Raw genomic sequence first — 55,666 nt, 5'->3', positions numbered from 1 at the left:
GGCTGCGGAGGGTCCCTGGCCGAAGCCGACGATCCGCAGTCCTTGCTCCTCGGCGAGCGGCGTCATGCCCGCCACGCGAGGGTCGTCCATGTTCAGCACGGCGGTCCCGCCGGGAGCCGCGGCGGCGACGAGCTCGGCCTTGGCACGAGCAGTCTCCTCGATGCCTCCGAATCCGCCGGCGTGCGCGAGCCCGACCATGAGCTCGATCACGACGTCGGGGTGCACGAGTCCCGCGAGGCGCGCGATCTCGCCCGGCGCGCTCGCGCCGAATTCGCACACCAGGAAGCGGGTGGTGTCGGTGATCCGCAGCATCGTGAGCGGGGCACCGACCTCGTTGTTGTAGGACGCGATCGGCGCGATCGTCTCGCCCTCGTCCTGCAGGATCCGGGCGAGGAAGTTCTTGGTGGTCGTCTTGCCGTTGGACCCGGTGACGCCGACGACCTGCAGGGCGCCGGCCGCGCGCACCCGTGCGACGACGGCCCGGGCGAGCTCCGCGATGGCGTCGACGACGTCGGGCACGACGATCTGCGAGATCGCGTCGTCGACGGGGTGCTCGACCAGCGCCAGCACGGCGCCGTTCTCGATCGCGGCGCCGACGAAGCGGTGCCCGTCGGTGGTCTCACCGGGCTTGGCGACGAAGATGCCGCCCTGGGTCATCTGACGCGAGTCGGTGTCGACGACTCCGGACACGATCGATGCGGGATCGTGACCTGCAGCGGGGCGCAGCTCGCCGCCGACGATCTCGGCGATCTCCGCGAGGGGCAGAGCGATCATGGGGATGGGATCCTCCGTGTGCGATGTCGCCGTTCTCGGGCGGCGGCGGCCATCACTTGTACTTGGGCAGCAGCGGTTCCATAGGTGTGGTGGAAGGCTGCACGCGATAGGTCTTCAGCACCTGCGTCATGGCCTTCTGGAAGGCCGGCGCGGTGGCCGCAGACGAGGTTACCCTAGTGGGCTCGTCGAGGGTGACCACGACGACGTACTCGGGGTGGTCGGCGGGGGCGTATCCCACCATGCTGGTGAAGTAGATCCCCTCCTTGTACGCACCGGTCTTGGGATCCGGCTTCTGCGCGGTTCCGGTCTTGGCCGCGATCCGGTAACCGGGGACCTTGATCAGGTCGGAGACGCTGCCCTGCTCTGCCACGTTCTCGATCATGCGGCTGAGCTCGGCGTCCTTGGTCGCGTCGAACACGCGCTGCGGCTTGGGCGTCGGGACCTCCGAGACCTTGCCGGCGGCGTTCGTGCAGGACTCCACGAGCGAGAGCGGGATCTTCACACCGCCGTTCGCGATCGCCTGGTAGGCGCTGGCGACCTGCGGCGCGGTGACCGTGTAGTACTGCCCGAAGGTGGTCGTGTAGTGCGACTGGTAGTCCCAGTCCTTGACGGGGTGGATGACACCGGATGCCTCACCGGGGAAGTCGATGGCGGTCTTGCTGCCGACGCCGAACTTGACCAGTTCGTCGTAGCGCTGCTGGTCGGACACCATGTCGCCGAACTTCGACAGCGCGACGTTCGACGAGTCGATGAGCGCGCCGGCGAGCGTGTAGTCGTAGGCCGGGTGCTCGAAGGCGTCGTTGATGACTGCGCCGTTCGGGAACTCCTCGTGGCTGGATGCCCCGGTGATCGAGGTCGAGGCATCAGCGTTCGCATACTCCATGACGGACGCGGCGGTGATCGCCTTGAACGTGGATCCCGGCTCGAAGCTCGTGCTGAAGATCCGCGATCCTCGGTCCTCGGGGTTCGCCGCCCCCGGGTCGTTGGGGTCGACGCTCGGGAACTCCGCGGCCGCGCGGATCTTGCCCGTGCCGACCTCGACGACGGTGACCGTCCCGGCTTTCRCCCCCTGCGCCTTGACCTCCTCGGAGATCATCTGCTGCAGGTACCACTGCAGCTCGGTGTTGATCGTGAGCTTCACCGTGCCGCCGTCGGTCGCGGGCTTCTCCTGCTGGCTCCCGGGGATGACGACGCCGTCCCGGCCCGTGAGGTAGGACTCCTGTCCCTTGGTCGCGCTCAGGCACTTGTTCTGGGTCTGCTCCAGCCCGGTGAGCTCCCCGTCGCCGGAGATGAAGCCGAGCAGGTTCCCTGCGACAGCACCGTTCGGATACACGCGGACGGAGCGGGGCACCGGCCAGAGGTAGGCCAGATCGAGCGCCCGGAGCTTGAGGAACTGGTCCGTGTTGACGCCCTTCTTCAGCTGGACGTACTGCGACTCGGGGTCCGCTTTGAGCGCGTCCGCGACCTCCTTGCGCACGGCGTCGCCGGACTCGCCGATGATCTCGGCGATCTTGTCGGAAGCCTTCGCCCACGGGAGCTTCGGCTTCGTCTTCGCCTCCTCCAGACCCTTCATCGCCGACGGGTCCATGGTGATGTCGTAGACGAGCTGGCTCTCTGCGAGGACCGTGCCGTTCGAGTCCTGGATCGTGCCGCGAGCCCCGTCGATCGCCCTCGTGATGCCGAGTTTGCCGGTGTCGATGGAGTCCTTCACGTTGGCGGACGCGCTCAGCACCTGGATGTCGACGAGGCGCACCAGGAAGCCGCACATGACCGCGAGGATCACGGCGAGGGCGAGAACGGTCCGCCGGCGCGGGGTCCGGCTGGCTCGGGGTGTCATCGGATCTCCATCCGGGGCTCGCGGTCTGTCATCGTCTCGGGCTGGGGCGTCGGCGGTGCATGGTCAGCGGATGGTCGGCGTCGGCAGTCCCTCGGCCGTCGGCGGCGCCGCCGGCTGCACCGGCGCCGTCCCCTGTGCCTTCGGTTCTACGCCCGCTCCACCCGGCTTGGTCTCGGCAGGCGGCGGCGTGTCGCGGACCAGGGCGTTCGGAACGGCGTTCGCCCCTGTGGGGTTGACGGTCGATGCCCAGGCCGCGGGCCCCGCGGCGCCGATCACGCTGCCGTCGCTGAGACGCAGATAGTTCGCGCTGCCGCCGACCACGAGACCGAGCTTGGCCGCCTCCGCGGCGAGCGACTGCGGCGAGCTGATCCCGTCGAGGTCCTGAGCGGCGGCCTGTGCCTGCCACGTCAGCTGCTTGTTCTGCTGGCTCAGCTTCGCGACCTCGAACGAGTCCTGCGTGGTCGCGATCGTGAGCGCGATCTGCGCTCCGCCGATGAGGGCGGCCCCGGCAAGGGCGACGATGGCGTACGCGGTACGCGGGCGACGACGACGCGCAGGGCGCTCGACCGCACGCAGGTGGCGCGAGCGATCCGGCTCGTCGAACTCCGGTTGGCGCAGCGCGTTCTCGGCCAGGCTCATCGCGCGGCACTCCTCTGATCGTCTCTCACGCGTTCTGCGGCACGCAGGCGCACCGGGATGGCGCGGGGGTTGGCCGCGCGTTCTTCCTCATCGGCGAGCTCCGCGCCCTTGGTGAGAGCCTTGAACCGCGGCGCGTGCTCCGGCAGCTCGACCGGCAGGCCCGCGGGCGCGGTCGAGGCGGAGGCCGCGGAGAACGCCTGCTTGACGAGCCGGTCCTCCAGGGACTGGTACGACATGACGACGATCCGCCCGCCCACGACGAGGGCGCCCATCGCGGCCGGGATCGCGTCGGCGAGCACGTTCAGCTCGCGGTTCACCTCGATGCGCAGCGCTTGGAAGACCCGCTTGGCGGGGTGACCTGCACGCGCGACCGCGGCAGGAGTCGCGTCCTGCAGCACCTCGACCAGGCGTCCGGACCGCTCCAGCGGAGCGGACTGGCGTGCGTGCACGATGGCTCTGGCGTAGCGTCCCGCCAGCTTCTCCTCGCCGTAGCGCTCGAAAATGCGGCGCAGCTGGCCCTCGCTGTAGGTCGCGAGCACCTCGGCGGCGGTGACGCCGTCGGACTGATCCATCCGCATGTCCAGCGGCGCATCCTTGGCGTACGCGAAGCCGCGCTCGGCCTCGTCCAACTGCAACGACGAGACGCCGAGGTCGAACAGGATCCCCGAGGCGCCCTTCGCGTGCGTGCCGATCGCGTCGTAGACGGTGTGCACGAGCGTCACGCGGTCGCCGAAGCGGGCCAACCGCTCCCCTGCGATCCGCAGGGCGTCGGTGTCGCGATCGAGGCCGACCAGACGGATGTGGGGCAGGCGCTCGAGGAAGGCCTCGGAGTGCCCGCCCATGCCCAGCGTGGCATCGACGAGGATCGCTCCGTCGTGCTGCAGGGCAGGTGCCAGCAGCTCGACGCAGCGCTCGAGCATGACGGGGGTGTGTATGCGGCGGATGTCCATGGTTCCTTCGGCCCTCCGGTCCCTGGCCCTGATCCCCATCCGCTCGACCCGGCACCGGGGAAGGTGCGCCGGGGCGGGAGCGGCTGGGAGTCACAGCCAGGGTCCCGTTCAGAACAGGCCGGGGATCACCTCCTCCTCGAGTTCGGCGAAGGCGTCTTCGTGTCCTTCGGCGTACGCGTTCCACGCCGCCGCGTCCCAGATCTCGGCGTGCGCGCCGACACCGGTGACGATGAGTTCCTTGCCCAGGCCGGCGTACGAACGCAGGTGGGCGGGGATGGTGATGCGGTTCTGGCTGTCCGGCATCTCGGCGCTCGCGCCGGAGAGGAACATGCGCAGGAATGCGCGCGCCTCCTTGTTCGCGAGCGGCGCCTGGCGGATGCGCTCGTGCACGCTCTCGAACTCGGCGGTGCTGAACACGTACAGGCAGCGGTCCTGACCGCGGGTGACGACGATGCCGCCGGCCAGATCCTCGCGGAACTTGGCGGGAAGGATGACGCGGCCCTTGTCGTCGAGCTTGGGGGAATGCGTGCCGAGCAACATGCGCCTATCCCCCTTTCGCCGCCGTTTCCTCCACTTTACTCCACATCCCTCCATTTCGATACCTATTCGTGTCCGCAGCGGCCCGCCACCGGAAACAGCGAAGGCCTCTGTTCCGCGGAATCACGCGGAACAGAGGCCTGTGGAGTGGAGTGGAGGGATCCCTGGAGCGAAAGGGAGGATCCTGGGGCGGCGCGATGTGGGGCGGGTCGGGTCCGGGAACGACGAAGGGCCCGGACGCCGCAGCGTCCGAGCCCTCAGGAAGTCTGAGCGAGGAGGTCAGCGCTCCTCGTGGCGGCGATCCCACCGATCGTTCATGCGATCCATGAAGGACGGAGACGGCTCTTTCGCCTTCGTCGTGGATCCGCCTTCGCGCGCGCTGCTCTGGTGCACCGGGGTCAGGGCCAGCATGAGCCCGCCCAGCATCGCCGCGAAAGCGACGACGCCGATGATGATCCCGCCGATGTTGCCGACCACGACGCCCACGATCAGGCCGCCGACGCCGGCCAGCAGAAGCACGGCTCCGTAGATGAGATTGCGATAGCTGAGCGCGCGGTCTCCTGCATGCGCGGAAACGACGTCGGCGTCGTTCTGCATGAGATGGCGTTCCATCTCGTCGAGCAGACGCTGCTCCTGTTCGGAGAGTGGCATTTCGTCCCCCTCGGGTGGTCTTGCCCACAGTCTACGCGCGCCAGGATGCACCAGGGTAGGGATTCGCCTGGGAGTTGCGCATCACCTGGCAGAACGCGCGCGCGACCCGGTCATGACGGTGCTGGGTAGGCTGATCCGGTGGCATCCTCCTCCGCTGTGATCGACCAGGTCTCCGCCCGTCTCAACGCCTTCGTCGCCCGGATGCGCGAGGAGACCGCGACGTACGGCCCCGATGCCTCCGCCTTCGTCTCGTCCGCCGAGGCGACCCTCCGCGGGGGCAAGCGCCTGCGCGCCAGGTTCTGTCACGCGGGATGGGCATCGGTCGCCGGAATCGACGAGATCGACGTGGAACCGACCGCCCTCTGGGACGCCTGCGCCGCGCTCGAGGTGTTCCAGTCCGCCGCCCTCGTACACGACGATCTGATCGACAACTCCGACACGCGCCGGGGGCGGCCCTCCGCGCATCGTGCTCTCGAGGCGGCGCATGTCGGACAGGGATGGAGCGGGAGCGCCGCAGACTTCGGTCGCGCCGCCGCCGTGCTGCTCGGCGACCTGCTGGTCGCCTGGAGCGACGACCTGCTGGAGGCGGGCATCGCGGCGAGCCCGCATGCCGATGCCGTCCGCGCGGAGTACGCCAGGATGCGCCGCGACGTCACGATCGGCCAGTTCCTGGACATCGCCGAAGAGTCGGCGTGGAGCGTGAACGTCGATGACGGCCACGCGGAGCGCGCGCTGCGCGTCGTCTCGCTCAAAGCAGCGCGGTACAGCGTCGAGCAGCCGCTGCTGATCGGGGCGGCGATCGCCGGCGCCGACGGGGCCCAGCAGACGGCGCTGCGCGCGTTCGGCCATCCACTCGGAATGGCGTTCCAGTTGCGCGACGACGTGCTCGGCGTGTTCGGTGACGAGAAGCTCACCGGCAAGCCCGCGGGCGATGATCTGCGCGAGGGCAAGCGCACTCTCCTCATCGCCTGGACGCGCCAGGCGCTGGCTCCGCAGGGGCGCCGCATCGTCGACGAGCTGCTCGGCGACCCGCACCTCACCGCGGATCAGATCGCGAGCCTGCAGGAGATCATCATCGAGTCCGGAGCGCTGACCCGCATGGAGCAGCTCATCACGGAGTACGCCGAGGCCGGAGAGGCCGCACTGCAAGGCGCCCCTCTGGATGCCGGGGCGCTCGACCTGCTGCGCGGGCTCGCTCGCGACGCGACGCAGCGCACGGCCTGAGGCCGGATCAGGCCAGAGCCCGAGCGACCCGGCGCACCTCGCTCTTGTGGCCCTCACGCAGGGCGGTGATCGGCGCGCGACCCATCGACTCCTCCTCCGCGAGCAGCCAGTCGATGGCCTCGTCGTCGCTGAACCCGGCGTCCTTGAGCACGATGATCGTGCCGCGCAGGGACGCGAGCGGCTGGTCGTCCTTGAGGAAGACCGCGGGAACGGCGAGGGGCCCGGTGCGGCGCGATCCGATGAGGTACTGCTCATCGAAGAGCCGACGCACGCGTCCGAGCGACTCGCCCAGGATCTCGACGAGCTCGGGAAGGGTCAGCCATTCGGCCGCCGGGGCCGTCGTTTCCGTTTCAGACACCCAGCAATGTTCTCATCCTCTGAAGCACCCGGTGGTCACCGCACACGATTGCGCTCGTGATCACACCTTTCACATCCACCACTTCAGTTGACTTGAATACACATCCGTGACAGCGTCGTAGGGCCGACGCGCGAAGAGGCGCGTGGCGTCAGACGTCAGAATCGGGGGATCCATGACGACCACAACGAGTCCGCGCCGCGCGCTGTGCCTTGCGGTGCCGACCGTGCTGCTGACCACGGTGGCGACCGCGCTCGCGGCGACGCCTGCGCAGGCGCACACGCCTGTGCGCACTCCTCTGCCCTCGCTGACCGCCCTCCCGACCGGCGGGGCCGCGGCTGCGCTGGCGGCGCGGACGGCGCCGACAGAGGCCGCGCCGCCGACGCACTACACCGTGCAGGACGGCGACACGCTCTGGGACATCGCACGCGCACACGACACCAGCGTCGCCGCGCTGTACGCGGCGAACGGGCTCGGATCCGATTCGATCATCTACCCCGGCCAGGTGCTCGCCCTCGGCGGTTCGGCCCTCGAGCCCGCCCCTGCCGCCGCGCCCGCGGAAGCGGCGGCACCCGCCCCCGCGACCGACACCGCAGGGCCCGGCTACGACGTGGTCGCCGGCGACACTCTCTGGTCGATCGCGCACGAGCACGGGATCACGCTCGCGGACCTCTACGCGGCGAACGGCCTGTCCCCCGGCTCGATCATCTACCCCGGCCAGACGCTCCGGTTCTCCGCACCGGCTCCGGCCCCCGCGGCCGCGCCGGCGGCCGACGTCGCGCCGCAGCCTGCACCGGACACCTACACCGCCCCGCAGGTCGTGCTGAACGATGTGCAGACCGCCAATGCACAGCACATCATCCGGGTCGGCCGAGAGCTGGGCGTGAGCGACCGCGGCATCGCGATCGCCCTGGCCACCGCGATGGTCGAATCGGGTCTCGTGAACACCCCGTCCGGGGACCGCGACTCGATCGGCCTGTTCCAGCAGCGGCCGAGCACCGGCTGGGGCACGCCGGAGCAGATCGCGGACGCGGACTACGCGATCAGGGCCTTCTACGAGGGCACGCCGCACACCAATGGCCTGCTCGACATCTCCGGCTGGGAGGGCCTCGGCTTCAGCGAGGCCGCTCAGCACGTGCAGATCTCCGCCTTCCCCGCCCGCTACGGGCTGTGGGAGCCGCAGGCGGACAGCTGGCTCGCGGCACTCGGCTGAGCCTGCGCGGGACCCGTTCCCTGAGAACGGAAAAGCGCTCGCACGCGAGCCGTTCCCCGGGCTCTCAGCGAGTTCTCCATAGACTCTTGCCGTGACGACCAGCCAACAAGCCGACCCCCTCATCGGGCGGCTCGTCGACGGTCGCTATCGCGTCCGTGCGCGAATCGCGCGTGGCGGCATGGCGACCGTGTACGTCGCCACGGATCTGCGCCTCGAGCGACGCATCGCGCTGAAGGTCATGCACGGCCACCTCAGCGACGACTCCGTGTTCCAGAGCCGCTTCATCCAGGAGGCCCGCGCGGCCGCCCGCCTCGCCGATCCGCACGTCGTCAACGTCTTCGATCAGGGCCAGGACGGCGAGCTCGCCTACCTCGTGATGGAGTACCTGCCCGGCATCACGTTGCGCGAGCTCATGCGCGAGCAGCGCCGCCTCACCGTCCCGCAGACCATCACCATCATGGATGCGGTGCTGTCGGGCCTGGCCGCCGCGCACCGCGCCGGCATCGTGCACCGCGACGTCAAGCCCGAGAACGTACTGCTGGCCGAGGACGGCCGGATCAAGATCGGCGATTTCGGCCTGGCACGCGCGACCACGGCGAACACCGCCTCTGGCGCCCAGCTGATGGGCACGATCGCCTATCTCGCGCCCGAACTCGTCACCCGTGGCACCGCGGACGCCCGCAGCGACATCTACGCGCTCGGCATCATGCTCTACGAGATGCTCGTCGGCGAGCAGCCCTACAAGGGCGAGCAGCCCATGCAGATCGCGTTCCAGCACGCCACCGACTCGGTCCCGCGACCGAGCGTGCGCAACCCCGGCGTGCCGGAGCAGCTCGACGAGCTCGTGCTGTGGGCGACCGAGAAGTCACCGGACGAGCGCCCGGACGACGCGCAAGAGATGCTCGAGCGGCTGCGCGCGATCGAGCGCGAACTGGGCGTCGCGCCCACCCCGACCACCGCAAAGACCACGGTCGTGCCGATGCGCGACACCGGGGATCAGACCCTGGTGCTGCCGGGCATCCCGACCGCGACCGCCCCGGCTCCGGCAGCGGACGCCCCGCTCGACAACGCGACGCTGCTGCGCCGCCGCAGCGCGCACCGGCGCTCCCGCGGGGCGCTGCTGCTCGTGCTGGTGCTCCTGCTGGCCGTCCTGGCCGGCGGAACCGGCTGGTGGTTCGGATCCGGCCCCGGCTCCAAGCTCTCGGTGCCGGATGTGGCAGGCAAGACCTGGGAGGTCGCCGCGGCCACGATCACGAAGGAGGGCCTCACCCCCGTCCAGGGCAATGAGAACTCCCTCACGGTGCCGCTGGGGCAGGCCATCCGCACGGATCCTGGCGCAGGCGCCCGATTGGACAAGAAGGCCCAGGTCAAGGTTCTGATCTCCGCAGGCCCTGCCAAGCACGACGTGCCCAAGCTCGACGCCATGACCGAGCAGCAGGCCAAGCAGGCGCTCGCGCCGTTCCACCTGACGCTGCAGGACTCGGTGTCGCTCTTCTCCGGGGCGGACAGCGGGCTCGTGATCAATGCCGAGGTCACCCCGCGCGCGGGGGGCGACGCGTTCGAGTGCGGCGAGGGTTGCAGCGTCTTCGAGGGCGACCAGATCCGCCTCCTCGTGTCGCTGGGCCCGGTGCCGGACGTGGCCGGCCTGACCGTGGACGACGCCACGAGCAAGCTCAAGGCCGTGCAGCTGAATGCCGACTCCGACTCCGCCTCCTCCTACAGCGACAGCGTGCCGAAGGGCCGCGTGATCGGCATCGGCGACCGCGAGGGCGGCGGCAACTGGCGTCCCGGTGACACGATCGTGCTGAACGTCTCGAAGGGCCCCGAGCCCGTCACGGTGCCCGATGTGGTCGGAAAGAACCTCGGCGAGGCTATGCAGACGCTCACGAATGCGGGCCTGAACCCGCAGACCAGCGTGCCGGAGATCGCCTGGAGCCTGTTCCAGGTGACGGGGACGGATCCCAAGGCCGGCGACAGCGTGGAGAAGAACTCGACGATCCGGGTCAAGGTCTCCGGCTGATCGGAGCGTCTCCGGCGGTTCCGACGGGCTGCCGCGCTGTGCGGTGTCTGCCCTCGGAACGACGAAGGCCCGGCACCGCTGCGCGCGGTGCCGGGCCTTCTGTCTGTCAGTTCAGCGCTTCTCGAGCTCCTCGGCGACGAGGAACGCGAGTTCGAGCGACTGCATGTGGTTCAGGCGCGGGTCGCACAGCGACTCGTAGCGCGTCGCGAGCGCGGCCTCGTCGATCTGCTCGGATCCGCCCAGGCACTCCGTGACGTCGTCGCCGGTGAGTTCCACGTGGATGCCACCGGGGAAGGTGCCGACCGCGCGGTGCGCCTCGAAGAACCCGCGCACCTCGTCGACCACGTCGTCGAAGCGCCGGGTCTTGTAGCCGGTCGGCGTGGTGATGCCGTTGCCGTGCATGGGATCGGTGACCCACAGCGGCTGCGCGCCGGAGTCCTTCACGGCCTCGAGCAGCGGAGGCAGCGCCTCACGGATCTTGCCCGCGCCCATGCGCGTGATGAAGGTGAGCCTGCCCGGTTCGCGATTCGGGTCGAGCTTGTCGATCAGCGCGAGCGCCGTGTCGGTCGTCGTGGTGGGGCCGAGCTTCACGCCGATCGGGTTGCGGATCTTCGAGAAGTAGTCGACGTGCGCGCCGTCGAGCTCGCGGGTGCGCTCGCCGATCCAGAGGAAGTGCGCCGACGTGTTGTACGGCGTGAGCGTGCGCGAGTCGATACGGGTCATCGGGCGTTCGTAGTCCATCAGCAGACCCTCGTGCCCGGTGAAGAACTCGACGCGCTTGAGCTCGTCGAAGTCGGCGCCGGCGGCCTCCATGAACTTGATCGCGCGGTCGATCTCCGCGGCCATGCGCTCGTAGCGCTGGTTCGCCGGGTTCTGCGCGAAGCCCTTGTTCCACGAGTGCACCTCGCGGAGATCCGCGAAACCGCCCTGGGTGAAGGCGCGGATGAGGTTCAGCGTCGAGGCGGCCGTGTGGTACCCCTGCAGCAGACGGGAGGGGTTCGGCTCGCGGGAGCCCTCGGTGAAGTCGTAGCCGTTGACGATGTCGCCGCGGTAGGCGGGGAGAGTGACATCGCCGCGCGTCTCGGTGTCGCTCGAACGCGGCTTGGCGAACTGCCCCGCCATGCGCCCCATCTTGACGATCGGCATGGAGGCGCCATAGGTGAGCACGACCGCCATCTGCAGCACCGTCTTGATGCGGTTGCGGATCTGGTCGGCGGTGGCACCCGCGAAGGTCTCTGCGCAGTCGCCGCCCTGGAGCAGGAACGCCTGCCCCGATGCGGCGCGGGCGAGGCGCTCGCGGAGGTTGTCCACCTCACCGGCGAACACCAGCGGAGGCAGCGTCGCGATCTGCGAGGAGACCTCGGCGACGCGCTCGGCGTCGGACCATTGCGGCTGCTGCTTGATCGGGAGGGCGCGCCACGAGTCGAGATCGAGAGGCTGAGGCATCCCCCCATCCTAGGGTGCGGAAACGGGGGCGGATCGCTCTATGAAGCCGCAGAGGCCAGGCGCCCTAGGAAGCCTGCGAGGCCAGGCGCTCCTTGACGGAGGAGGCGTAGACGTCCTCGTAGCGCTGCTCCCCCAGACGCTGCAGCGCGACCATGATCTCATCGGTCACCGAGCGCAGGATGTAGCGGTCGTTCTCCATGCCGGCGTAGCGGGAGAAGTCCAGCGGTTCGCCGATCACCAGCCCCACGCGCATGATGTTCGGAATGCGCTGACCGGTCGGCATCGCGACGTCGGTGTCGACCATCACCACGGGGATCACCGGGACCTTCGCCTCCAGCGCCATCCGCGCGATGCCGGTGCGGCCCCGGTAGAGCTTGCCGTCGGGGCTGCGCGTGCCCTCGGGATAGATGCCGAGCAGGTCGCCGCGCCCGAGGACGCCCAGCCCGGTGTTGAGCGAGGCCTCGGAGGCCTTGCCGCCCGAGCGGTCGATGGGCAGCTGCCCCGTGCCCTTCATGAACATGCGGGTGGCCCACCCCTTGAGACCTCTGCCCGTGAAGTAGTCGCTCTTGGCGAGGAAGGACATCTTCCGGTCCAGCATGAGCGGCAGGAAGATCGAGTCCGAGAAGGACAGATGGTTGCTCGCCATGATCGCGGCGCCGGTGACGGGCACGTGCTGACGCCCCACGACCCACGGTCGGAAGATCGCCTTCACCAGCGGGCCGATGGCGATGTACTTCATGAACCAGTAGATCATCGCCCGCAGTCTATCCCGCCACCGGGACCAGGACGAGAGGCGCGTTCGGGCTTGCGACGCAGTTTCACCAATCGTGCGACTCAATCTCACGCCTGATGCCCTGTCCCCATGCGCCCCATGGCATAGACTCCTGGGAAGCATGTACCCGTCCGGCCCCGAAGGAGTTGCCGTGGTCCAGTTCGAAGTCCCCGCGATCGTGAAAGCCGCACCCGAGGACAACATCACCGACCTCCTCGAGCAGCGGGTGCAGAAGACCCCGAACCTCGCACTGTTCTCCGTGCCGGACGGTGCAGGATGGCGCGACATCACGGCCGCCGACTTCCGCACCGCGGTGATCGCCCTCGCGAAGGGATTCGTCGCCGCCGGGATCCAGCCCGGCGAGAAGGTCGGCTTCCTGGCCCGCACGACCTACGAGTGGACCCTGGTCGACTTCGCGCTGTTCTACGCCGGCGCCGTCATGGTGCCGGTCTACGAGACCAGTTCCCCCTCGCAGATCCAGTGGATCATGGAGGACTCCGGGGCGATCTCTCTCATGGTCGAGTCCCCCGAGCACTTCACCCGCTTCGACGAGGTGCGCGGAGACCTCCCCCTCGTCCGCAACGTCTGGCAGATGCACCTCGGGGCGATCGCCCAGCTCACCGCGCAGGGCGCCGAGGTGACGGACGAGGAGATCGAGCGCCGCCGTGTCATCGCGAACGCGGCCGACATCGCCACACTGATCTACACGTCCGGTTCGACCGGTCGCCCCAAGGGCTGCGTGCTCACCCACAGCAATTTCGTCGAGCTCGCACGTAATGCGGCGAAGTCGCTCGACGACGTGGTCTCCATCCAGGGCGCCTCGACCGTGCTGTTCATCACGACGGCGCACGTGTTCGCCCGTTTCATCTCGATCCTCGACATCCACGCCGGTGTGCGCACGGGCCACCAGCCCGACACCAAGCAGCTGCTGCCGGCCCTCGGATCCTTCAAGCCCACCTTCCTCCTCGCGGTGCCGCGCGTGTTCGAGAAGGTGTACAACTCGGCCGAGCAGAAGGCCGAGGCGGGCGGCAAGGGCAAGATCTTCCGCGCCGCCGCCGCGACCGCGATCGAGCACTCCCGCCTCGTGGAGGAGGGCGCGAAGATCCCGCTCGGCATGAAGATCAAGTTCGCCGTGTTCGACAGGCTCGTCTACGCGAAGCTGCGCGAGGCGATGGGCGGCAACATCCAGTACGCGATCTCCGGATCCGCGCCTCTCGGCGCACGCCTCGGCCACTTCTTCCACAGCCTCGGCGTGGTGATCCTGGAGGGCTACGGCCTCACCGAGACCACCGCCCCCGCCACGGTGAACCTGGCGGACAAGTCGAAGATCGGCACGGTCGGCCCCGCGATGCCAGGAGTCGGCATCCGCCTCGCCGACGACGGCGAGATCGAGGTGCGCGGCATCAACGTCTTCAAGGAGTACTGGAACAACCCGGAGGCCACCGAGGCCGCGTTCCACGACGGCTGGTTCTGCACCGGCGACCTCGGCTCCTTCGACGACGAGGGATTCCTGACGATCACCGGCCGCAAGAAGGAGATCATCGTCACCGCGGGCGGCAAGAACGTGTCTCCCGCCGCGCTCGAGGATCCGATCCGCGCCAACCCGATCGTCGGCCAGGTGGTCGTCGTCGGCGATCAGAAGCCGTTCATCGCGGCGCTCGTCACGCTCGACCCCGAGATGCTGCCGTCATGGCTGGCCAACAACGGGCTCTCGGCGGACATGTCGCTCGCAGACGCCGCCACGAACGACGCGGTGCGCGCCGAGGTTCAGCGCGCGATCGACCTCGCCAACACGCGCGTGTCGCGCGCCGAGTCGATCCGCAAGTTCGCGATCCTCCMCTCGGAGTGGACCGAGGCGAGCGGGCACCTCACGCCCAAGCTCTCGATCAAGCGCAACGTGATCATGAAGGACTTCGCCCCGCAGGTCGCCGCGATCTACGACGAGACCACCGCGACCACGACGGTCCCGCTGGGCTGACGACGTCCTTCGTCTCGTCGCTTCGCGCCGGTTCCTGAGCGAGCGCAGTGAGACGAAGGACGCTCAGAACCAGGAGCTCTCGCGCACCTCGCGCATGGCGATCTTGCGGGTCTCCGGGGCGAGCCGGGAGAGGTAGACCTTGCCGTCGAGGTGGTCCGTCTCGTGCTGCAGGGCCTGAGCCAGCAGACCCTCCCCCTCCAGCACCACGGGCTCGCCGTCGAGGTCGATGCCCTCCACGCGGGCCCACGGGTGGCGCAGCGCGTCGTGCCAGAGACCGGGCACCGACAGACAGCCCTCTCCCGTCGGCACCGGCTCACCGCGCACTTCGACCAGCACCGGGTTCAGCACATAGCCGATGTCGCCGTCGATGTTGTAGCTGAATGCACGCAGCGCCACGCCGATCTGCGGCGCGGCGACCCCGGCGCGGCCGGGAAGCTCGACGCTGTCGACGAGGTCGGCGACGAGGGCGCGCACGCCGTCGTCGATCGTGCTGATCTCCGCGCACACGGTGCGCAGCACGGGGTCTCCGAAGAGCCGGATCTCGCGGACCGCCATCAGGCCGCCTGCTCCCTCAGTCCCTCGACCACGATCGCGGCCAGCTCGCGCGCGGCCTGACGGGTCTCGGGCTGCAGCGCGGCGAAGGTGATGGCGCTGCCGGCCGCGATCCGGGCGTCGTACGGGATACGCAGCACGTGCGCGACGCGGGTACGGAAGTGCGCCTCCAGCTCGCTCAGACGCACCATGGGTGTGCCAGGGGTGGACTGGTTGAGCACCACGACGGCCTCGCGCACCTTGTCGGCGTATCCGTTGGTCTCCAACCACGTGAGCGTCTCGGACGCGAGCCGCGCCTCGTCGACGCTCAGCCCGGCGACGATCACGATCGTGTCCGCACGGTCCAGGGTCGCGCCCATCACGGAGTGCACGATGCCGGTCCCGGTGTCGGTGAGCACGAGCGAGTAGTAGTGCGCGGCGACCGAGGCGACCTGGTCGTAGTCCTCGTCGCTGAACGCCTCCGAGACCCGCGGATCCGCGTCCGAGGCAAGCACATCGAGGCGGGTGGCATCGCGCGAGACCACGGCGGAGATGTCGTGATAGCCGGTGACCTGGTCGTGGATACGCACCAGATCGCGCACCGTCTTGCTGTTGGTGCGCGCGATGCGGTCGGCGAGCGTGCCACGGTCGGGGTTCGCGTCGACCGCGATCACCCTGTCCTCGCGTGAGTCGGCGAGCGCCATCCCGAGCAGCGCCGTCACCGTCGTCTTGCCGACGCCGCCCTTCCGGCTCAGCACGGGGACGAAGCGGGCGGATCCCGAGAGCGGTGCGGCGATGCGCGCGCTCAGCGCCTTGCGCGCCTGTGCGCGCTTGCCGTCACCGAGGTTGATGCGGCGGCCGGAGACGGTGTACAGCAGGTGGCTCCAGAGTCCCTCGGGCTCCGGGCCCACGAGCCGGCTCGCGTCCAGCAGCCGGTCGGCGGTCAGCAGGTCCGCGCTCTCCCGCTCCCTGTCGCCGAGCTGGTTCAGCCGGCGCGATGCGAGGTCGGGGTCGGGCGTGCGCGCGTGATCGGCGGTCATGATCTCCTCCTCGGCCGCGGCGGCGGTCGCGGTAATCACCTCGAACCCTCGTGCCGGGGCGGGCTCCGCCATGTCGACGGCGCGGAGCACGATCGACTCGGCGACGGAAGCCGCGGGTGGCTCTGCGCGATCGAGCGCTTCCCTGACCGGCGGCGCGGCGGCCACGGGCGGCGCGGGCATCGGGATCGACGTCGCGGCGGCGTCAGCGAGCGCGTGGTCGGGCACGGCTTCGTCCCGCACGGCGTCGTCCTGCACAACCTTGTCCTGCACGGCTTCGTCCGGCACGACCTCGTCGGGCACGACCTCGTCGGGAGCGGCGTCGTCGGCGGATGCGCGATAAGAATGGTCGTCCGCCGAGGCGGAGTCCCGCTCTTCTGCGGCCTCCACGACATCGTCGGCGCGCTCGTCGACATCGATCAGACCGGAGTCCTGGGCTCCCCCGGCCTCTTCCTGCGCGACGTCGTCGATCGGATCCTCAGCCGGGTCCGCGGCGTCCTCGGACGCGTCATCGGCCGCGGCGGGAAGGACCTCTTCTGCGGCCTCTTCGTCCAACGGGTCCTCGTCCRCGGGCACAGCGTCGGCGGAGGCCGCGAAAGCCGCGTCCTCGTCCTCGGGCGCCTCGTCGGTGGCCTCCTCGGACGCCACCGACTCATCGGAGGCTTCCGCGGTCTCCTGCGCCGGTTCGGCGGCTCCGTCGTCCTCGGCCTCTGCCTCGGGATCCGCGGCGGCACCGTCCTCGACCAGCTCGGCCACGACGACATCCTCGGCGGCGGACGCCGGGATCTCGATCACGATGTCCGAGAAGCCCGCACCCAGATGGATCCGTCCGATGCCGTCGTCCTCGCGGACGAGCGCAGCAGGGTCGGCGTCGAGGACGAGGTCGGCGAAGGCCTCCCCGTCGGTGACGTCGTCGTCGACGAGATCGTCGTCGTCCGCGACGGGCAGAGCGACCGGCACCTGCGCGGTGGCGTCGCCGAGCAGCCCGATGCCGACGGTTCCGATGGCCCCAGTGCTGTCGAGGATTCCGAGGGCTTCCTCGGGATCCTCGCCGTGTATGTTCCTGCGTTCTGTGCTCATGATGCTTCTCCCCCGTGATACGCCCTGTCGGCGCGCATCACAACGCACAAGGTTAGTGCACATCGCCGCACGCCAATGCGGCGAGCCGGGGCGGAGGGTGCCCTTCGCGAGCTGCCCTCCGCCCCTCCCGGGGGGCTCAGTCCGTGTGCGACGGGCGGATCACGACCAGGAGATCCCCGGCGTCGACCTGCTGCGTGGCGCCGATCGCGACGCGCTCCACGACGCCGTCGACGGGCGCAGTGATCGCCGCCTCCATCTTCATCGCCTCGATCGACGCGATCGGCTCGCCCGCGTGCACGGCATCGCCGATCTCGGCCTTCATGGTCACCACGCCCGAGAACGGCGCCGCCACCTGACCGGGCTTGGACGTGTCCGCCTTCTCCACCTCGCGCACGTCGACCTTGAGAGAGCGATCCCGCACGAACACGGGACGGAGCTGGCCGTTCAGCGTCGTCATGACGGTGCGGATGCCCTTCTCGTCCGCTTCGCCGATCGCCTCGAGGCCGACGTAGAGCTGCACCCCTGGATCGATCTCCGCGACGTGCTCCTCCCCCGGCACGAGGCCGTAGAGGTAGTCCGGCGTGCCGAGTGCGGACAGGTCGCCGAAGTCGGCACGATTGCGCTCGAACTCCGCTGCCGGTCCCGGGAAGAGCAGGCGGTTCAGTGTCCGCCGGCGTTCGAGGCTTTCGCCGTCGAGCGCGCGCTGCTCGTCCTCCGAGATCGGGACGACGTCGATCGACACCTGGCGCCCTGCCAGCACCTTGGTGCGGAACGGCTCGGGCCATCCGCCGGGCAGATCGCCCAGCTCGCCGGCCATGAAGCCGACCACCGAATCGGGGATGTCGTAGTTCTGCGGGTTCTGCTCGAAGTCCGCAGGATCTGCTCCTGCGGCCACGAGCGCGAGCGCCAGATCACCGACCACCTTCGAGGACGGGGTCACCTTGGGGATCCGTCCGAGGATCCGGTCCGCCGCCGCGTACATGTCCTCGATGCGCTCGAAGTCGTCCGCGAGGCCCAGCGCGATCGCCTGCTGTCGCAGGTTCGACAGCTGACCGCCCGGGATCTCGTGGTGGTACACGCGCCCGGTGGGCGCGGGCAGCCCCGACTCGAAGGGACGGTAGAGCTGACGCACGCCCTCCCAGTACGGCTCGAGGTCGGCGATCGCCTGCAGATCCAGCCCGGTGTCGCGCTCGGTGTGCGCCAGAGCCGCCACGAGGGCGGAGAGCGACGGCTGGCTGGTCGTGCCGGACATCGGCGCGGCAGCGGCGTCCACGGCGTCGGCGCCCGCCGCGCTGGCGGCCAGCAGCGTCGCCAGCTGCCCGCCCGCGGTGTCGTGCGTGTGCACCTGGACCGGCAGGTCGAACCGCTCGCGCAGGGCGGACACGAGGCGCGCCGCAGCGGCGGGCCGGAGGAGCCCCGCCATGTCCTTGATCGCAAGGATGTGCGCGCCGCTCTGCGTGATCTGCTCGGCGAGCCGCAGGTAGTAGTCCAGGGTGTAGAGCTGCTCCGCGGGGTCGAGCAGATCGCCGGTGTAGCAGAGCGCGACCTCGGCCACCGCGGTGCCGGTGTCCAGCACCGCGTCGATCGCGGGACGCATCTGCGACACGTCGTTGAGAGCGTCGAAGATGCGGAAGATGTCCACCCCTGTGGACGCCGCCTCGCGCACGAACGCATTCGTCACCTCGACGGGCCGCGGCGTGTATCCGACGGTGTTGCGCCCCCGCAGCAGCATCTGCAGCGGGATGTTGGGCAGCGCCGTCCGCAGCGCCTCCAGGCGCTCCCACGGGTCCTCCGCGAGGAAGCGCAGCGCGACGTCGTAGGTCGCGCCGCCCCATGCTTCGATCGAGAGCAGCTGCGGGGTCATGCGGGCCGCGTGCGGGCCCACGCGCACCAGGTCCCTGGTGCGCACGCGCGTGGCCAGCAGCGACTGATGCGCGTCGCGGTACGTCGTCTCGGTCACGGCGAGCGCGGTCTGCTCGCGGAGCGCGCGGGCGAAGCCTGCGGGACCGAGTCGGAGCAGACGCTCACGCGCTCCGGCGGGCGGCTCCGCGCTCAGATCGATGTCCGGCAGCTTGCTGCCCGGCGAGGGCGACAACGGCTTCTCGCCGTACGGCCTGTTCACCGTCACGTCGCCGAGCCATCTCAGCAGCCGCGTCGCGCGGTCCCTCGAAGGATTGCTGGTGAGCAGTTCCGGCCGCTCCTCGATGAAGAGCGTCGAGACGTCACCGGCGGCGAAGGCCGGGTCGTCGAGCACGGCGCGCAGGAACGGGATGTTCGTGGCCACGCCGCGGATCCGGAACTCGGCGAGTGCGCGCTTCGCCCGCGCCACGGCCGCCGGGAAGTCCCGGCCGCGGCAGGTGAGCTTCGCGAGCATCGAGTCGAAGTGCGGACTGATCTGCGAGCCCGCCGCCGTGGTGCCGCCGTCGAGGCGGATGCCGGCGCCGCCGGGCGAGCGGTAGGTCGTGATCCTTCCGGTGTCAGGGCGGAAGCCCTGCGCCGGGTCCTCGGTCGTGATCCGGCACTGCAGCGCGGCGCCGCGCAGCTGGATGCTGTCCTGCTCCAGGCCCAGGTCGACGAGCGTCTCGCCCGCCGCGATCCGGATCTGCGACTGCACGAGGTCGACGTCGGTGACCTCCTCCGTCACGGTGTGCTCGACCTGGATCCGCGGGTTCATCTCGATGAAGACGACCTCGCCGGCCCGCTCGCCGGTCGTCTCCAGGAGGAACTCGACCGTGCCGGCGTTCTCGTAGCCGATGGACTTCGCGAACGCGACGGCGTAGCCGTGCAGAGCCTTGCGGATCCCGTCGTCGAGGTTCGGCGCCGGGGCGATCTCGATCACCTTCTGGTGGCGGCGCTGCACCGAGCAGTCGCGTTCGAACAGGTGCACGGTGTGACCCGTGCCGTCCGCGAGCACTTGCACCTCGATGTGCCGCGGCCGCTGCACAGCCTGCTCGAGGAAGACGCGGGCGTCGCCGAACGCGCTCCCCGCCTCGCGCATGGCCTCGGCCAGCGCGGGAGCCAGCTCGCCGATCGACTCCACGCGGCGCATGCCGCGACCGCCGCCGCCGGCGACGGCCTTGACGAAGATCGGGAATCCGATGCCCTCGGCCTGTGCGACCAGCTCGTCCACGTCGTCGGAGGCATCGGTCGAGCGCAGCACCGGGACGCCCGCGGCGACCGCGTGCCGCTTCGCCGTCACCTTGTTGCCGGCCATCTCAAGCACGTGCGCCGGCGGCCCGATGAAGGCGATCCCGTTCTCGGCCGCGCGCGCCGCCAGCTCCGGGTTCTCGGAGAGGAAGCCGTAGCCGGGGTAGATCGCGTCCGCGCCGCACTCCCGTGCCACGCGGATGATCTCCTCCACGTCGAGGTAGGCCCGCACCGGGTGCCCGACCTCGCCGATCTGATACGACTCGTCCGCCTTCTGGCGGTGGATGGATCCGCGATCCTCCCAGGGGAAGACCGCGACGGTCCTCGCCCCTACCTCGAACGCGGCTCTGAAGGCCCGGATCGCGATCTCTCCGCGATTGGCCACAAGGATCTTCTGGAACATGGCACCTCGAACACTGGTTGCGCAGCGACGCGCATCGGGGGGCTGAGTGTTTCCTCAGCCTAGAGGAAGGTAACGTGGTCTCCGTGCACGTACTCAGCGTCAGTTCCCTCAAGGGCGGTGTCGGCAAGACCACCGTGACCCTCGGCCTCGCCTCCGCAGCGTTCGCCCGCGGCGTCCGGACCCTCGTGGTCGACCTCGACCCGCAGTCCGACGTCTCCACCGGCATGGACATCCAGGTCGCCGGGCGCCTGAATGTCGCCGATGTCCTGGCGAACCCGAAGGAGAAGGTGGTCCGACAGGCGATCACGTCCTCGGGCTGGGCGAAGGTGCACCCGGGGACGATCGACGTGCTCATCGGCAGCCCGTCCGCGATCAACTTCGACGGCCCGCACCCGAGCGTGCGCGACGTGTGGAAGCTCGAGGAGGCGCTGGCCGCCGTCGAGGCCGACTACGACCTCGTGCTGATCGACTGCGCCCCGTCGCTGAACGCGCTCACGCGCACCGCATGGGCCGCGAGCGACCGGGTCATGGTCGTGACCGAGCCCGGACTGTTCTCCGTGGCCGCCGCCGACCGCGCCCTGCGCGCGATCGAGGAGATCCGCCGCGGTCTCTCCCCCCGGCTCCAGCCGCTCGGCATCGTGGTCAACCGCGTGCGCCCGCAGTCCATCGAGCATCAGTTCCGCATCAAGGAGCTCCGCGACATGTTCGGCCCGCTCGTGCTCTCGCCGCAGTTGCCGGAGCGCACCTCGCTGCAGCAGGCCCAGGGCGCTGCGAAGCCGCTGCACATCTGGCCCGGCGACTCCGCGCAGGAGCTCGCGGCCGACTTCGACACGCTGCTGGATCGGGTGATCCGCACCGGGCGCATCGCGCTCCCCGACGACACCCGCATCTGAGCGGACTCCGCGGCTCGGAAGAGTCCGGATACGACGAGAGCCGGTCCCCGAGGGGCCGGCTCTTTCCGTTACCGCGCGGCGCGGTCAGGCGGTGCGACGGGAGCGGCGTGCGGAGAGGTCGTCCATCGGCTCCGGCGTGAGCGCGTCGAACTCGACGAGCGTGGCCTCGACCTCGTGGAACACCTTGCCCACCGCGATGCCGAAGACGCCCTGGCCGCGGCTGAGCAGGTCGATCACCTCGTCGTTCGAGGTGCACAGGTAGACCGAGGCGCCGTCGCTCATGAGCGTGGTGCCGGCGAGGTCGCGGATGCCCGCGGCCCTGAGCTGGTCGACGGCGGTGCGGATCTGCTGCAGCGAGATACCCGTGTTCAGCAGCTCCTTGACGAGCTTGAGCACGAGGATGTCACGGAAGCCGTAGAGGCGCTGGGATCCGGACCCGTTCGCCCCGCGGACGGTCGGGACGACCAGCTCGGTCCGTGCCCAGTAATCCAGTTGACGATAGGTGATGCCGGCCGCACGGGCCGCCACGGCTCCGCGGTAGCCGACCTCGTCGTCCATCGCGGGAAGCCCGTCGGTGAAGAGGAGATCGTCTCCGAACGACGGTGCATCGCCCCGTTCCTCGGCGCTCATCGCATCCTCCTCATCCTGAAGGAACAGCATCCTTCAACCACTACCTGAAAGTCGATGACTCCACGCTAGAACAGCGCGGCATCCCCGACAACGACATCCGCCCCGAGTCGGGGGTGTGTCGCAATCAGTTCGTTACGACAGCAGCCGGCCGATGCCGTCTTTGACGAGGAGCGAACGCACTTCGTCAAGACGCGATGCCAGTTCGGGGGCCATCTCGCTGGCCCGCGCCCGTGACGGAGTGTCGGTGCGGCGCAGCAGCGCCGACAGCGCCGACTGCACCAGGGCGATGTCGCGCTCTGCGCTCTGCCGCAGCGGCCGCAGGTGGCGCGGCCCGATGCCGTGGCCGTCCAGGGCGGCCAGGGCGCGCAGCAGCGACACCGCGGACTCGGGGTAGGTCTCGGCCGCCGGCAGCATGCCACTGGACACCGCGTCGCTGAGCAGTGCGTGCGAGGCGCCGGCGGCGTGGACGAGCTCGTCGCGACGGTACCGGCGCGGCCCCTGCATGATGGACGCGGGCAGCTCCGGCGCACCGCCGGATTCCTCGAGCGCGTCGAGGTGCTCACGGATGACCTTGAGCGGCAGATACTGGTCGCGCTGCAGCGTGAGGGCGATGCGGATCCGCTCCAGATCGGCGGCGGAGAACTTGCGGTACCCGGAGGCGGTGCGCACCGGGTTCACGATGCCCTTCTCCTCCAGGAAGCGGAGCTTGGAGGCTCTCACGTCGGGGAACTCCGGCGTGAGGCGCGCGAGCACCTGGCCGATGCTCAGCAGCCCGGAAGGGGCGGAACGCTYGGCGGCCGATGCCGCCATCAGTCGTTCGCCTGCGCGAGATCCACGGGCGAAGCGAAGAAGTTCAGCCGGAACTTGCCGACGCGTACCTCGTAGCCGTTGCGCAGCGCACTGCGGTCGACCCGCTCGCCGTTGACGTAGGTGCCGTTCAGCGAGCGCTGGTCGACGACCTCGAAAGCCGTGCCGGTGCGGATGACTTCGGCATGGCGACGGGAGACCGTCACGTCGTCGAAGAAGATGTCCGCCTCGGGATGACGGCCGACCGTGGTCACCGCCGTGTCGAGCAGGTACCGGGCGCCGGCGAGCGCGCCGGAGCGGACCAGCAGCAGCGCCGAACCGGAGGGCAGCGCGGCGATCGCCGCCTGCTCGACCTCGGTCAGCTCCGCGCCGAACGGGACGAACGACAGGTCGGAGTCGTGGCCGAACGTCTGCGTCGTGTCGTGCATGGGCTCACCGCCGCGGCGGACGGCGCCTTCGGGAACGTCGTTCTCAGTCACTGTTCTCCCCCTCCTCTGGCGTTCCAGCCTATCGGAAGCGCGCGGCGCCCGGGAGCCGGATCCGCGCTGTATCGTCCGCCCGGGGTCGTCCGCGCGGGCGATAGGCTGGGAGCATGCCACACTACGACGTCGTCATCCTCGGCGCTGGCCCCGGCGGTTACGTCGCCGCCGTTCGCAGCGCCCAGCTCGGTCTTTCCACCGCGATCATCGAGGAGAAGTACTGGGGCGGTGTGTGCCTCAACGTGGGCTGCATCCCCTCCAAGTCGCTCCTGAAGAACGCGGAGATCGCGCACACGTTCACCCACAAGGCCGAGTTCTTCGGCATCTCGGGCGACGTGCACTTCGACTTCGGCGCGGCGTTCGACCGCAGCCGCAAGGTGGCCGACACCCACGTCAAGGGCATCCACTTCCTGATGAAGAAGAACAAGGTCGTCGAGTACGACGGCCGCGGCACCTTCACGTCTCCGAAGGCCATCTCCGTGGCGAAGTCCGACGGCACGACCGAAGAGGTCACGTTCGACAACGCCATCATCGCCACCGGATCCACGGTCCGCCTGCTGCCGGGCGTGCAGCTGAGCGACAACGTCGTCACCTTCGAGGAGCAGATCCTCAGCCGCGACCTTCCCGAGTCGATCGTCATCGTCGGAGCCGGCGCGATCGGCATGGAGTTCGGCTACGTGCTGACCAACTACGGCGTCAAGGTCACCATCATCGAGTTCCTCGACCGGGCACTGCCCAACGAGGACGTCGAGGTCTCCAAGGAGATCCAGAAGCAGTACAAGAAGCTCGGCGTCGAGATCCTCACCTCGACCGCGGTCAAGACCGTCACCGACAACGGCTCCTCCGTGCACGTCACGTACGAGACGCGTGACGGCCAGCCCGGCGAGATCACCGCCGGCAAGGTCCTCATGTCCGTCGGCTTCGCCCCGAACGTGAACGGCTTCGGCCTGGAGAACACCGGCGTCGCGCTCACCGACCGCGGCGCGATCGACATCGACGACCACATGCGCACCAACGTCGAGGGCATCTACGCGATCGGCGACGTCACCGCCAAGCTGCAGCTCGCGCACGTCGCCGAGGCGCAGGCGGTCGTCGCCGCCGAGACCATCGGCAAGGCCGAGACCATGACGCTGGGCGACTACCGGATGATGCCGCGCGCGACGTTCTGCCAGCCGCAGGTCGCCAGCTTCGGCCTCACCGAGGAGCAGGCCAGGGCCGAGGGCCGCGAGATCAAGGTCGCGAAGTTCCCGTTCAGCGCGAACGGCAAGGCGAACGGCCTGGGCGAGCCGGTGGGCTTCGTCAAGCTCATCGCCGACGCCGAGCACCTCGAGCTCATCGGCGGCCACCTGATCGGCCCTGACGTGTCCGAGCTCCTGCCCGAACTGACCCTTGCGCAGAAGTGGGACCTGACCGCTCTCGAGGCCGCCCGCAACGTGCACACGCACCCGACCCTGTCCGAGGCGCTGCAGGAGGCGTTCCACGGGCTCGCGGGTCACATGATCAACCTCTGATCGGATCCGATCGCACAGAGGGCCGGTCACGCTTCCTGCGTGGCCGGCCCTCTGTCGTCCCCACCTCGGTCGGTCAGAGGCCGCGCATCGTCACCAGTCCGGCGGCCCACGGACGGAGCGGCCCTGACCCCAGGACCCGGATGAGCGCCTCCCTCGCCGCGAGCGGAACCCCCTGCGCCGGGGCGCCCATCGTCATGTAGAAGGCGCTGCGCCTCTGTGCCGCTCTGGCGGCGCGCAAGGCCCCGCGCGCATAGACGCCGAGATCCGCATCGCCCTCGACCAGCGCCGAGCGCAGCGCCGCGGCCAAGCGGCCCGCGTTCACCCAGCCCAGGTTCATGCCCTGCCCGCCGATCGGGCTGATCTCGTGCGCGGCGTCGCCGAGCAGCGCCACCCGTCCGCGGACGGCCGTGCGGCTGAGATGCTGGGCCGCGACGAAGCCCGTCGGCCGGACCTCGTCGCCGAACGCCGGATCCTTCCCGATCCGCTCCGCGATCGCCGCACGGAACTCGGCCCCGGTATGCCCGCCGCTCCCCCGCAGCACCCAGCGCCGCATGCCGCCGGGCAAGGGGAACGCCTCGACGATTCCCCCGGGTTCGCAATGCAGCTGGGCGCGCACCCCGGGGTCGGGGTCGGGCACGTCCGCCATCGTGTACGCGGCACGGCCGCGGCGGCGGCGCCATCCGAGGCCGAGCTCCCGGCGCAGGGTGCTGTGCACGCCGTCCGCGAGCACGACGAACGCCGCGGTGACCTCCTGCCGGCCGGCGGGCCGGTCCACGGCGAGCCGCACGAACTCCCCCTCGTCCCGGACCGCGCGCACACGGCACCCCGGACGCAGGGCGCCGGCGGACAGCGCCTGCAGCCGCTCTCGCAGCAGGGCGTGCGTGCGCTGCTGCGGGAGCACGCGCACCGGCCGGAGCTCGGAGAAGCTGAGCGATGCGAGGACCCGCCCCCGGCAGAGCACGTCGCCGCCCTCCAGCGCGAGCGACGCGGCACGCGCCGCCGCTCCCACCCCGACACGGTCGAGCATCTGCAGCCCCGGCGCGTGGACGCCGATCGCACGACTGCGCGGATCATCGTCACGGCGGCGTTCGCAGACCACGACGTCGATGCCGTCCTGGGCGAGCAGGCAGGCCAGCAGCAGCCCGACGGGTCCCGCACCGACGATCACGACATCATGGTCGAGCAGTGTGGTGCTGACCAGTTGCTGCTCAGGATCGCTCATCGCCCCGGCTCCCGGCGCAGCTCCAGCCGGGAGGGCATCCCGCGCCGCACGGTCCATCCCGCCGGCGCGACGGCCGCGAGCTCTGCGGCGGTGTACGACCGGCGGATGCTGGTCAGTCCGTCGGCGCGGATGAAGGATCCGGCCAGCAGGTTGCCGGAGAACGGCCACGTTCCCAGGGCGAACAGGGCGTATGCGGCGCGGCTGCGCGCGATGTCGCGATGCACCACGAGTCCGGCTTCTCCCGCGAGACGCGCGGTGTCGGCGAGCATGTCCTGCAGCTCGTCAGAACCGAGGTGGTGCAGCACGTGGTTGGACAGCACGATGTCGTAGACCTCGCCCGCCCGGACCAGATCGGCGACGAGGGCGCACCGGTAGGTCGCTCCCGCCCCGCCGTCGTGAGCGGCGGCCCAGGCCGTGGCGCGTTCGTCGGCGTCCAACGCGGTGATCTCCGACGGGAGCCCGTCCCTGGCGAGCTTCGCGGCGAGCGCGCGGCAGAGGTCGCCGCCGCCGGCGCCCACGTCGAGGATCCGCACCCGCCCCGCCCTCGCCCGGGGCCGGATGTCGCTGCGGTACAGCGCGCCGGGGCGGGAGACCACGGCGTTCACCGCTCCGAAGCGCCGGTAGGTGCGCTCCAGCGCCTCCGGATCCGCGGCGGGGTCGTCCATCAGCTCGCGCACCTCGACGGCGCGGGCGGACAGGTCAGCGCCCATCGCCCTCCGCGCCGACGACCGTCATCAGCGCGCTCTCCGCGGTCAGGCCCGGCCCGAACGCCATCGCCGAGACGCGCTCTCCGTCGCGGGCGCCCTCCTCCTCCAGTATTCGTCGCAGCACGAACAGGATCGTCGCGCTGGACATGTTCCCGTGCAGCCGCAGCGTCTCCCTCGCGGGATGCAGCTGCACGTCGCTGAGGGACAGTCGGTCCTGCACCCGGTCGAGGATGCTCCGGCCACCGGGGTGGATCGCCCAGTGCTGCACCTCCTCACCGATCCTGCCGTCCTCGAAGGGCGCCCCCAGCTCCCCCGCGTACAGCGGGCGCAGCGCATCGACGATGGTCTCTCCGATGATCTGCGGCACCGCGGTGGAGAGGGTCATCTCGAAACCGTGGTCGCCGATCGTCCACGCCATGTCCTTCTGACCCTGCGGGGCGATCGCGGTGTGGAACCGGTCGAGGCGCAGGCCGGCGGCCGCGGACGGCCGCGCGGTGACGATGCCGGCTGCCGCGCCGTCGGCGAACAGCGAGGAGGCGACGATCACGTCCGGATCCTCCGAGGAGCGCAGGTGCAGGGTGCAGAGCTCGACGCTGACCACCAGCACCACCGCGTCCTGATTCGCGGCGCAGAACTGGCTCGCCGCGCGCAGCGCCGGCATCGAGGCGTAGCAGCCCATGAAGCCGAGGTGATAGCGCTGCACGGAGTCGGAGAGGCCCAGCGCGCGCACGATCTCGTACTCCGGACCCGGGGCGTGGAAGCCCGTGCAGGAGACCGTGATCACGTGTGTGATGTCGGCGGGCTCGACCTCAGGGTCGGCGTCGAGGGCGGCGCGGGCCGCGGCGACGAACAACCGGCCGGCCTCACGGACATAGACGTCGTTGCGGACTCCGGTGGCCGGGGACAGCAGCTCCCCCGTCGCGTGGTCGAAGAAGACCGGCTCCGCACCGGTCGCCTCGAGCGTGAGTTCGCCGAGCACGGTGCGGCGGGTGTCGATGCCGGATCCGTCGAACGAGGCGGTCACGATGCGCCGCGCCAGCCGGGAGAGGCCCGGCTGCGCGGCGAACACGTCGCGCACGTCGGCCTGATGCAGGATCGTGTCCGGCACCACCGTCTGCAGGGACCTCAGCATCACCGGGCTCATGGTGCCACTCAAGCATGCCGCCTGCGCGGCAGGAAGGGGCTTGCGGATCCTCCTCAGCCTCTGCCAGGTTCGCGGATCCGGCCCGTTCAGAATCCGAGTGCGCGCCCGAGTTTGGATCCGGAGAGCGACTCGCGACCTCCGGCGGCGATGACCGCCTGCTCGACGGCCCGGAAGAAGGCTTCCCGGCCCGCGTCGTCCGCCGGGGCCGCCGGCCCCAGCTCCATCTCCCACTCGCGCCATTCCCGCTGTCCGCCGCGGCGCAGATCCGTGCCGCGGACGTGATCGTCCACGAATTCGGCGACCACGCCGGAGGGCCCGGTGAGCAGATAGGCGGTGCGGGCGTTCTCGATGCGGGCGAGCGGGAAGACCGGATGCGTCGTCCACTGCGCGACGATCTCGGCCACCGCGGACGGCAGCTCGTCGCCCTCACTGAGCGGCCAGCCCAGCTCGAGGCGCCCGTCCCGGTTGCGCGGGCCCTTCACATGCCACCCCTCGTCCGGACCGCCGGTGCGGCGCCGCAGCGCCACACCCGCCCGTGCGAGGTCGCCATCGACGGTGTCGAAGTACCGGGCGTCCAGAGCGCGGGGCTCGCCCTCCGTCACCGCGTCGACGCCGGGGATCGCATCCCAGGCGGGCAGCGGTGTGTCACCGTCGACGTCGTACTTGCGCTCGACCTCGAGCGTGCGCGACGGTTCAGTCATCGGTGGGGACGATGTCCTCGAGGGACTCCTCGTACCAGTAGTCCACCTCGGTGGGCCCGTCATGGGGGCCGGTGTTCTTCGGCTCGCCCCTGCGGTTGTAGACCACCTGGGTCTCGCTGTAGGGAAGGATCAGCTTGTCGTCCTCCGCGGCGAGGGGGAGGATCTGCCCGTCCAGCGGGCCGCCGTGAAGCCGTGCGAGTGCCATGTGCTCACCCTAATCCCCTGCCCGCGCACAGGACGCGATCCCGGTGCGGCGTTCCTCGCCCCCGTCGCCGGCTCCGGGATCCTCGCGCCGGCGGGTCACACGACCGCGACGCCGAGCGCGCTGCCGATGATCATCCACGGCCCGAAGGCGATGTGCGTCGAGCCGGTAGCCCGGCGGAGCGCGATGAGCCAGAGCGCCTGCGCAGCTCCCAGCACGAACGCGGACACCGCGCCCACCAGGAGCGCCTGCCAGCCGTGCCAGCCCAGCACCAGCCCGATGAGGGCGGCGAGCTTCACGTCGCCGCCGCCCATGCTGTCGTGGCTCAGCGCCCGCAGCAGCGCATAGAAGCCGCCGAGGATCAGCATCCCCCAGAGCGCTCCGAGCAGCCGCGCACCTCCGCTCGCGAACGCGGCGTCGGCGAGCGCGAGCAGGAGCCCGCAGGCGAGCGTCGGAAGCACGATCCGGTCCGGGAGCCGGTGCACGGCAATGTCGACGGCGATCAGCCGGATCCCGATCCCGAGCAGAACGAGGTGCACCAGCACCACGACCACCGCAACAGGATCCATGCCCCGACGGTAGGAGATCGGCGCGACCGCCGTGAGCGGGGTGTGGATAACCGGGGCGCGACCACGGACCTGATACCCGGTCCTCAGGCCGAGCGGAGCAGGATCCGCCCGCCCTCGACCTTCGCCTCCCAGCGGGGCTGCGGCACGCTCGCCGGTCCTCGCTGCACCGAGCCGTCATCGATGCGGAACCTGCTGCCGTGCCACGGGCAGGTGACGCAGCCGTCCGCCCCGAGCTTTCCCTCGTCGAGCGGGCCGCCCTCGTGGCTGCAGACGGCCGAGATCGCGTGCAGGGTGCTGTTGAGCCGGATGAGCAGCACGGGGACGTCGCCCACCAGGACGCGCGATCGTGCGCCTTCGGCGAGGTCGGCGTCCGCCCCCACGTCCGTCCAGCGTCGCACCGCGCCCTGGAACGCCGTGTGGTTCACGCCCGCGCCGCGGACGAACGAGAGGTGCCCGCCGAGATACGACGAGCCAAGAGTGAGGCTCAGCCCCAGCAGACTGAGCGCGGCACCGGCGCCATGGTGCCCGCGGCGCCGCACCAACCAGGAGGTGATCTGCAGCACGGAGGCCGTCGCGTTCGCGGCGGCGTGGATCAGGCCGACCCGCTTGGCCGGCCCGTACAGGGACGACCAGTCGGAGGCGCCCGCGGCCGCCGTCGGCGCAGACGCGAGGATGCCGAGGCCGACGAGACGCCGCGACGCGGCCGGATCCGCCCCGGTGAGATCGAGCACCGTGGCCGCGCCCCAGGCGCCGATCGGCAGGTCCGTGAGCATCGGATGGACCTGATGGCCCAGCCAGGATCCGGAGAGGGCGTTCTTCACCATCGTGGGGCGGGTGGCCGCGCCGACCCAGCCGCTCAGTTTCTCCGCCGCGGGATCGAGTCCCTTGGTCTTCCCGATCGTCCGGATCAGGGACTGCATCGCTGCTGTCACTCGCATGGATCTCTCCTCCGTACCGCGCCGTAGGAATCTCCTGTCTACCCCCGCGGTCGGCGAGGGTCAACGGCTTGACAGGCGGGGCCCGCCGCGCAAGCTGATAGCCTCGCGGCGATGGATCCGACCACCCGCTCCCTGCCCCACGACGACGCACATCGCCTGCTGGCGGGGATGTACGACGACTATCTGCGCGGCGACCCCGCCGCGATCGACTCCCGCCTCGCGGAGGACGTGACGATCTTCGACTCCGCCTCCGACGCCCTGGTGACGGGGCTCGAGGAGCTCGCCGCGCTCCGCGGCCGACGCGTCGAGGCCGCGGCCGAGCCGAGCACGCCGGCCTGGACGGAGACCTCGCTGACCATCGACGACCTTCGCGTGCGCGACGTCGGCGGCATCCTCGTCGCGACCTGGTGGCTGCGGGTGGATGGGACGGACGCGCACGGTGCTGCGGTCTCCCCCGAGCTCTCCCGCAATACCGCCGTGCTCCGGCGCGGCGCGGACGGAGCACTGCGCATCGCGCACCTGCACGAGGACGTGCGGCAGGAAGCCCGCCCCGTCGGCGTCTAGGCCCCGAAGCCCCGTTGCAGGAGTGTCGCCCGAACGCGGCTCTACCGTTCCGCCGGATGTGCGATGCTCACCGACGACGCCGGGGATGCGACGATCTGCGGTATGTCCCATTCGTAGCCGAACTTGGCGATCCGCAGGACGTTGAACGTCTCCGACTTTCGAATGCCGGGGAGCTGGCCGATCGTGCCGAGGATGAAATCGGCGAGATGTTCCCTGGAGCCGACGAAAGCCTCGGCCAACAGATCCCACTGCCCGGTGGTGTGCGCGAGATAGCGCACTTCAGGCATCTTGCGAATGGCATCGGCGACCGCCTGCAGATGGTCGCGGTCGACCGAGATGCCGACATAGATGCACGTCGACAGCCCGACGCTGTCGGGATCGATGACAGGCACGACCTTCAGACCGCGATACTTCTGCAGGTCCCGTATTCGCCGGCGAACCGTCCGGTCCGACAGACTGAGCCGCTGAGCGATGACGCTGCTCGGCATCCTGCCGTCCTCGCGGAGGCAGTCGATGATGGCCCGGTCCGTCGGATCGAGCGGTCGCCAGACGGATGAGTCGCTCACGGGACTACTGTACGCATCCGGATCACGCCGACAGGTGGTGCTTCGCGTGTGCGTACAGCATCTGGGTCAGCACCTCCCACACCAGCCGGGCCGTGATGTTGCTGGGGTCGTAGATCGGAGCCAGTTCGACGTTGTCGACCGCCGAGATGCCGCGCTCTCCGATCATCTGGCCGATGCGGATGATCTCAGGGCCGGTGAAACCGCCGGGTTCCGGGCCCGTGGTTCCTGGCGCATAGGCCGAGTCGATGACGTCGCAGTCGAACGAGACGTAGACGCCGTCCACGCCGTCCCAGGCCTTGTCGAGCGCCTCGGCGATGACCTCCTCGAACGGCCGCGAGCGGATGTCCTTCATGGTGTAGACGTTGATCTCGCGGCGCTTGACGGCCTCCCACCAGTCGGGGACGTTGATCGTCCCCCGCGCGCCGATCGCGACGATGTTCTCCTTCGACACGTTGGGGAGGTCCGCCGCCCGCACGAGCCCGCTGCAGTTCGTCTGGTATTCGCCGCCGATCTCTTCGCCGGCGTCGAGATGCGCGTCGAGGTGCAGGTAGCCCATCTTCTTGTCCGGGCCGAGGTGCTCCGAGAGAGCACGGGTGCCGGGGACGCAGACGGAGTGATCGCCGCCGATGATCATCGGGATGGCACCGGATTCGAGAATCGTCGCGATCTCCTTCTGGACGAGCTCGTGCGTGCGTACCGCATTGCCGATCGCGAGAGGGCTGTCGCCGCAATCCACGAGGTTGTATGCCTGGAACAGGTCGATGTCCCATTCGAACGACCAGGGGAACGTCATGTTCGACGCGATGCGGAGTCCGCGAGGTCCGTTCGCGGACCCCGGCCTCTCGATCGCAGCGTTGGCTCCGTCGAACGGGAAGCCGAGGAACGCCGCCTTCGCCCCTGAGCCTTCGAGCTCAGAAGTGGGGACGTAGGGGGCACCCAACATCGAGATCACACCGCTGGTGATCGATCCGAAGTTGGTGGGGGCGCGGTGGGCGGTCATGCTGCTACTTCCTTGTCGTGTTCTTGTCCTGTGGTGGTGTTCGCACTGTGAGGTGCAGGGGTGTCGGCGTCGAGCTCTTCCTGCTCGTCATCCGCAGGCGGTTCGACGGGCGGACTGATCCGACCTCGAACTCGCGAATAGACCGCCAGGCCGACGGCTGCGAGCAGCGCGATCATGAGCGGGACAGCCCAGTCGACGAACCACGGGGCCTCCGGGGTGCGCGGCCAGGCGATGTTGATGAACTCGAAGATCGTCCATGCGCACGCGATGATCGTCACCGGCCATCCGAGGGCCCGGAGTCCGAAAGGCCCAGGAGTCCACGTCCGACGCATGCGCGCCCACACGAACGAGCAGAGCACGAGCAGGAAGGTGACGAAGAAGCCTCCGACGGTGAAACCGATGAGAGTGCTGTACACGTTGCCGATCAGGCTCGTCAGCAGGATCGCGCCAGAAGCGATGGCGACCACGACGACGGCGGTGACGGGCATCTGGTCAGAGGTGCGCAGCCGTCGAAGCCGCGGCGCGAACGGAAGCGCATAGTCTCGCGCGAGAGCGAAGACCATGCGAGATGCGGAGGTCTGGACGGCGATCAGCGTCGCCAGGAACGCGACCAGGAACAGGATGAAGATCGGTTGCGCGACCCCCGCGCCGAGCTGCGTCGTGAGGGTGTCCACCACGGGGTCGCCTTCGCCGAGGGCCTTCAGGTCCGGGATCGCGAGGATCACGGCGAGAGCGGCGAACGTCACGACCGCTCCGACGCAGAGCACCGAGGCGATCATCGCCTTGGGCACGGCTCGGCGAGGGCCTCGGACCTCCTCACTGATCGAACCCGCCGATTCGAAGCCGACGAAGGACCAGCCGACGAAGGCGAGAGCGGCGGCGAATCCTGCCCACGTCATGGTGCCGTTTCCGAAGCCGCTGAAAAGGACGTCTATTGAGTTCACCCTGTGGAAGATCAGCAAGTAGCAGCCCACGGCGACGCTGCCGAGGAGCTCCGCGATGAGGGCGGCGGAGACGAGGTACTTGATCCACCTGCGTCCTGCGATGTTGACCGCGGTGGCGATCGCGAGCACGACGAACGCGACCGTGAGCGACCAGCCGGTGTTCAACGAGCCGAAGCCCAGAGCAGGTCCGACGAACATCGCGGCGCTGTACGCCACGGATGCGCTGGAGATCGCCAGCGTCCAGGCGTAGAGCCAGCCGGTCAGCCAGCCGAGCCCCTGAGACGCAAGACGGCGCACCCATTGGTAGACGCTTCCCTCGATCGGCCACCGTGACGCGAGTTCGCCGAAGGCCAGGGCGACGAGAAGCTGACCGACGAGCACGATCGGGAAAGCCCACCAGCCCGAGGCCCCGGCTGCTCCGAGCAGGAGACCGAAGATCGAGTAGAGGGCGACGATCGGGGAGATGAACGCGAACGCCACGGCGGCTGCGGACCACAACGTGAATTCACGTCGCAACTGATGACGAACACCATCGTTCGACGAATGAGACATCTCTGTCCTCCTACGGATTCGGGATGGCGCGAGCCTAGGACGCGAAAAGTTCGCCTTCATCGCCCGATTTCACGTTTCCGGTCAAACGATGCGCCGGTCACCGACAGACTTCATCGATAGTGCGCCGGTTTCCGGACAGTGGGCCACGGTGCAACGACTCCACCGCGTCATTCGCGCGGCACCCGACCTCCATGTCGGATGTACGAGTTATCGTCTTCTTTGATGTTGCAGTATTAGAAGAGATATTCGAGAATGGAGGTCATGGGGATGACGCTCGCTTCCATGATCGCCCCCGACGCCGACACCCGCGCCGAGGATGTGGTGCGCCTGCGCCGCGAGATCACCCGCATGCAACGCCGCCGGAGCGATCTACCGCTGATCCCGGTCCCCCCGCCCCTCGCCCCGATCCTCCCCGAAGGGGGTCTCCAGGTCGGCACGACGTACACGCTCTCCCCCTCCCCTGGGCTCATCGGGGCGCTTCTCGCCGGCGCCTCGCGCACCGGCGCGTGGTGCGCCGCCGTCGGCATGCCCACACTGGGCGTCGAGGCCCTGGCCGGGCACGGCGTGGATCTGGACCGCCTCCTTCTCGTCCCCGCCCCTGGTCCGCGCTGGCTCTCCGTCGTCTCCGCGCTGAGCGAGGTGATCCCGCTCATCGCGATCCGCCCCTCCTCCTCGGTGCGGGACGCGGAGCTGAGCCGGCTGAGCGCCCGGCTCCGCGATCGCGGCTGCACGCTGCTGGTCGTCTCCGGCGCATCGGGTGCCTCCGCCGCCTGGCCGCAGAGCGAGGGATCCCTTCAGGTGCACGATCCCCACTGGCGAGGGCTGGGATCCGGCTGGGGAGCGCTGGAGGAGTGCGAGGTGACGGTCACCGCGCGCACCCGCCGCTCCCCCGCGCCGCAGAGCGTGCGGGTGCGGCTGCCGGGCGCCCACGGCATGGTCGAGGCCGTCGCCCCGACGGCGCCCCGGCTCGTCCCACTCCCGTCCATGCACGCCGCCCCGCGTCCGCTCGCCGATGCACCCGCGCTCCTGGCGGTGGCGGGATGAGCCCCGCGATGCGCGAGCCCGTCCGGGTGATCGTGCTGTGGTTCCCGGATTGGCCCCTGCGCGCGGCCCTGGGCGCCGGCCAGGGCGAGCCCGCGGCGATCCTGCATGCGAACAGGGTGGTCGCCTGCAGTGCGGCGGCGCGGGCCCACGGCGTCCGGGTCGGGCAGCGCCGCAGGGAGGCGCAGGGGCTGCTGCCGAACCTGCGCATCCTGCCCGCGGATCCGGCCAGGGACGAGCGGGCGTTCCTGCCCGTCCTGCGCCTGATCGAGGAGCAGGCCCCCGGCGCGCAGCTGCTCCGACCGGGGCTCGCCCTGCTCCGCGCCCGCGGCGTCGCACGCTTCCACGGCGGGGAGGGCGAGGCGGCGCGCGCCCTGCACGTCCGACTCGCCGAGGCGGGGCATCCCGAGGTGCGGATCGGTGTCGCGGACGGGCCGTTCACGGCCGAGCTCGCGGCGCGCGGCGCGGATCCGGTGCTCGTGGTCGACGCAGGGGCCTCGGCCGCCTTCCTCGCCCCACTGCCCGTGCAGGCCCTGCAGGATCCGGAGGTGACCGCGCTGCTGCTCCGCCTCGGCGTGCGCACCCTCGGCGAGCTCACCGCTCTCGGTGCGGAACGGCTGCGGGCGCGCTTCGGCGAGCACGGCGCGCGCCTGCACGCCCTGGCCGCGGGCGCGGACTCCCGGCCCGTCGTGCCGCGCCCGCCGGATCCGGAGCTCGTGTCGGAGATCGAGTTCGAGTCGCCCCTCGGGCAGTCCGACCAGATCGCGTTCGCCGTCCGGCAGAGTGCGGATGCCGTGATCCTCGCCCTCGCGAAGGCCTCGCTGGTGTGCACCGAGGTGCGGATCGATCTCACGGACGACGACGAGCAGGTCACCTCGCGCACCTGGCTGCATCCCACCTGCTTCGAGGCCTCCGACCTGGTCGACCGCGTCCGCTGGCAGCTGGAGTCGCTGGCCGCCGAGACCGCCGCTTCCGGCGACGACGACGAGGCGCACCGGTTCCGGGGCATCGTCCGAGTATGGATCGCCCCCATCGCCGTCGACGATGCCGCGCACCACCAGCCCGGCCTGTTCGGATCCGGCACCGACGAGCGGCTGCATCACGCCGTCTCCCGCGTGCAGACCCTGCTCGGCCACGAGGGCGTGGTCACCGCCGTCGTGGCCGGCGGACGCCTCGTCTCCGACCGGCAGCAGCTCACCCCCTGGGGCGAGCGGGTCGTGCCGGCCCGGCCCGCGGATCAGCCCTGGCCGGGGCAGCTGCCGGATCCGCTGCCGGCGGAGGTGTTCGCACCGCCGCGGCCGATCACGGTGACCGCGGCCGACGGCAGCACGGTCGAGATCGACGGTCGCGGGCTGCTCACCGCCGAGCCGGCGGCCGTGGACGCGTGCGCGGTGCTCTCCTGGGCGGGCCCCTGGCCGGTGCGGGACCGGCGCGGGGATCCGGCAGGCTCGTTCCGCGGCGAACGCCTGCAGCTCGTGGACGAGCAGGAGCGGGCCTGGCTGGTGCTTCATGTCGCCGACGCCGGCGAAGCCGGTGGCAACCAATGGTGGGCCGAGGGGAGGTACCACTGATGGGTTTTCACAATCCGGACATGTCATGGGCCGCGCTGGAGCGCACTCTCAGCGGCAGAGGATCTCGCGACCGAGCCCCCCGCGGCGAGACCCCGGACGGTGCCGGTCCACTGCATCAGCAGATCGCGGTGGATGCGCCCTCACGCATGCACAAACGCCCGCCCATCCGGCTGGACGGGATCGAGCGCCCGAAGAACGCGGTCCCCTATGCCGAGCTGCACGCGCACTCCTCGTACTCGTTCCTCGACGGCGCCTCCTCCCCCGAGGATCTCATCGCCGAGGCGCAGCGGCTCGGGCTCACCGCCCTCGCGATCACCGACCACGACGGCTTCTACGGCGCCGCGAGTTTCGCCGAGGCCGCGGAGTCCCTGGCGAACGCGGAGAAGAACGCGGAGAAGAACACGAGGCCGGAGGGGCCGGAGGGGCCGGAGGACGCCGGACCGCCGCTGCAGACCGTGTTCGGGGCGGAGCTGTCGCTCCCCGGTCCCGATGCGCACGGTCCCCGCGCCCGGGGTCACACCGGGCTCCTGCCGCCCCCGGAGCGCCGGGGCCTCCCGGATCCGCTCGGCGAGCACCTGCTCGTGCTGGCCCGTGGCGAGGAGGGCTATCACCGCCTCTCCGCCGCGATCACCGAGGCGCAGCTGCGCGGGGGCGAGAAGGGGCGGCCGTTCTACGAACCCGAGTCGCTGGCGAACCGCGCCGAGGGGCACTGGACGATCCTCACCGGCTGCCGCAAGGGCGGCGTCCGCAGCGCCCTCGAACGGGAGGGGCCGGAGGGCGCCGAGCGGGCCCTGCTCGCCCTCGTCGACCTGTTCGGCACGGACCGGGTCGCCGTCGAGCTCATCGACCACGGCGATCCGCTCGACAGCCGGCGAAACGACGCTCTCGCCGCCCTCGCGCTCCGGCACGGCCTGCCCATGGTCGCGACGAACAACGTGCACTACGCCGCGCCGGAGCGGGCAGAGCTCGCCGAGGCGATCGCCGCCGTGCGCGCCACCCGCAGCATGCGGGAGCTCGAGGGCTGGCTGCCGGCGCACGGCACGGCGCACCTGCGCTCGGGGGCGGAGATGACGGCGCGCTTCGCCCGCTACCCGGGGGCGATCTCGGCGGGCCTCGAGATCGCCGAGGCCTGCGCCTTCCCGCTGCGCCGCGCAAAGCCCGCCCTGCCCACGATGAGCGTGCCCGCGGGCGAGACCCCGATGAGCCACCTGCGGGCGCTGGTCTGGGCGGCAGTGCCGGAGAAGTATCCGGAGCACACCCCCAAGGAGCTCACCGCCGAGGGGAGAAGCCGCATCGAGCGGGAGCTGAACGTGATCGAGGAGAAGGATTTCCCGGGCTACTTCCTCATCGTGCACGGGATCGTGGACGAGGCGAAGACCCGCGGGATCCTCTGCCAGGGACGCGGATCCGCCGCCGCGAGCGTGGTCTGCTACCTGCTCGGCATCACCGCGGTGGATCCGATCCTCTACGGCCTGCCCTTCGAGCGCTTCCTCGCCACCACCCGCACCGAGGAGCCCGACATCGACGTCGACTTCGACTCGGGGCGGCGGGAGGAGATCATCCAGTGGGTCTACGAGACCTACGGCCGGGAGAACGCGGCACAGGTCGCGAACGTCATCCAGTACCGCCCGAAGAACGCGGTGCGCGACATAGCCCGCGCGCTCGGGCACTCCCCGGGCCAGCAGGACGCCTGGTCGCGTCAGGTGGAGCGCTGGGGGCTGGATCTGAGCCCCGCCCCCGACCATGACATCCCGGAGCAGGTGGTCGCCTATGCCGATGAGCTGCTGCGCGCGCCCCGCCACCTGGGAATCCACTCCGGCGGCATGGTGCTCACCCGACGTCCGGTCGGCGAGGTCGTTCCCGTCGAGCACGCCCGGATGGAGAAGCGCACCGTCATCCAGTGGGACAAGGATGCCGCGGCCTGGATGGGCCTGGTGAAGTTCGACCTGCTCGGGCTCGGGATGCTCTCCGCCCTGCGGCACTGCTTCGACCTGGTCCGCGAGGCCACCGGCGAGGAATGGACGCTGGACTCCCTGCCGAAGGAGGAGCCCGCGGTCTACGACATGCTCTGCCGCGCCGACACGATCGGGGTGTTCCAGGTCGAGTCCCGCGCGCAGATGGGCCTGCTCCCCCGTCTGCAGCCGAGGGAGTTCTACGAACTCGCGATCCAGATCGCCCTCATCCGCCCCGGTCCCATCCAGGGCGGGGCTGTGCACCCCTTCGTGCGCCGCAAGCTCGGCCAGGAGAAGGTCACCTACGCGCATCCGATGCTGGAGCCGGTGCTGAGTCGCACGCTGGGCATCCCGGTCTTCCAGGAGCAGCTGATCCAGATGGCGACCACGCTCGGCGACTGCACCGCCGACGAGGCCGACACGCTGCGCCGCGCGATGGGGTCCAAGCGGGGACTGGAGAAGATCGACAGCATCCGGGAGAGCCTGTATACGGGCATGCACCGGCACGGGCTGGATGAGGAGACCGCGGATCGCATCTACGCGCAGATCCAGGCCTTCTCCGACTTCGGCTTCGCGGAATCCCACTCGCTCTCGTTCGCGTTGCTCGTGTACGCGAGCTCCTGGCTCAAGCTGCACTACCCCGCCGCGTTCCTCGCCGGACTCCTCCGCTCTCAGCCCATGGGGTTCTACTCCGCAGCGACCCTCACCGGCGACGCCCGCAGGCACGGGGTCGAGGTGCGCCGGCCCGACATCCGCCTGTCCGGGGCGACGGAGACCCTGGAACCGGTGGATCCGGCGACAACCGGGCGCACCGGACGGGAGTCGTGCGCGCATCAGCTCCCGGCCCGTCCTTTCGGCACGGATCCGGACCCGTTCGATCCGAAAGCCGCGGACGAGACCGCTGCGCATCGCAGGGACGGACGCTTCGCCGTCCGTCTCGGGCTCGCCGGCGTCACCGGGATCGGCGAGAAGACGGCCGAGCGGATCGTCGCCGAACGCGAGGCCCGCGATCCGTACCGGGATCTGAACGACCTCGTGCGCCGCACCGATCTCACCGCCTCCCAGGTGGAGTCCCTCGCCACCTCAGGGGCGTTCGACTCCCTCGGGCTGCAGCGCCGGGAGGCGATCTGGCTGGCCGGATCCGCGGCGGAGGACCGCGCCCGCTATCTGCCCGACACGGTGGTCGCGGTGCAGCCGCCCCTGTTCGGCGATCAGACCAGCTACGAGATCCTCACCGCCGACCTCTGGGCGACCGGGGTCTCCACCGACGACCACCCGCTCGCGCACTTCCGCCCCGGGCTGGACGCGCGCGGGGTGCTGAGCTCCTCCGCGTTGCGCACGCACGAGAACGGTCGACGGGTCGAGACGGCGGGCCTCGTGACCCACCGGCAGCGCCCGTCCACGGCGGGCGGCGTGACCTTCCTCAACCTCGAGGACGAGCACGGACTGGTGAACGTCATCTGCACGCAGGGGGTGTGGCTGCGCTACCGCCGGATCGCCCGGGAGTCACCCGCACTGATCGTGCGCGGCATCCTGGAACGCTCCCCCGAGGGCGTCACCAACCTGCTGGCCGATGCGTTCGAGCCGCTGCAGGTGGGCGTGCCGCTCAGATCAAGAGATTTTCAATGACGCGGTCACAGCGCATCGATCAGGTCGCGCACGAGCTGGGAGGCCGTCATGTGCCGCTCCTGCGCGATCTCATCCAGCTTTGCGCGCCGCTTCGCGTCAAGACGAAGAGTGAAAGGCCGCGCCTGCGCCCCGACGCTGACAGGGCGCCCAGGAACGGCCGGGCCAAGATGGCTACCCGCGTAGCCTGCATCCGATTCGGCCTCCGTCGCCCACTGCTCGATGTCTTCGTCCGTGAACGTCGTTCCGTTGGCCGCTGTGTGCCTGCTCATCATTCCTACCTCCCTAGCCCCACTTCATGAAGCACTTTCTTGGTCGCCGGCATTCCATGAAAGACGAGCCAGACGTCCGGCTGCGTCTCCACCGCGATGAACTCCAGCAGCCGTCCGTGGGAGTCCATCCCCACGCCGACCCACTGCACCGGATCGGTATCCCTGGCACGCGAACGAAGCGCTCCTTCGAAAGCTGATCGAATATCGTCCTCGGTCAGCTCCGGGCGTTTCGCCGAGACTCTCGGATGCACCACGACCCGCACATCGCCTCCATCAGTTTTGTACTACAGAACATCGTAGTACAAAACTGCGCTCACCAGAAGCGCGGCTGCTCCTCCTGCGGGGGACGATCCGTGCCGCCCCAGATCGCGGCCTGCGCCTTGGCGGCGGCCGCCGCCTCCTCTGCGCCTTCGAGCGCGACAGCGGATCCGCGGAGATCGACGGCACCGCCCGGGACCGCGTCGAGCACGAGCTCGGTGACCACGCCCTCCTCGGTCGCCAGCACGCTGCACGCCTCCACGCGGCCCCGCCAGGGCAGCGCTCCGAGCTCGGGCAGGACGGATCCCGGCACGCGGTAGACGACGCCCGTGGTCAGGTCGCGGATGCGCACCGCACGGGACTCCTCGTCCACGGCGACGATGCGTCCGACGCCGAGCGGCGCGGAGAGCGGAAGGATCAGGGTCACGGACATGGCTCCACCTTCGTTCAGAACGCTCCGGCTGGCAAGCCGTCCGGACGGGGAGCGGCGATCAGCCCCGCGGTACCTCGACCGCGGCCGCCGAAGAGACCAGGCTGTCGTAGTGGCGGTCGACGTAGAGCAGCGGCGCACCGGGAGTGCCCTCGATCACATCGAGCACATCCAGCAGCACGAGCGCCGAGGGGCCGACCGGGTGCGTCTCGCGGATGGTGCCGCGCACCGCGACTCGGGCCGTCGGCAGGAACGGCTCGCCCGTGGGCAGCATCTGGAACCCCTGCTCGGGGGTGAAGCGCGGCTGGCCCGTGCGGGCGAACGCGTCCGCGATGTGCTCCTGCCCGGCGACGAGGAAGTGCACGAGCGCACTGGGCGCCGCGAGTATTCCGCCGGCGCTGCCGGTCGCGCGCGTGACGGAGAAGACGAGCACGGCGGGGTCGGCGCTCACCGACGCGACGCTCGACAGGGTGAGCCCCACGGGACCGTCCGGAGCGACTCCCGTCACCAGCGCGACGCCGGCGGGATGGTGACGGAACGCCCCCTTGAACTTCTCGGTGACGTCGTTCTCCAGACCCGGGGTGCTCATCGTGCTTCTCTCTGTCGTTGCCGTGGGCGCAGCGTTCGCGTCCACCCTCAACGGTATGCCCGTTCCTGAGGTGTCGGCTCCGATCCGATGTCCGACCCTCGTGCTGGGATGCCTCTATGACGACGGGGACCAAGATCGACCTCACCAAGAGCCTGGACGGCTACCGTGCGCGCACCGGCGAGTTCCGCCTCGTCGACCTGCCCGCGAGCCGCTACCTCGCGATCGACGGACACGGCGACCCGAACTCGGATCCCGCCTACGCGGAGGCCCTCGAGACGCTGTACCCGGTCGCTTACGCGCTGAAGTTCGCCAGCAAGCGCGAGCTCGACAGGGACTACGTCGTCCCGCCGCTGGAGGGACTGTGGTGGGCGGACGACATGGACGCGTTCACGACGGCGCGAGACAAGTCGCGCTGGGACTGGACGATGCTGCTCCTCGTCCCCGAGTGGATCGAGGACGCGCTCGTGGACGCCGCGGTCACGACCGTCCGCGCGAAGAAGGCCCCGCCGCGACTCGATGATCTGCGGATCCTCCCTCTGTCGGAGGGTCTGTGCATGCAGACGCTGCACGTCGGATCCTTCGACGACGAGGCGCCGCTCCTCGAACGCCTGCATGACGAGGTGATCCCGGAGCAGGACCTGCGTCTGGCGGGTCGGCATCACGAGATCTATCTGAGCGACGCGCGCAGGGTGGCTCCCGAGAAGCGCCGCACGATCCTGCGCCAGCCCGTGGCGCCGGCCTGACTACAGCCCCAGGATCTCGACGGCTTTCTCGCGCATCTCGACCTTGCGCACCTTGCCGGTCACGGTCATCGGGAACGCATCGACGAGGTGCACGTACCGCGGGATCTTGAAGTGGGCCAGACGGCCCGTGGCGAATTCCCGCAGCGCCTCCGCCGTGAGCGGCTCCGCCTCCGGCCGCATCACGATCCAGGCCATGACCTCCTCGCCGTACTTCGCGTCGGGCACGCCGATCACCTGCACGTCGCCGACATCGGGGTGGCGGTAGAGGAACTCCTCGATCTCCCGCGGGTAGATGTTCTCGCCGCCGCGCAGGATCATGTCCTTGATCCGGCCGACGATGTTCAGCCGACCGTCCTGGTCCATGGTCGCGATGTCGCCGGTGTGCATCCAGCGTCCGGCGTCGATCGCCTCGGCGGTCTTGTCCGGGTCGTCCCAGTAACCGAGCATGACGGAGTATCCGCGCGTGCAGAACTCCCCCGGAGTCCCGCGCGGGACGACGAGGCCGTCCTCGTCGACGATCTTCACCTCGACGAACGGCATGACGGCCCCGATGGTTTGCGTGCGCGCTGCGAGATCGTCCTCACGCGAGGTCATGGTGGACACCGGGGACGTCTCGGTCATGCCGTAGCAGATGGCCACTTCCGGCATGTGCATCTCGGCGACCACCCGCTCCATGACCTCGACCGGGCACGGGGATCCGGCCATGATCCCGGTGCGCAGCGATGTCAGATCGAACTCGCCGAAGCGCGGATGCGCGAGTTCGGCGATGAACATCGTCGGCACGCCGTACAGCGACGTGCAGCGCTCGGCGTGCACGGCCTCGAGCGTCCTCCCGGGGTCGAAGACCGGCGCGGGCAGCACGACGCACGCTCCGTGCGAGTGCGCGCCCAGCACCCCCATGACCATGCCGAAGCAGTGATAGAGGGGCACCGGCACGCACACGCGGTCCTCCTCGGTGTAGTGCACGCCCTCCCCCACGAAGAAGCCGTTGTTGAGGATGTTGTGGTGCGAGAGCGTGGCGCCTTTGGGAAACCCCGTCGTGCCTGACGTGTACTGGATGTTGATGGGCTGGTCGAAAGTCAGCGCGGCGGCGCTCGCGGCGAGCGCCGCCGGATCCGCCGCCGCACCGGCTGCGAGCGTCTCGTCCCACGCGGGCGTCCCGATGAACAGCACATCGTCGAACCCGACCTCCGCGAGCATCGCCGCGTAATCCGTGGTCCGAAACGCGACCGCACTCACCATGAGCCGCAGCCCGGACTGCCCGATCACGTATTCGACCTCGCTCGTCCGATAGGCCGGATTGATGTTGACCAGGATCGCGCCGAGCCGCGCGGTCGCGTACTGCGTCATCACCCATTCGGCGCAGTTCGGCGACCAGATGCCGACCCGGTCGCCCTTCTCCACCCCCCGGGCGCGCAGTCCGAGTGCCAGCCGATCGATCTCGACGCGCAGCTGGGCGAATGTCCAGCGCCGCCCGCTGGCGGATTCCACGAGCGCCTCCCGGTCCGGATGCAGATCGGCGATCCGATCGAGCATCTCCCCGATGGTCTGCCCGAGCAGAGGAGTGGATGCGATTCCGGACGAGTACGAGATCTGTGCTTCATTGCGCATGAGCACAGGATCCGGCGTGCCCTCCTCGCGCGGCACCCCCGAACGGGGGTGGACCCGTGGGTCCGGGGGTGGCACAGTGTGATCGACGCAAGGAGTCGATGTGGAGCCTTCGCTGAAGACGGCCGTCGCCGCAGTGCGGCGCGACACCGGGCTGCTCGTCGCCTTCGCCGGCGCGGTGGATCGGAGCGGTCGGCTCTACCCGATCACCGCGACCGCCGGGTGCCTGACCTCCGTGCTGGACGGGCTGGTGATCCGCTCGGGCAACGGGCTCGGCGGCCGCGTGCTCGCCGGCGCGCGTATTCAGACCGTCACGGACTACCTCCACGACGACGGCATCACCCACCAGTACGACGGGCCGGTGTCGCGGGAACGGCTGCGCTCGATCGTCGGGGCGCCCGTGGTCGTCGACGGCTCTGTGCGGGCCGTGCTCTACGGAGCCCTGCGCACCTCGGCCCAGCTCGGCGCCCGCACGCTCGACGCGATGCAGGAGTCGGCGCAGCGGCTGGCGTTCGAGATCGCGGTGTCCGAGGCCACGGTGCGGCGGCTGCGCGCCATGGAGACGGCGGCGCTCATGCGCGAGGCCCGCACGGCACCGACGCGTCCGGAATGGGAGGAGGTACGGATCGCTCACGCCGAGTTGCGGGCTCTGGCCGGCAGCGTCGGAGACGAAGGACTGCGCCGTCGTATCGACGACATCGCCGCCCGGCTCACCACGACGGCGCCGGCACGCGAGCGGCCGGCGCTGACCACCAGGGAGACCGACGTGCTGGCACTCGTCGCCATCGGCTGCACCAACGCCGAGATCGGCGTTCGCCTCGATCTCGCCGCCGAGACGGTGAAGAGCTACCTGCGTGGGGCGATGCGCAAGCTCGGCGCCCACCGGCGGACCGAGGCCGTGACGCTGGCCCGCACCGCCGGCCTCCTGCCCTGACTCCGCCCCGGTCGCCTCAGGGGCGCAGGGGTCGCACGGTGAGGATCTGCTGCACCGTCCCCACCGGTCCTCGTTCGTCGTGCAGCACCGTGTCGGTGAGACCGAGCCCGGTCGGGCCGATCGAGACCGTGGTGTCGAAGCCGATCCATTCGCCCGTGGGAACCGCGAACAGGTGACAGGTGAGATCGACGTTCGGGAACGCGACTTCGGTCGGAGCCAGGCGCAGCGTCAGCCCGTTGGCGAAGTCGACCATGCCAAGCAGCCGCGCGATCGGCCCGATCCGCTCCCCTTCCAGCAGCGGGACGCGCGGCCGCAGCCAGCCCCACGCGTGCCCCGGCTGCCGCTGCCCGCGATGGAAGTCCACACTGCGCACAGCCCCGCCCGGCCAGTGATCGCCCATCGCCCAGGGATCGAGCTCATCGCGGCCCGGCATCGCCGGTAGCGCGCTGCCGGCCAGCATCCGGGTATCCGCGGTCTGCATGAACCAGGCCCTGGCGATCACCGCGGCGCGGCCCTCGTGACTGAGCACCGCCTCGACGAGTTCGATCGTGCGACCGGGGCGAAGGATCCGGATGTCGAGATCCACGCGCTCGAGGGGGATCGTGCCGAGGATGTCGTACGAGATCCGTCCGAGCTGCAGATCCCCGCCGCGGCGCTCGGTGTGCTCGGTTTCGATCGCGTGCGCGATGAGACCCAGCGACGGCGCGATGTGCTGCTCCTCGGTGCTCCATGCTCCCTCGACGGCCGAGGTCGGACGGAAGGCGGACGCGTCGATGCGCTCGAAGTAGGCGGGCATGATCGGATCCTACGTGGGCCCCGGCATCGTCGCGGACCCTGCCCAGGGAACACCGCGCGCCGCGGTACGTTGAACTCGTCGAACAGAACGCGCTCGAGAGGAACAGCATGCGCCCGTACCTGGACAAGGCGATCCCCGAGGCTTGGAAAGCCGCCTCCGCCTACTCCGAAGCGGTGGCCGCGGCCACCGCCGCACGTGGTCTCAGCACCGCGGAGGCCGAGTTCATCAAGGTGCGCGCCTCTCAGCTCAACGCATGCGCGTTCTGCCTCGACCTGCACATGCGCGAGGCTCGCGCCGCCGGCATCACGCAGCAGCAGCTCGATGTGCTCCCGGCGTGGCGCGAATCGTCGCTGTACTCGGAGCGAGAGAAAGCGATGCTGGCGATCGCCGAGGCCGCGACCCGCATGCCCCTCGGCGACGAGGCCGAGGCCGACCTCGCGGCGTCGCGCGGTCTGCTCGGCGACGAGGTCTTCGCCGCGGCCGAATGGGTCGCGCTGACCATCAACATGTTCAACCGGATCTCGATCCTCAGCGAGCACCCTGTGCGGCCTCGCGATGCCGAGGGCGATCTGATCCGCTGATCGACGTCATCCGCCGTTCGAAGCCAGGAGGTCGCAGATGATCCAGGGAACCGATACGAGACGACCGCCTTCGGGACCGGGGTGCGCCGAGTGCGAACGCGAGGGAGGCTGGTGGTTCCATCTGCGGCGCTGCGCGGAGTGCGGGCACGTCGGATGCTGCGACGACTCGCTCGGGCAGCATGCCACAGCGCACTACACCGAGACCGGACACCGGTTCATCCAGAGCTACGAGCCGGGCGAGGACTGGTTCTGGGACTACCGCACCGCGCAGATGGTCGACGGTCCAGAGCTCGCCCCGCCACGGAGCCACCCCGAGGACCAGTCCGTTCCGGGCCCGGCCGAGCGGGTACCGGCCGACTGGCAGGATCGGATCCTCCGCGCCAGGGCGGCTCGCGAGGGCCATTCCGGCTGAACGCGAGAACGACCCGGCCCGGCCGCCGCCGGGCGTTCCGCCTACCGTCGAACGCCCGTGCGGATGGCCACGGCGAGGACGGCGAGGATGACCGCTGCGGCGAGCAGCGCTCCCCCGTCCAGCCACCGATGCGCCGCAGCGCCGGTCACCGCGCCCGCGGCGAGCGATGCCCAGAGCAGCAGCGGGCGACGCCATGCCGTCGAGGATCGGCCCGTGACGAGATCGGCGAGCGCGAGTCCGAGGCTGACCAGCGTGCCCGTGGCATAGGTGATCGCGATCCGTGCCCTGCCGTCGGCCAGATACAGGGTGTTGAGGGCGCCCATCGCGCAGGCCAGCAGGGCGAAACGCCACTCGGCGTGCGGCAGGACGAAGCCGACGACGGCGCTCAGGGCGACAGCGACCGCGCTGCCTGCCACCACAGCGCTGCGCCGCCGGGCGTGAGCGCCGACGACGACCCCGCCCGCAGCCACGCCGATCACGAAGGCGACGACGAGCGCGAGCGGAAGCAGCGCCCTGGCGGGCCCATCGGCCCAGACCTCGACTCCCGCCTGCGTGGAGTTCCCGCTCATGAACGACACGAAGAATCCGCCGGTCTCGATGAAGCCGACCGCATCGACGTATCCCGCGACGGCACTCAGCGCCAGAGACAGCACCATCCCCCGCCGTGAGACCTCCCTCACGCTTCGGATCCGCTCGCTCGCACCGCTCCATCCTGCGGCCCGGTGCGGCTCGGCAGCAAACCGGAAACGACAACGGGCCCGTCGGAGAGGATCCGACGGGCCCGTTGGTCGAACGGTTACTGCGCGACAGCCTCGTTCCGACGCGGCAGCACCCAGCCCGCGCGCGGGAAGTGGCAGGTGTAGCCGTCCGGGTAGCGCACCAGGTAGTCCTGGTGCTCGGGCTCGGCCTCCCAGAACGGGCCCTTCGGCTCGATCGTGGTGACCGCCTTGGCGGGCCACAGACCTGAGGCGTCGACGTCGGCGATCGTGTCGCGCGCAACCTGCTCCTGCTCGGTGCTGAGCGGGAAGATCGCGGAGCGGTAGCTCGCCCCGATGTCGTTGCCCTGACGGTTCAGGGTCGACGGATCGTGGATCTGGAAGAAGAACGCGAGGATGTCGCGGTACGTGGTCTTCGACGGATCGAAGACGATCTCGACGGCTTCCGCGTGCCCCGGATGGTTCCGGTAGGTGGCGTGGTCGTTGCTGCCGCCCGTGTAGCCGACGCGCGTGCCGAGCACACCGGGCTGACGGCGGATGAGATCCTCCATCCCCCAGAAGCAGCCGCCGGCGAGGACGGCGGTCTCGGCGCCCGGAACCTGGGCGATGGATCCGGTGTCGGCGGGTCCGCTGGTCATGATGCGTTCTCCTCTGGGGTCTGCGGGGTGGTGGTCTCGAACAGTCCACGGTACGCGCCGTAGCCCTGCTCCTCGAGTGCGGCGGCCGGGATGAAGCGCAGCGCCGCCGAGTTCATGCAGTATCTCAGTCCGCCGGCGTCCCGCGGGCCGTCGTCGAACACGTGGCCGAGGTGGCTGCCGGCTCCGGCCGAGATCGCCTCGGTGCGCACCATGCCGAAGGTGCGATCCGTCGTCGTGGTGACGGCCGCGGGGTCGATCGGCCGGGTGAAACTCGGCCAACCCGTTCCGCTGTCGAACTTGTCCGTCGACGAGAACAGCGGCTGTCCCGAGACCACGTCGACGTAGATGCCCGGATCGTGGTTGTCCCAGTACGCGTTGCGGAAGGGTGGCTCAGTGCCGCCCTCTTGCGTGACCGTGTACTGGTGGGCGGTGAGCGCGTTCAGCGCCTCGGTGGTTCTGCGGTAGTCGGTGGGGTTCATCGTGATCCTCCTCTGCTGCCGTCGCTGGCTGCGGCGTCATCAGAGAGAACGAGCGACGAGCCGGATTTGGTCCCGCGAAGCTGTGCGCCGACTGTGAGTTTCGAGGCGGGCCTATGGAGTGGGTCCGGCCGGCCGCGTCACCGTGCGGACGACGGCGAGGATCCCGGCGACGACGAGGCAGAGCAGCGTGAGCGCCACGAACGACAGCGTGAACGATGTCCGGGCCGCGAGGGCGCCGATCGCGAGCGCGCCGATCCCCGTGCCCGCGTCGAACGCGACGTTCCACGCGGTGCTGGCGACGCCCTTCGCGTGCTCCCCCGCGACCTCGAACGCGCGCACCAGGGTCACATTCTGCATGGTGCCGAACGCCGTGCCGACGAGGATCGCGCCGCCGATGAGCAGGATCGGGCTCGCGGCACCGACGGCCCCGGAGATGCCGGCCGCKATGGCTCCGAGACCGAGCGCCGCGACCCCGAGCCCCGGCAGGATGAACCGATCGGCACCGAGCCGGTCAGCGGGACCGCCCATCGCCCAGCGCGCGAACGCGGCAGCGGCGGTGTAGAGGAACAGGGCGACGACGGTGAGCGCTGCATCGGGCACGAACTGCGGCGTGAACGTGGTGATGGCACCGCCCGCGCACGTCACCGCGGTGAGCGCGAGGATGGGCGGCCAGAGCCGGGCGAGCGCACGACGTTCTTCTCGCGGGCTCTCGTGCGCAACCTGCGCCGGTCCGGCTCCGCTCGCGATGTCGGCCGCTGCGGCGGCGCGCGCATGCTTCGCGATCGCGCTGCCCGCGGCGAGCGCGAACGGGAAGCCCGCGAGGGGCAGCGCCGCGACCGCCAGGGCGACCGGCATGCCGGCCTGGTCGGCGATCCACGGCGAGATCGGGGTGAGCACGAGCTGGGCGCCCGCGACCGCGAGCCCGTAGGCGCCGATCGCGCGGCCGCGTCGCTCGGGCGGGAACAGTGCGCCGACCGCCGAGGATCCGCTCACCGTGACGATGCCGAAACCGATGCCGCGCACGGCTGCGAGCGCCAGGACCTGCCCTGGCTCCGTCGCGAAGATCTCGCCGAGCGCAGGCAGGCCGAGCAGCAGGCAGGCGAGCGCGAGGCTGACTCTCCAGCCCATCCAGGAACGCATCCGTTCCACGACGAGCTGGGTGAGGATCGTGGCGCCCATGAGCACGGCGTTGACCAGCCCCGCGAGGAATTCGTCCCCGCCGAGCGCGACCATGTGCATGGGCGCGACGGGAAGCATCACGGCGAATCCCGCGAAGGCGAACGTCGTCATCGCGAGCAGTGCGGGCATGCCGGGCTCGCGCCACGGCGGTCCTGCGGGTATCGCGACCCGCACCGCGTCACCCTGATCCTGAGCGCTCGTCACCGCGCCACCCTATCGAGTCCGCCGCGGCACCCGGCGCCGCCGCGGACGGGGCGGTCCTGCCAGCCGCGTCAGCCCGCCGCGATCCAGGGCCGGGTGAAGCCGAGCACGCGCTCGCCGTCGAGGTCGGCGAGCGAGACGCCCACGAAGGCCGTCGCGCGCTCCGAGCTCTGCCAGCGGAAGCGGTACTCGTCCGACATCACTGCCGCGGCGATCGCGGCTCCGGCGGACTCGGCCGTCTGTGCGCTCGCGAAGGCGCCGGCGGTCCGGCTCACGTAGGCGCCGAGCAGAGCCGCGTACGGCCCTGGCTCGTCCGGCCGGATCACGTTCTCCACGAACGAGCTCGAGACCGCGGCCGGCTCGATCACGCTGACACGGATGCCGAAGCGCTCCGCGACCACCGCGAGCGACTGCATGAAGCCCTCCACGGCGAACTTCGCCCCGCAGTAGGCGTCGGCGAAGGGCTGGCCGACGGTTCCGCCGACGCTCGTGACGGTGAGGATCCGACCGTCGCCGCGCTCGCGCATCCCGGGGAGCACGAGCTTCGTGAGGTTCACCGGCGCCAGGTAGTTGATGTCCAGCTGGTCCTGCACCTGCTGCATGCTCAGCTGCTCCGCCGTGGCGACGCTCCCCTGTCCCGCGTTGTTCACGAGCACATGGATCCCGCCCCGCTCGGCCTCGATCTCGGTGACCAGCCGTGCGGCCGCGGCGTGGTCCACGACATCGAGCGCGCGCACGTCGATCTCGACGCCGGCGGCGGCCGCTGCCTCGCGCAGCGGCGCGGCGCGACCCACGTCGCGCATCGTGGCGACCACGTGAAGCCCGCGACGAGCGAGCTCGACAGCGGCATGCAGGCCCATGCCCGAGGAGGTTCCGGTGATCAGTGCGACGTCGGTCATGCGAGAACACTATGCCCCGCCGCTGTCGCGGAGGACGCTGCGGGGCGGCGGAGACCCACTCGCCTATTCTGAGGAGGGCGAGGAGAGAAGAATGGTTACGAGCAGTCAGGGCACGGGCGGCACGCGGCGCGTCACGTTGACCGAGGTCGCTCGCCTCGCCGGGGTCTCACGATCGGCCGCGTCCTTCGCCCTCAATGGCCGGACCGATCTGCGGATCTCCGCGGAGACCTCCGCGCGTGTCCGTCTCGCCGCCGAGCAGCTCGGATACAGCCCCAACACGACGGCGAAGACCCTTCGCACGGGCAAGTCCGGCACCGTCGCCCTCATCTCGGACTTCATCGGCACGACTTCCTTCGCCAACGCGATGGTGCGCGGCGCGCTCCAGACTCTGCGAGCGGCGGACACGCTGCTCTACACCGTCGACACCCAAGGGGATCCGGACGTCGAGGCGAAGATCTTGCGGAACCTCCTGAACCGGGATGTCGATGGCTTCCTGTACGCGTCGATGTTCACCCGCGAGGTCGAGATCCCTCCTCTGGCCCGGGACGCACCCCTGGTGCTTCTGAACTGCGTCTCGCCCGACACGGCGGCGGTGATCCCGGATGAACGCGCCGCGGGCGAGAAGGCCGCGTCAGCGCTGCTCGAGGCGGGTCATCGAGACGGGATCTGGTTCATCGGATCCTTCCCCCCTGGTTTCACCGGCGGTGCCGCGTGGAACGGCTGGAGCCCGCTGGCGCTCACCGAGCGGCTGGCCGGGATCGAGGCGAGCCTCGGCGCGGCCGGCACGGCGCTCGCCGGCACCATCTCGATCGAGACCGATTGGGATCTGGCGAACGGCCGCGCCGCCGTCTCCCGCCTGCTTTCCGCGAAACGGACCCCATCCGCGCTGATCTGCGCCAATGATGCTGTTGCCGTCGGCGCCTATCACGCGCTCGGGGAGGCGGGGCTCCGGGTACCCGCCGACGTCTCGGTGATCGGGTTCGACGGCAGCATTCTCACCGAAGCAGTACTCCCCCGGTTGACATCCGTGGCTCTGCCCTACGAGGAGCTCGGCAAGGTCGCCGCCCGGTTGCTACTGCAGGGCGCTCTCCCTTCACGCCCCCACCGCGTCGACATGCCCCTTGTCCCGGGGGCTTCCCTCGCCGCTCCCGCCTCGCCTCGCTGAGCTCCGCCAGGGAGGTCTCAGACCGCGGATTGACACGTGCTATACCCGTATAGCATTATGGGCTGACGCGGATCAGCATGGCGAAGGACCGCGAGACCGGTTACGAAGGAGTAAGCGCATGTTCACATCAAGGTCAGGCGGACGCGCCCCGAACGCATGGTGGGTCGGGTTCGTCTGCGGCATGGCGACGTTCGTCGACACCGGCGTGACGACCGGCGTTCCCATCGCCCTGGTCCTCTTGCAATCGCCCGGCCCCGGGCAACCAGGGCTCACCCCGAACGACCTGGGCCTGCTCACCGGCCTTCTCACGGCGGGAGTCGCGATCGGATCGCTGCTGGGCGGGCGGCTCGGCGACCGCTGGGGGCGTCGCACGGTCTTCATCCTGACCATGGCGGTCATCGTCCTGGGTGCCGCCGCGCCTCTTCTCGGGCTCGGCCTTCCGCTGCTCGTGATCGGGATCTCCCTGATCGGGATCGGCGTCGGCGCCGACCTTCCCGTCGCGCTCGCAACCATCGCGGAAGCGGCTCAGGATCGCAACCGCGGCAAGATCCTGGTCTTCTCCAACCTGCTGGGCGGCTTCGGCATCCTCCTGGCCGTGCTGCTGGCCATCAACTTCGGCGCGGCAGGGCCCCGTGGCGGGCTCATCATCTTCGGATCCTTCGCCGCGATCGCGCTCGGCGTGCTGGCGCTGCGGCTGACGATTCCCGAGTCGGCGGTCTGGCTCATCGCTCGCGATGAGCGGCGCGCGGGAGTGCACACCGTCCGGGCCGAACGTGGACGCCTCCGCGATTTCGGGCGCCCCGCCTACCGCCGGCCGTTCCTGACGCTGCTCGGCTACTACACACTCGCCGCGATGGCCACGAGTGTGGCCGGCAGCTTCGGCACCTTCGTCGCGGTCAACGTCGCCCACGCCTCGATCGGGGAGTACAACTCCTGGACGATCCTCGCCATGCCCGCGGCCGTCGTGGGCGCGCTGTGGTTCATGGCCGTCGTCGACACCAAGCTGCGGATGTCGTACTACGTGATCGGGTCGATCGGCGTCGTCGTCGCGAACCTGCTCCCCGTCGTCCTGAACTTCACCCTTCCGTCGATCATCATCGCCACGGTCGCCACCGTCTTCTTCGGAGCGTTCTGTTTCGAGACCATCATGAAGGTGTGGACGCAGGAGTCGTTCCCGACCATGCTCCGCGCCACCGCCCAGGGCACGATCTACGCCGTCTCCCGGTTCGCCACCGCCGCACTCAATGTCGTGACGCCTGCGCTCGTCCTGTTCAACCCGAGCCTGCTGTACGTCGGGGTGTCGATCCTCGCCGGAGTAGGGTTCTTCGTGGGCTGGCTCGGATTCCGGCGGAACGCCCGCAACGAGTTCGATCTGGAAGCGGACCTCGTCACTTCGGCGGTCAAGACCGATGCACCGGCAGCGTGATGATCCGTCCGAGACACCTCGATCTGAAGGACTCCCGATGCTGACGGTCATCCCGTTCCAGGCCCGCGCCGAGGGGATCCGCCTGCACGGAGCGCAGTATCTGCCCGCCGGTGCCGGTCCGTTCCCCACCGCGATCCTCTTCCACGGGTTCGGGGCATCGCACGTCGAGTTCTCCTCCCTGTTCGTCGCGCTGGCGAGACGCCTCGCGGCGGCCGGCATCGCGTCCATCGCCTATGACCGGGCCGGCCACGGCGAGAGCGATGGCGACTTCTACGACACCTCCGCGTCGATGGACGCCCGCCACGCGCACGAGGTTCTGGCGATGATCGCAGGGCTCGAGACCGTCGACGCGGAGGATCTGCATTTCGTCGGGATGAGCCTGGGCTCGGTGATCGCCTCCGTCGTAGCGGCGGAGACCGCTCTGCCGCTGCGTTCGCTGACCATGTGGTCGACAGCAGCCGTCTTCGTCGACGAGATTCGCGGCGGCACGCTGCAGGGCCGGTCACTCGACACGCTCGACTCCGAGGGGTACTTCGACTTCCTCGGCATGCGACTCGGTCCCGCGATGCGCGACGACGCGAAGACCTTCGATGTCTACGGCCGCGCCGCCGGCTACGCCGGTCCGGTACAGCTGCTCCACGGCACGGACGATTTCGTCCCCGTCCCTTACGCGGAGCGGTACCTCGAGGTCTACGGCGACCGGGCCGAGCTCGTCGTCGTGGAGGGCGCGGACCACGGCTGGGCTCAGGTGCCGCAGCGCGACATCCTGCTCTCACGCACCGTCGCCTTCATCGAATCGAACATCCACGGAACGGAGACCGAATGACCAGCGCGAGCCACGGCACGATCGTGACGCTCCCGAGCGGCAGCGTCCGACTGGAAGGTCACCTCGACCTGATCGAGACGCCCGATGGCGTCCGCCCGGTGCGGATACCCGTCAGCCGATGGCCGCACTTCCCGCCGTCCGGAGAGATCCTTCGAGCGATGTCCTCGAACGCGAGCGGAGTGCGACTCCGGGTCCGCACCGAAGCCACGCGCCTGTCGCTGCGGATCAGGGCTACCCGCATTCAGATCGGCGAGGCGATTCGACCCGCGGGCACGTTCGTCGCCCGGATCGACGGCGTGACCGTTGCGGTCGCCGACGCACCCGTGACCCAGACCCTCGTGGTCTCCCCCGCGGGCGACGACAGCACCACGGTCCTGCATAGCGAGCCAGCGACGATCGAGCTCGCGCCCCTTCCTGCCGGACCGAAGACCGTGACCGTGTTCTTCCCTCAGGGCATGACGATCGACCTCGTCGACATCAGCGGGGACGCGCCCGTACAGCCCGCTCCCCCGGCCGACCGCCCCGTCTGGATCCATCACGGCAGTTCGATCAGCCATTGCGTCGAGGCCGAGCTGCCGACGAGCGTCTGGCCGGTCTTCGCCGCCGAGATCGCCGACCTCGACGTCATCAACCTGGGCTTCGGCGGTCAATGCATGCTCGACCCGTTCGTCGCCGACGCCATCGCCGAAACGCCGGCGGACGTGATCTCGCTGAAGGTCGGAGTCAACATCGTCGGCGCCCGTGCGATGGATCAGCGCACGTTCACGCCGTCGCTGCATGGATTCATCGATCGGATCCGTTCCGGTCATCCCGATACGCCGATCGTCCTGTGCTCCTCGATCCTGTGGCCCGACAGCGATGAGACGCCTGGTCCCGGCAACGTGGAGTTCTTCGACGACGGAAGCATCCGGTGCTTCACCGCGGGCGATCCGGCCGACATCGCCACGGGTGCCTTGACGCTCGCCGAGTCCCGTCGCCACATCCGGCATGTCGTCGATGTCCGCCGCGCCGCCGGTGAGAACATCTCCTACCTCGATGGGTTCGCCCTCTACGGCCCTGCAGACGTCGATCGCTATCCGCTTCCCGACTCACTCCACCCCGACACGGTTCTCTACAAGGAGATCGGCCGCCGCTTCGCCCGCCTCGTGTTCAGCGAGGACGGCCTTTCACCGCGGGCGGGGTTGAGCAGGACGACGTAGGGATCCAGCGAGGAGCACTTTCGCTACGAGGCCGCCTCGCCCGGGTCGCGTGTGGCGACCGCGAGCCTGATCAAGGGCAGGTCGGCGCGTGGGATCACGACG

54 protein-coding genes (2 of these 54 only partly in view) are annotated in these 55,666 nt (G+C 70.0%); 18 read left to right on the top strand and 36 right to left on the bottom strand.

Annotation, left to right across the window (positions count from 1 at the left end):
- From AC1DG4_RS10255 to AC1DG4_RS10230, 6 genes are all read right to left on the bottom strand, one after another.
- Positions 1-774: the 5' portion of a UDP-N-acetylmuramoyl-tripeptide--D-alanyl-D-alanine ligase gene (locus AC1DG4_RS10255; protein ID WP_477381914.1), read on the bottom strand. The gene continues 639 nt to the left of window position 1, outside the view; the window shows 774 of its 1,413 coding nt (coding positions 1-774); its start codon is at positions 772-774; the stop codon falls past the left edge of the window.
- 52 nt (positions 775-826) lie between these two features.
- A complete protein-coding gene (locus AC1DG4_RS10250; protein WP_477421217.1) occupies positions 827-2,611 on the bottom strand; it encodes a peptidoglycan D,D-transpeptidase FtsI family protein in 1,785 nt (594 codons plus the stop codon).
- Positions 2,612-2,674: 63 nt separating this feature from the next.
- Positions 2,675-3,250 (bottom strand): cell division protein FtsL, encoded by a 576-nt coding sequence (gene ftsL / locus AC1DG4_RS10245; RefSeq protein ID WP_477381916.1) that lies wholly within the window; start codon positions 3,248-3,250, stop codon positions 2,675-2,677.
- A complete protein-coding gene (gene rsmH, locus AC1DG4_RS10240; protein ID WP_477381917.1) occupies positions 3,247-4,200 on the bottom strand; it encodes a 16S rRNA (cytosine(1402)-N(4))-methyltransferase RsmH in 954 nt (317 codons plus the stop codon). Before rsmH ends, ftsL begins: the two co-directional genes overlap by 4 nt.
- Positions 4,201-4,308: 108 nt before the next feature.
- On the bottom strand, positions 4,309-4,740 hold the full coding sequence (gene mraZ, locus AC1DG4_RS10235; protein ID WP_045272464.1) for a division/cell wall cluster transcriptional repressor MraZ: 432 nt from the start codon (positions 4,738-4,740) through the stop codon (positions 4,309-4,311).
- A gap of 276 nt (positions 4,741-5,016) precedes the next feature.
- Complete coding sequence (locus tag AC1DG4_RS10230; protein WP_477381918.1) at positions 5,017-5,388, bottom strand: DUF3040 domain-containing protein; 372 nt, start codon at positions 5,386-5,388, stop codon at positions 5,017-5,019.
- Positions 5,389-5,526: 138 nt separating this feature from the next.
- On the opposite strand from AC1DG4_RS10230, the gene AC1DG4_RS10225 reads away from it, so the two are divergent.
- Positions 5,527-6,612 carry a polyprenyl synthetase family protein gene (locus tag AC1DG4_RS10225; RefSeq protein WP_477381919.1) on the top strand — a complete coding sequence of 362 codons (1,086 nt, stop codon included), beginning with the start codon at positions 5,527-5,529 and terminating at the stop codon, positions 6,610-6,612.
- Positions 6,613-6,619: 7 nt separating this feature from the next.
- Here the strand turns inward: AC1DG4_RS10225 and AC1DG4_RS10220 are convergent, their stop codons facing one another.
- The gene (locus tag AC1DG4_RS10220; protein ID WP_477381920.1) at positions 6,620-6,970 is read right to left on the bottom strand and encodes an Rv2175c family DNA-binding protein; all 351 of its coding nucleotides are present in this window, start codon (positions 6,968-6,970) and stop codon (positions 6,620-6,622) included.
- Between the two features lie 172 nt (positions 6,971-7,142).
- Between AC1DG4_RS10220 and AC1DG4_RS10215 the strand changes: the two genes are divergently transcribed.
- Together AC1DG4_RS10215 and pknB are read left to right on the top strand one after the other, a co-directional pair.
- On the top strand, positions 7,143-8,180 hold the full coding sequence (locus AC1DG4_RS10215) for a LysM peptidoglycan-binding domain-containing protein (protein WP_477381921.1): 1,038 nt from the start codon (positions 7,143-7,145) through the stop codon (positions 8,178-8,180).
- Positions 8,181-8,271: 91 nt separating this feature from the next.
- Positions 8,272-10,200: a Stk1 family PASTA domain-containing Ser/Thr kinase gene (pknB, locus tag AC1DG4_RS10210; RefSeq protein WP_477381922.1), complete on the top strand. Its 1,929-nt coding sequence runs from the start codon at positions 8,272-8,274 to the stop codon at positions 10,198-10,200.
- A gap of 111 nt (positions 10,201-10,311) precedes the next feature.
- Here the strand turns inward: pknB and AC1DG4_RS10205 are convergent, their stop codons facing one another.
- Positions 10,312-11,646: a class II 3-deoxy-7-phosphoheptulonate synthase gene (locus tag AC1DG4_RS10205; RefSeq protein ID WP_477381923.1), complete on the bottom strand. Its 1,335-nt coding sequence runs from the start codon at positions 11,644-11,646 to the stop codon at positions 10,312-10,314.
- A 64-nt stretch (positions 11,647-11,710) separates the two neighbouring features.
- Positions 11,711-12,400, bottom strand: coding sequence for a lysophospholipid acyltransferase family protein (locus tag AC1DG4_RS10200; protein ID WP_477381924.1), 690 nt, complete (start codon positions 12,398-12,400; stop codon positions 11,711-11,713).
- 169 nt (positions 12,401-12,569) lie between these two features.
- Between AC1DG4_RS10200 and AC1DG4_RS10195 the strand changes: the two genes are divergently transcribed.
- The gene (locus tag AC1DG4_RS10195) at positions 12,570-14,396 is read left to right on the top strand and encodes an AMP-dependent synthetase/ligase (RefSeq protein WP_477421216.1); all 1,827 of its coding nucleotides are present in this window, start codon (positions 12,570-12,572) and stop codon (positions 14,394-14,396) included.
- Positions 14,397-14,459: 63 nt separating this feature from the next.
- On the opposite strand, the gene AC1DG4_RS10190 is transcribed toward AC1DG4_RS10195, so the two are convergent.
- From AC1DG4_RS10190 to AC1DG4_RS10180, 3 genes are all read right to left on the bottom strand, one after another.
- Positions 14,460-14,951: a peptide deformylase gene (locus tag AC1DG4_RS10190; protein ID WP_477381926.1), complete on the bottom strand. Its 492-nt coding sequence runs from the start codon at positions 14,949-14,951 to the stop codon at positions 14,460-14,462.
- Positions 14,951-17,044: a MinD/ParA family ATP-binding protein gene (locus AC1DG4_RS10185; RefSeq protein ID WP_477421215.1), complete on the bottom strand. Its 2,094-nt coding sequence runs from the start codon at positions 17,042-17,044 to the stop codon at positions 14,951-14,953. The genes AC1DG4_RS10190 and AC1DG4_RS10185 overlap by 1 nt, the downstream gene beginning before the upstream one ends.
- Before the next feature lie 136 nt (positions 17,045-17,180).
- Entirely contained in the window at positions 17,181-20,594 is a 3,414-nt protein-coding gene (locus AC1DG4_RS10180; protein WP_477381928.1) for a pyruvate carboxylase, read from the bottom strand.
- An 83-nt stretch (positions 20,595-20,677) separates the two neighbouring features.
- On the opposite strand from AC1DG4_RS10180, the gene AC1DG4_RS10175 reads away from it, so the two are divergent.
- Complete coding sequence (locus tag AC1DG4_RS10175; RefSeq protein ID WP_477382014.1) at positions 20,678-21,487, top strand: ParA family protein; 810 nt, start codon at positions 20,678-20,680, stop codon at positions 21,485-21,487.
- An 84-nt stretch (positions 21,488-21,571) separates the two neighbouring features.
- Here the strand turns inward: AC1DG4_RS10175 and AC1DG4_RS10170 are convergent, their stop codons facing one another.
- From AC1DG4_RS10170 to AC1DG4_RS10160, 3 genes are all read right to left on the bottom strand, one after another.
- Complete coding sequence (locus tag AC1DG4_RS10170; RefSeq protein ID WP_477381929.1) at positions 21,572-22,117, bottom strand: MerR family transcriptional regulator; 546 nt, start codon at positions 22,115-22,117, stop codon at positions 21,572-21,574.
- Between the two features lie 132 nt (positions 22,118-22,249).
- Positions 22,250-22,927, bottom strand: a complete 678-nt coding sequence (ftsR, locus tag AC1DG4_RS10165; protein ID WP_477421214.1) for a transcriptional regulator FtsR — start codon at positions 22,925-22,927, stop codon at positions 22,250-22,252.
- A complete protein-coding gene (locus AC1DG4_RS10160) occupies positions 22,927-23,352 on the bottom strand; it encodes an FHA domain-containing protein (protein ID WP_477382015.1) in 426 nt (141 codons plus the stop codon). The genes ftsR and AC1DG4_RS10160 overlap by 1 nt, the downstream gene beginning before the upstream one ends.
- A gap of 164 nt (positions 23,353-23,516) precedes the next feature.
- On the opposite strand from AC1DG4_RS10160, the gene lpdA reads away from it, so the two are divergent.
- Entirely contained in the window at positions 23,517-24,914 is a 1,398-nt protein-coding gene (lpdA, locus tag AC1DG4_RS10155) for a dihydrolipoyl dehydrogenase (RefSeq protein WP_477381931.1), read from the top strand.
- Positions 24,915-24,987: 73 nt separating this feature from the next.
- On the opposite strand, the gene AC1DG4_RS10150 is transcribed toward lpdA, so the two are convergent.
- The 7 genes from AC1DG4_RS10150 to AC1DG4_RS10120 all read right to left on the bottom strand — a co-directional run bounded on the left by AC1DG4_RS10150 (position 24,988) and on the right by AC1DG4_RS10120 (position 30,397).
- Complete coding sequence (locus AC1DG4_RS10150; protein ID WP_477381932.1) at positions 24,988-26,136, bottom strand: FAD-dependent oxidoreductase; 1,149 nt, start codon at positions 26,134-26,136, stop codon at positions 24,988-24,990.
- Positions 26,133-26,846 carry a methyltransferase domain-containing protein gene (locus AC1DG4_RS10145; protein ID WP_477381933.1) on the bottom strand — a complete coding sequence of 238 codons (714 nt, stop codon included), beginning with the start codon at positions 26,844-26,846 and terminating at the stop codon, positions 26,133-26,135. Before AC1DG4_RS10145 ends, AC1DG4_RS10150 begins: the two co-directional genes overlap by 4 nt.
- Positions 26,836-27,987 (bottom strand): type III polyketide synthase, encoded by a 1,152-nt coding sequence (locus AC1DG4_RS10140; RefSeq protein WP_477381934.1) that lies wholly within the window; start codon positions 27,985-27,987, stop codon positions 26,836-26,838. The genes AC1DG4_RS10145 and AC1DG4_RS10140 overlap by 11 nt, the downstream gene beginning before the upstream one ends.
- An 86-nt stretch (positions 27,988-28,073) precedes the next feature.
- Positions 28,074-28,688 carry a CYTH domain-containing protein gene (locus tag AC1DG4_RS10135; protein ID WP_477381935.1) on the bottom strand — a complete coding sequence of 205 codons (615 nt, stop codon included), beginning with the start codon at positions 28,686-28,688 and terminating at the stop codon, positions 28,074-28,076.
- Complete coding sequence (locus AC1DG4_RS10130) at positions 28,681-28,893, bottom strand: response regulator (protein WP_292721628.1); 213 nt, start codon at positions 28,891-28,893, stop codon at positions 28,681-28,683. The genes AC1DG4_RS10135 and AC1DG4_RS10130 overlap by 8 nt, the downstream gene beginning before the upstream one ends.
- 95 nt (positions 28,894-28,988) lie before the next feature.
- Complete coding sequence (locus AC1DG4_RS10125; RefSeq protein WP_477381936.1) at positions 28,989-29,459, bottom strand: prepilin peptidase; 471 nt, start codon at positions 29,457-29,459, stop codon at positions 28,989-28,991.
- Positions 29,460-29,542: 83 nt separating this feature from the next.
- Positions 29,543-30,397, bottom strand: a complete 855-nt coding sequence (locus AC1DG4_RS10120) for a Rieske (2Fe-2S) protein (RefSeq protein ID WP_477381937.1) — start codon at positions 30,395-30,397, stop codon at positions 29,543-29,545.
- Positions 30,398-30,508: 111 nt separating this feature from the next.
- Here AC1DG4_RS10120 and AC1DG4_RS10115 point away from each other — a divergent pair, with 111 nt between their 5' ends.
- Positions 30,509-30,961, top strand: a complete 453-nt coding sequence (locus AC1DG4_RS10115) for a YybH family protein (RefSeq protein WP_477381938.1) — start codon at positions 30,509-30,511, stop codon at positions 30,959-30,961.
- A 41-nt stretch (positions 30,962-31,002) separates the two neighbouring features.
- Here the strand turns inward: AC1DG4_RS10115 and AC1DG4_RS10110 are convergent, their stop codons facing one another.
- Genes AC1DG4_RS10110 through AC1DG4_RS10100 form a run of 3 tightly spaced genes read right to left on the bottom strand, consistent with a single transcriptional unit; the run spans position 31,003 to position 33,969 of the window.
- Positions 31,003-31,527, bottom strand: a complete 525-nt coding sequence (locus AC1DG4_RS10110) for an Lrp/AsnC family transcriptional regulator (protein ID WP_477381939.1) — start codon at positions 31,525-31,527, stop codon at positions 31,003-31,005.
- Positions 31,528-31,549: 22 nt separating this feature from the next.
- Entirely contained in the window at positions 31,550-32,527 is a 978-nt protein-coding gene (locus tag AC1DG4_RS10105) for an agmatinase family protein (RefSeq protein ID WP_477381940.1), read from the bottom strand.
- Positions 32,524-33,969 (bottom strand): APC family permease, encoded by a 1,446-nt coding sequence (locus AC1DG4_RS10100; protein ID WP_477381941.1) that lies wholly within the window; start codon positions 33,967-33,969, stop codon positions 32,524-32,526. The genes AC1DG4_RS10105 and AC1DG4_RS10100 overlap by 4 nt, the downstream gene beginning before the upstream one ends.
- 321 nt (positions 33,970-34,290) lie before the next feature.
- Here AC1DG4_RS10100 and AC1DG4_RS10095 point away from each other — a divergent pair, with 321 nt between their 5' ends.
- Genes AC1DG4_RS10095 through AC1DG4_RS10085 form a run of 3 tightly spaced genes read left to right on the top strand, consistent with a single transcriptional unit; the run spans position 34,291 to position 40,216 of the window.
- Positions 34,291-35,067 carry a hypothetical protein gene (locus AC1DG4_RS10095; protein ID WP_477381942.1) on the top strand — a complete coding sequence of 259 codons (777 nt, stop codon included), beginning with the start codon at positions 34,291-34,293 and terminating at the stop codon, positions 35,065-35,067.
- Positions 35,068-35,075: 8 nt separating this feature from the next.
- Positions 35,076-36,635 carry a DNA polymerase Y family protein gene (locus AC1DG4_RS10090; protein WP_477381943.1) on the top strand — a complete coding sequence of 520 codons (1,560 nt, stop codon included), beginning with the start codon at positions 35,076-35,078 and terminating at the stop codon, positions 36,633-36,635.
- On the top strand, positions 36,635-40,216 hold the full coding sequence (locus tag AC1DG4_RS10085; RefSeq protein WP_477381944.1) for an error-prone DNA polymerase: 3,582 nt from the start codon (positions 36,635-36,637) through the stop codon (positions 40,214-40,216). Before AC1DG4_RS10090 ends, AC1DG4_RS10085 begins: the two co-directional genes overlap by 1 nt.
- A 5-nt stretch (positions 40,217-40,221) precedes the next feature.
- Here the strand turns inward: AC1DG4_RS10085 and AC1DG4_RS10080 are convergent, their stop codons facing one another.
- From AC1DG4_RS10080 to AC1DG4_RS10070, 3 genes are all read right to left on the bottom strand, one after another.
- A complete protein-coding gene (locus AC1DG4_RS10080) occupies positions 40,222-40,485 on the bottom strand; it encodes a CopG family transcriptional regulator (RefSeq protein WP_477381945.1) in 264 nt (87 codons plus the stop codon).
- A 313-nt stretch (positions 40,486-40,798) separates the two neighbouring features.
- The gene (locus AC1DG4_RS10075) at positions 40,799-41,176 is read right to left on the bottom strand and encodes a hypothetical protein (protein WP_477381946.1); all 378 of its coding nucleotides are present in this window, start codon (positions 41,174-41,176) and stop codon (positions 40,799-40,801) included.
- Positions 41,177-41,234: 58 nt separating this feature from the next.
- Entirely contained in the window at positions 41,235-41,762 is a 528-nt protein-coding gene (locus AC1DG4_RS10070) for a flavin reductase family protein (protein ID WP_477381947.1), read from the bottom strand.
- A 116-nt stretch (positions 41,763-41,878) separates the two neighbouring features.
- Between AC1DG4_RS10070 and AC1DG4_RS10065 the strand changes: the two genes are divergently transcribed.
- Complete coding sequence (locus tag AC1DG4_RS10065; protein WP_477381948.1) at positions 41,879-42,505, top strand: GyrI-like domain-containing protein; 627 nt, start codon at positions 41,879-41,881, stop codon at positions 42,503-42,505.
- On the opposite strand, the gene AC1DG4_RS10060 is transcribed toward AC1DG4_RS10065, so the two are convergent.
- Positions 42,506-44,116, bottom strand: coding sequence for an AMP-binding protein (locus tag AC1DG4_RS10060; protein WP_477381949.1), 1,611 nt, complete (start codon positions 44,114-44,116; stop codon positions 42,506-42,508). It lies immediately after the preceding gene.
- Positions 44,117-44,216: 100 nt separating this feature from the next.
- On the opposite strand from AC1DG4_RS10060, the gene AC1DG4_RS10055 reads away from it, so the two are divergent.
- On the top strand, positions 44,217-45,047 hold the full coding sequence (locus AC1DG4_RS10055) for a helix-turn-helix transcriptional regulator (RefSeq protein ID WP_477381950.1): 831 nt from the start codon (positions 44,217-44,219) through the stop codon (positions 45,045-45,047).
- A 16-nt stretch (positions 45,048-45,063) separates the two neighbouring features.
- On the opposite strand, the gene AC1DG4_RS10050 is transcribed toward AC1DG4_RS10055, so the two are convergent.
- A complete protein-coding gene (locus AC1DG4_RS10050; protein WP_477381951.1) occupies positions 45,064-45,843 on the bottom strand; it encodes a thioesterase family protein in 780 nt (259 codons plus the stop codon).
- 107 nt (positions 45,844-45,950) lie between these two features.
- Here AC1DG4_RS10050 and AC1DG4_RS10045 point away from each other — a divergent pair, with 107 nt between their 5' ends.
- The gene (locus AC1DG4_RS10045; protein WP_477381952.1) at positions 45,951-46,424 is read left to right on the top strand and encodes a carboxymuconolactone decarboxylase family protein; all 474 of its coding nucleotides are present in this window, start codon (positions 45,951-45,953) and stop codon (positions 46,422-46,424) included.
- A gap of 37 nt (positions 46,425-46,461) precedes the next feature.
- Positions 46,462-46,836, top strand: coding sequence for a UBP-type zinc finger domain-containing protein (locus AC1DG4_RS10040; RefSeq protein ID WP_477381953.1), 375 nt, complete (start codon positions 46,462-46,464; stop codon positions 46,834-46,836).
- Between the two features lie 41 nt (positions 46,837-46,877).
- Here the strand turns inward: AC1DG4_RS10040 and AC1DG4_RS10035 are convergent, their stop codons facing one another.
- From AC1DG4_RS10035 to AC1DG4_RS10015, 5 genes are all read right to left on the bottom strand, one after another.
- Positions 46,878-47,516 carry a YoaK family protein gene (locus tag AC1DG4_RS10035; protein ID WP_477381954.1) on the bottom strand — a complete coding sequence of 213 codons (639 nt, stop codon included), beginning with the start codon at positions 47,514-47,516 and terminating at the stop codon, positions 46,878-46,880.
- Between the two features lie 116 nt (positions 47,517-47,632).
- Positions 47,633-48,190: a peptide-methionine (S)-S-oxide reductase MsrA gene (gene msrA, locus AC1DG4_RS10030; RefSeq protein WP_477381955.1), complete on the bottom strand. Its 558-nt coding sequence runs from the start codon at positions 48,188-48,190 to the stop codon at positions 47,633-47,635.
- Complete coding sequence (gene msrB / locus AC1DG4_RS10025; protein WP_477381956.1) at positions 48,187-48,669, bottom strand: peptide-methionine (R)-S-oxide reductase MsrB; 483 nt, start codon at positions 48,667-48,669, stop codon at positions 48,187-48,189. The genes msrA and msrB overlap by 4 nt, the downstream gene beginning before the upstream one ends.
- Before the next feature lie 111 nt (positions 48,670-48,780).
- Positions 48,781-50,052 carry an MFS transporter gene (locus AC1DG4_RS10020; RefSeq protein WP_477381957.1) on the bottom strand — a complete coding sequence of 424 codons (1,272 nt, stop codon included), beginning with the start codon at positions 50,050-50,052 and terminating at the stop codon, positions 48,781-48,783.
- 68 nt (positions 50,053-50,120) lie between these two features.
- Entirely contained in the window at positions 50,121-50,948 is an 828-nt protein-coding gene (locus tag AC1DG4_RS10015) for an SDR family NAD(P)-dependent oxidoreductase (protein ID WP_477381958.1), read from the bottom strand.
- A 91-nt stretch (positions 50,949-51,039) separates the two neighbouring features.
- On the opposite strand from AC1DG4_RS10015, the gene AC1DG4_RS10010 reads away from it, so the two are divergent.
- The 4 genes from AC1DG4_RS10010 to AC1DG4_RS09995 all read left to right on the top strand — a co-directional run bounded on the left by AC1DG4_RS10010 (position 51,040) and on the right by AC1DG4_RS09995 (position 55,564).
- Positions 51,040-52,113 (top strand): LacI family DNA-binding transcriptional regulator, encoded by a 1,074-nt coding sequence (locus tag AC1DG4_RS10010; RefSeq protein ID WP_477381959.1) that lies wholly within the window; start codon positions 51,040-51,042, stop codon positions 52,111-52,113.
- A 118-nt stretch (positions 52,114-52,231) separates the two neighbouring features.
- Entirely contained in the window at positions 52,232-53,539 is a 1,308-nt protein-coding gene (locus AC1DG4_RS10005) for an MFS transporter (protein ID WP_477381960.1), read from the top strand.
- Positions 53,540-53,576: 37 nt separating this feature from the next.
- Positions 53,577-54,365 carry an alpha/beta hydrolase gene (locus tag AC1DG4_RS10000; RefSeq protein ID WP_477381961.1) on the top strand — a complete coding sequence of 263 codons (789 nt, stop codon included), beginning with the start codon at positions 53,577-53,579 and terminating at the stop codon, positions 54,363-54,365.
- Positions 54,362-55,564 carry an SGNH/GDSL hydrolase family protein gene (locus tag AC1DG4_RS09995; protein WP_477381962.1) on the top strand — a complete coding sequence of 401 codons (1,203 nt, stop codon included), beginning with the start codon at positions 54,362-54,364 and terminating at the stop codon, positions 55,562-55,564. The genes AC1DG4_RS10000 and AC1DG4_RS09995 overlap by 4 nt, the downstream gene beginning before the upstream one ends.
- A gap of 23 nt (positions 55,565-55,587) precedes the next feature.
- On the opposite strand, the gene AC1DG4_RS09990 is transcribed toward AC1DG4_RS09995, so the two are convergent.
- Positions 55,588-55,666 carry the 3' end of a hypothetical protein gene (locus AC1DG4_RS09990; protein WP_477381963.1) on the bottom strand. Its footprint extends 638 nt past the window's final position, so the window shows 79 of its 717 coding nt (coding positions 639-717); its start codon lies off the right edge, out of view; the stop codon is at positions 55,588-55,590.

It is taken from the genome of Microbacterium sp. 05N427 (assembly GCF_056397105.1).
This window is presented reverse-complemented; position numbering and strand designations above follow the sequence as displayed.

Excerpts from the sequence above, each read along its gene's own strand:
- ftsL (WP_477381916.1), bottom strand. The coding sequence starts at position 3,250 with ATGAGCCTGGCCGAGAACGCGCTGCGCCAACCGGAGTTCGACGAGCCG.
- rsmH (WP_477381917.1), bottom strand. The coding sequence starts at position 4,200 with ATGGACATCCGCCGCATACACACCCCCGTCATGCTCGAGCGCTGCGTC.
- mraZ (WP_045272464.1), bottom strand. The coding sequence starts at position 4,740 with ATGTTGCTCGGCACGCATTCCCCCAAGCTCGACGACAAGGGCCGCGTC.
- AC1DG4_RS10230 (WP_477381918.1), bottom strand. The coding sequence starts at position 5,388 with ATGCCACTCTCCGAACAGGAGCAGCGTCTGCTCGACGAGATGGAACGC.
- AC1DG4_RS10215 (WP_477381921.1), top strand. The coding sequence starts at position 7,143 with ATGACGACCACAACGAGTCCGCGCCGCGCGCTGTGCCTTGCGGTGCCG.
- AC1DG4_RS10205 (WP_477381923.1), bottom strand. The coding sequence starts at position 11,646 with ATGCCTCAGCCTCTCGATCTCGACTCGTGGCGCGCCCTCCCGATCAAG.
- AC1DG4_RS10200 (WP_477381924.1), bottom strand. The coding sequence starts at position 12,400 with ATGATCTACTGGTTCATGAAGTACATCGCCATCGGCCCGCTGGTGAAG.
- AC1DG4_RS10190 (WP_477381926.1), bottom strand. The coding sequence starts at position 14,951 with ATGGCGGTCCGCGAGATCCGGCTCTTCGGAGACCCCGTGCTGCGCACC.
- AC1DG4_RS10180 (WP_477381928.1), bottom strand. The coding sequence starts at position 20,594 with ATGTTCCAGAAGATCCTTGTGGCCAATCGCGGAGAGATCGCGATCCGG.
- AC1DG4_RS10170 (WP_477381929.1), bottom strand. The coding sequence starts at position 22,117 with ATGAGCGCCGAGGAACGGGGCGATGCACCGTCGTTCGGAGACGATCTC.
- AC1DG4_RS10160 (WP_477382015.1), bottom strand. The coding sequence starts at position 23,352 with ATGCACGACACGACGCAGACGTTCGGCCACGACTCCGACCTGTCGTTC.
- lpdA (WP_477381931.1), top strand. The coding sequence starts at position 23,517 with ATGCCACACTACGACGTCGTCATCCTCGGCGCTGGCCCCGGCGGTTAC.
- AC1DG4_RS10150 (WP_477381932.1), bottom strand. The coding sequence starts at position 26,136 with ATGAGCGATCCTGAGCAGCAACTGGTCAGCACCACACTGCTCGACCAT.
- AC1DG4_RS10145 (WP_477381933.1), bottom strand. The coding sequence starts at position 26,846 with ATGGGCGCTGACCTGTCCGCCCGCGCCGTCGAGGTGCGCGAGCTGATG.
- AC1DG4_RS10140 (WP_477381934.1), bottom strand. The coding sequence starts at position 27,987 with ATGAGCCCGGTGATGCTGAGGTCCCTGCAGACGGTGGTGCCGGACACG.
- AC1DG4_RS10135 (WP_477381935.1), bottom strand. The coding sequence starts at position 28,688 with ATGACTGAACCGTCGCGCACGCTCGAGGTCGAGCGCAAGTACGACGTC.
- AC1DG4_RS10130 (WP_292721628.1), bottom strand. The coding sequence starts at position 28,893 with ATGGCACTCGCACGGCTTCACGGCGGCCCGCTGGACGGGCAGATCCTC.
- AC1DG4_RS10125 (WP_477381936.1), bottom strand. The coding sequence starts at position 29,459 with ATGGATCCTGTTGCGGTGGTCGTGGTGCTGGTGCACCTCGTTCTGCTC.
- AC1DG4_RS10120 (WP_477381937.1), bottom strand. The coding sequence starts at position 30,397 with ATGCGAGTGACAGCAGCGATGCAGTCCCTGATCCGGACGATCGGGAAG.
- AC1DG4_RS10115 (WP_477381938.1), top strand. The coding sequence starts at position 30,509 with ATGGATCCGACCACCCGCTCCCTGCCCCACGACGACGCACATCGCCTG.
- AC1DG4_RS10105 (WP_477381940.1), bottom strand. The coding sequence starts at position 32,527 with ATGACCGCCCACCGCGCCCCCACCAACTTCGGATCGATCACCAGCGGT.
- AC1DG4_RS10095 (WP_477381942.1), top strand. The coding sequence starts at position 34,291 with ATGACGCTCGCTTCCATGATCGCCCCCGACGCCGACACCCGCGCCGAG.
- AC1DG4_RS10090 (WP_477381943.1), top strand. The coding sequence starts at position 35,076 with ATGCGCGAGCCCGTCCGGGTGATCGTGCTGTGGTTCCCGGATTGGCCC.
- AC1DG4_RS10085 (WP_477381944.1), top strand. The coding sequence starts at position 36,635 with ATGGGTTTTCACAATCCGGACATGTCATGGGCCGCGCTGGAGCGCACT.
- AC1DG4_RS10080 (WP_477381945.1), bottom strand. The coding sequence starts at position 40,485 with ATGAGCAGGCACACAGCGGCCAACGGAACGACGTTCACGGACGAAGAC.
- AC1DG4_RS10075 (WP_477381946.1), bottom strand. The coding sequence starts at position 41,176 with ATGTCCGTGACCCTGATCCTTCCGCTCTCCGCGCCGCTCGGCGTCGGA.
- AC1DG4_RS10070 (WP_477381947.1), bottom strand. The coding sequence starts at position 41,762 with ATGAGCACCCCGGGTCTGGAGAACGACGTCACCGAGAAGTTCAAGGGG.
- AC1DG4_RS10065 (WP_477381948.1), top strand. The coding sequence starts at position 41,879 with ATGACGACGGGGACCAAGATCGACCTCACCAAGAGCCTGGACGGCTAC.
- AC1DG4_RS10060 (WP_477381949.1), bottom strand. The coding sequence starts at position 44,116 with ATGCGCAATGAAGCACAGATCTCGTACTCGTCCGGAATCGCATCCACT.
- AC1DG4_RS10050 (WP_477381951.1), bottom strand. The coding sequence starts at position 45,843 with ATGCCCGCCTACTTCGAGCGCATCGACGCGTCCGCCTTCCGTCCGACC.
- AC1DG4_RS10045 (WP_477381952.1), top strand. The coding sequence starts at position 45,951 with ATGCGCCCGTACCTGGACAAGGCGATCCCCGAGGCTTGGAAAGCCGCC.
- AC1DG4_RS10040 (WP_477381953.1), top strand. The coding sequence starts at position 46,462 with ATGATCCAGGGAACCGATACGAGACGACCGCCTTCGGGACCGGGGTGC.
- msrA (WP_477381955.1), bottom strand. The coding sequence starts at position 48,190 with ATGACCAGCGGACCCGCCGACACCGGATCCATCGCCCAGGTTCCGGGC.
- msrB (WP_477381956.1), bottom strand. The coding sequence starts at position 48,669 with ATGAACCCCACCGACTACCGCAGAACCACCGAGGCGCTGAACGCGCTC.
- AC1DG4_RS10015 (WP_477381958.1), bottom strand. The coding sequence starts at position 50,948 with ATGACCGACGTCGCACTGATCACCGGAACCTCCTCGGGCATGGGCCTG.
- AC1DG4_RS10010 (WP_477381959.1), top strand. The coding sequence starts at position 51,040 with ATGGTTACGAGCAGTCAGGGCACGGGCGGCACGCGGCGCGTCACGTTG.
- AC1DG4_RS10005 (WP_477381960.1), top strand. The coding sequence starts at position 52,232 with ATGTTCACATCAAGGTCAGGCGGACGCGCCCCGAACGCATGGTGGGTC.
- AC1DG4_RS10000 (WP_477381961.1), top strand. The coding sequence starts at position 53,577 with ATGCTGACGGTCATCCCGTTCCAGGCCCGCGCCGAGGGGATCCGCCTG.
- AC1DG4_RS09995 (WP_477381962.1), top strand. The coding sequence starts at position 54,362 with ATGACCAGCGCGAGCCACGGCACGATCGTGACGCTCCCGAGCGGCAGC.